Below are 57,671 nucleotides of genomic sequence, written 5' to 3'. Positions count from 1 at the left end.
CTGGGTTTTGTTGCCGACATCGTCAGTCCTGTGGTGACGGGATACCGGCGCAGTCTAGGCAGAATTTTGATAACTGGCTAATGACGTTTTTGGTGATTACGATATCGATTCCGATATCGATATAAACCCGTACGATGCCCGAAGCCAGCCCGTGGGGAAACCGCGGCCGCCTGAAGACGCGCCAGCTTCTGCTGGTCGTCGCGCTTGCCGACGAAGGCAGCATTCACCGCGCGGCGGCCGCGCTGAACATGACGCAGCCGGCCGCGTCGAAGCTGCTGCGCGAACTCGAGGAATCGATCGGCGCGGTGCTGTTCGAACGCCTGCCGCGCGGGATGCGGCCGACGCTGTACGGCGACGCGCTGATCCGTCACGCGCGCGCGGCGCTCGGCAGCCTCGACCAGGCGCACGAGGAACTGGCCGCGCTGAAGGCCGGCCATCTCGGCCACGTGGCGGTGGGGGCGATCACGTCGCCGGGCTTGCGGCTCGTGCCGCCGGCGGTGGCCGCGGTGAAGGGCACGCATGCGGGCCTGCACGTATCGGTCGAGATCGACACCAGCAACGTGCTGCTCGAACATCTCGCGCAGGACAAGATCGACATCGTGGTCGGCCGGCTTTCCGCCGAACACGACAAGCTGCGGCTGCGCTACGAGCCGCTGACCGGCGAGTCGGTGGCGGCCGTCGTGCGGACCGGCCATCCGCTGCTCGCGCAGGCGCCGCTGGCGCTCGCGGACGTGCAGCGCGCCGCGTGGGTCGTGCCGCCGGCCGGCAGCGTGCTGCGCCATCGCTTCGAGCTCGTGTTCCAGCGCGCGAGCCTCGCGCCGCCGGCGAACCTCGTCGAGACGTCCGCGCTGCTGTTCATCACGCAACTGCTCGAACAGAGCGACATGATCGCGGTGCTGGCAGAGGACGTCGCGCGCTACTACGCGCGGCACGGGATCGTCACGGTGCTGCCGCTGGAGATGGATTGCCGGATGGACGATTTCGGAATCATCACGCGCACCGACCGGCTGCATTCGCCGGCCGTCGCGGTGATGGTGGATGCGATTCGGGTGGCGGCGCGGGGGGTTTATGGCGTCGTGCCGTGAGATAGCGGTAGGGTAGGGTTCCGCCGCCGGACGTGGAGAGCAAGGTCGCCGTTCGGGGCTTTCCGACAACAATACCCCGCTCTATACGGTCGAAGTCGTCAGCTCTCGAGCCTCGCCACCACCCTCTCCGACGACGGCGGGCCGGGTGCCGCATTGCGCTCGCTTCATTAGAACTGTGCCGTGACCTGAAAACCCACCGTCACGCGTGCCGTTTGGAATCCGGATGGTTTGTAGATCGGTGTGCCGGCAAACAGGTCGTAACCGTAGGCGCCCAATCGAGTCGCGACGCTACCCTTTACGCCGATCACGGCGCCTGCCAGTTGCGTGCCGACCAGCGCGACCGGCTGCGGGCCCCACACTCGACCGTAGTCGAGGCCCGCGTAGACCGCCATACCCGTCTGCCCGATCGGCGCCTGCAATTCGTTGCGCCAGTAGAAGCCGCGAGAAGCCGCCAGCATCGTCTCTCCGTCAAAGCCGCGTACCGTATAGCGGCTGCCGATCGTCAGGTCGTCGATGTAGTACAGCGTGTTGCCCGTGTACTGGCCGTGGAACGTCGTCACGTAACGTAACGGCTGCTGCGCGATCACAAACGGCACCGACAGGTTCGCGTCGAGCACCGCCATCTTGTAGCGGTACGTCGGACCGCCGTCGGCAGCCAAGCTGTCGTCCTGCGCGCCGAATGCGCCGATGCCCTGCCGGTACGCGAGCGTGCCGTCGAACTGCGCGTTGCCGAAGTAATGGCGATCGGTCAGGCCAAACTCGACGAACGTGTTGTTGCGGCGCTGCTGCGGGATCTCGGTGTCTTCGATGAAGCTTTGCCCGAAGCGGCGCGACAGCCGGAACTGCGCGCCGAACACGTCGTTCTGGCTGCGCGACAGCACGCGGTTCAGCTTGAGGTCGACCGTCTTCGAATTGCCGCTCGCGATGAACGTCTGGTTCACGCCGGCGATCTGCTGGTAGTACGTGCTTGTGTATGCGGAGAGCGTTGCGGTCCAGTAGCCCCACGGGATCGAATAAAAGCCGTTCCAGCCGTGCGAGCCGAGCCGCTTGTCGCCGAACTCGAGATCCTGGCTCACGCCGATGTTGAAGATGTCGTTCAGGCCGAGCGGATTGTCGATGCCGAGCGACAGGTTGCCCTGCAGGCGGCCGGTCGCCCGCGTGCCCGAGTTGTCGATCGAGGCGACGACGGTCCACGGCTTGCCGCGCTTCACGTCGAGCACGACGTCGCTCTCGCCGGGCACGTCGGCCGGGACAATCTGCATCGACACGTCCTGGCTCGACACGCGTTTCATCTGCTCGAGGCCCTGCTCGAGGTCGCGCAGGTTCAGCAGTTCGCCGTCGCCGGTCGGGAAGGCTGTTTTCCAGGTGCCGCGGAGCTTTTCGTCGGCGAAACGCACGTGACGGATTACGCCGGGGATCAGCGAAAACTTGAGGGTGCCGGTCGACAGATCCTGTTCGGGAAGCAGCACGCGCGTCGTGACGTATCCGCGCGCAAGGATCGCTTGCGACAGGCCCTTGACGAGCACGTCGAGCCCCTGTTTGCCAACGCACTGGCCGGTGTAGTGCTCGAGCCATTCACGCGCGAAGGCGAAGCGATCCATCGGCAACGTCGATGCGCCTTGCAACTTCAGGGAAGCGGGCAGCGCATCGGGAACGTCGAGGGCGAAACGGTCAATGCGAAAGCAGGGCGTTTCGGACGGCAGGGCTGGATACCCTGCGCTGGCCGTCAGGTTCGATCGCACTCCAGGCGCGGAGACGGTCCGCTCGCGCTCGCGCGCCTCTTCCTGTTGTCGGATTTGCTGGTCGTTACCCGAACTGATCAGGCGGGGAGCTTCTTGCGCCGACGCGGCCATTGGAATCAGCCATGCGGCCGACAGCAGCATGACCGGGGTACGGATTGTCATAGAAGTGGCGTTGTTCGATCGATTTTATGGTTTGGGTGCTAAATGTCCCGGAATCCAAACCCATTCGGTACCGCTCCATTTCCAGAAGCCCATGACCCAGATCGTGCTCGACCACGACGGCAACACGGGCTCCATTTCCGGCTTCGGTGGAGGACGCGGAGGTGCATCAGGTGGCACGGTCTCGCATGCAGCGAGAAGCGTCGACATGACAAACGCTAGGGCTACGGGCCATTTGCATTTCTTCATCGTTGCCTCAAAGCGAGTGCGATGTGCGCCGATCACGTCTTAAACCACCGGGAAACGCGGCCAATCAGTCCCTGCGGAGGCGGCACCCACCCCGGCTTCAGAAAGTCGTAGACGTCATCGTAGTGATCGAGTGGCTTGACGGGCATCAGCTCCATTGGCACCAGCGGATGGTCAATTTCAATTTGGATGCCACGTCGCCAGCAAATTTTTGTCTCAAGCGTCCCAAGGTATGAGATGAAGTTCTCCAAATCCGGCCAAACGCATTTGACGTTTGCGTGCCGCTTTTCGATCAACGCCCTTAACCCTGCGGCATCGCGAGCTAGAAGCAATGAGAAAAAATACTCACCATTTGAAATGGCCTGTCGATCAGCTTTGGTTCCCTTTTTTCTCACCTCCTCGATACACGCCTCCAACTCCTGATCCTTACCCATGATCGCGAGCTGGAATCTGTATTGAAACGCCGCCGCCGATTTTGGATCATTTCTTCCATTCAACAGCGCTGACGTTTCCATCCGTGCCACTGCCTCAATAACACTTTCATTATCAGACAAGATCGCACAGAGCATCTCAAGTCCTGTGGTGAAACTAGCACCTCCATCCAAATCGCAACTCGCTATGGAAAATTTTGACGATAGATAAAAATTTTGCTTGCTAGCAGCGATATTTCTATCGGAAAAATAATCAAAAACTGCCTGTGCTCGCGCACGACTTGCCAATGCATTGTAAACAATGCCAAGGCGAACTTTATTTCGTCGATATATCACATCATGAACAAGCTCGGGAATTCCATCTCTCTCATTTTTAACAAAATTCGCCAATTTATCCAATGCTGTTCGATTTGTCATGGTTAATTCCGGGGAATCTTTACAATAACCATTCCATTGGAGTCAACTCCGGAAACCAACTTCACTAGCTTTCCTTTTTTCATGGCTTGTTCTATAACAGTTGCCGTGTTAACGAATTGCGGGTCCTCGGTGTCTTTCAGACGTTTAATGGCGTATTCCACCCAAGTATCCGTTTGCTGAGTCGGAAGTCCGGTCGCCGGGTTTTCAGGATTTAAGTCAATCGAGCCAGATTTGTTCAACGGCTTTACTTCATTGACGTAGACAGTGTCGCCCTTGATGTAGACGCCGTCAAAGCAATTGGCCCCACACTTCCCATCAAGCGGCGTAAAGCCATTCCGTACGAAGTAGTTGTTCGCCACATATTCACGGGCCTGTCCCTGCAAATCCTTGGACGGCAGCTGGTCGAGTTGTGACAGCACGCCTTGTTCTGCGGTATTCAATTTCACCGGCATGCTCTCCATCGTCATCTTGCCGGTGCTGATGAACCCTTTGCCCGTCGGATTCACCGGCCCCGCCAACCAAACATCAATCGACTCGCCCACGCGCGCGGCCGTCGACGCGATTTTGTTGGTAAGGATACCGCCGATGACTGTTTCCTCGATCGTGTAATCGGGTTTCACGGAGCCGTTTTGCGTCGCGAAGGAATCCACTCGATTCTGATCACGTTGGCTCGCACCCGGCACGATTGAGCCAGGCAGCGAGCCCAAAATGGCATTGAGGCTTTGATTGGAACGTTGCTCCGGTGTCGCACTGAAATACGTCTGAGCCGAACCGGCGGAGATGATCGGCGTGCCGCGGACCAGAATCGGCTTGCCCATATACTGCGACAACATATCTTGCGCGGTCTGAAGGTTCGCCAGGTAGGAGCTCAGCCCGCCCATTGCGCCTTCGCTGGTCGGATTGTTCGCCGTCTGGATCAGCGTCTGAAGGTACGCCATGTTTTCCTTGTTGGCGGTGTCGTCGACCACTCCCTTCGCCGCGCGCTCAAGCATGTCGGTCCAGTAGGTCGTTGCCTTCGCAACGCAACTCGCGTCGCCACGGCATACCGCTTGCGCCTTTTCCTTCGCGAGCTGCTCGACGACCTTCACCTCTTCTACGTGAAGCTGTCGATTGTAAAGCTCGTTGTTGATGGCTGATCCTGCACCGGCCAGCGCGCCGGATGACCCGCCACCCGCGACAGCGCCAGCCGCCGCTCCGCCTGCCGTCGCCACGATCTCGTTCAGCGCGTTCCGCGCCGCCGATTGCGCGCTCAGCGGCAGCTGGCTCACCGTCTGATCGATGATCGGCTGCGCCAGAGACTGCAACACGTCTCCGGCCAAAGAACCCGCGACGGCACCACCAACGTTCCCGCCCGACAGCGCCGCCCCGATCGCCGCCACTGCGGCGTGCAGCGCGTCACGACCTGCCCCGCCTTCGCCGAACAGCGCCTTCATCTGCGGGCTGCTGTTTTCCAGCTGCGTCGCCGCTTCCGCTACCGCGAAAGTCGCGACCTTGCCGAACGCCTGGGCGAAGGCCATATTGTTCTGGACCTTCTGCAGGTTAAACGTGTTCTCCACCGTCTGGTTCGCGTTCGCCGTGTCACGCGACAGGCCGGACGTGCTGTCCGTGCCGTTCTGCTCATCCGATTTCACGACAATCTTCGCCGGGCTCACCGCAGCATGCGTGACACCACTCGCGCTGTCACCCGTCTGCGCAAAGTTCGGCCCACCCGACGTCGAAAAACCTTCCGACGAGCCCGAATACGACATCTTGTTCTGGATGTCGGTAAATCCGAGGCTGCTGGTCGTCAGCGTATTGTTGTCGGCCGGCGCCGCGCTCGCGATCTGCGCGCCGTTGAGCTGCGTATGGCCCGTCACGTTGACTTCGAACCCTCCATTGCCTGCCACGATGCCGGTTTGCTGGTTCGCCGACGCATAGTTCGCGTCGATACTGGTATGGCCGATCGACGCGTCGACGCCACCACCATAGCCGAACGTAAAGCTGCCACTGACGCCCGTGTTGTGCTGGTTGCTGCTGTAGTTCGACGTATCCTGAAGGCTCGTCATCGTCAAGTCTCCGCCGACATCTACCTTGACCTTGTCGCCAGACACCTTGGCGCCCGACAGCGTCGCGTCGCCGCCCGACTTCATCGTCAGCGAGTTGCCGGCCGCCACCGTCGTGTTGGTTTGCGTGACGCTGTCGCCGTTGCCCTGGCCGTGCGAGTTCGAGCCATTCGCAAAGACGCTGATGCCCGTGTTCTTGCCCACGCCGATCGCGACGCCCGCATTCCAGCCGGTCGAACTGTTCGAGCTCGTGCTCTGATCGGTGCTCTGCGCGCTTTGCAGCGTGACCGCGTTGTTGGCGTCGAGAGCAACATTCTTGCCGAGTACCGACGCTCCGGTCATCGCGATGTTGCCGGTACCTGCCTGAACATTTCCGTTCGCGTCCGGCGTGCCGGTCGCGGTAATGGAGACGTTGCCGTTGCCGATGATCGACGAACCTTTCGCGCTCGAGATCGATGTCGTCGCATTGCTGCTGCTATGGCTCGATCCGATGCTGAGCTGTACCTGAACACCCTTGGCAGCCTCGCTTACGTTGCCGTTCGACAGTGCATTGGCCGCGTCCTTGATCCCGCCGCGGTTCTGGTAAGCCTGCTCGGCCGCCGCCACCGCCTGCACTGCCACGAGACGCGAGTCACCCGACTGCTGGCCTTGGCGGACCGCGCCTGCCATCGACTGTCCGAGTCCGACCAGGCCGCCACCCAATCCGACGCTCAAACCCGATTGGCTGAACTTCTGAGACTGCGCGTCCTTGTAGGTATCGTATGCGGCATTTACGGTCACGTTCTGTGCCGTGATGCCGACATCCTGGCCCGCAACAACCGTACTGCCCGTAATCGACGCATCCTTCCCTGCCTGGATCGTCACATTGCCCTGCGATGACCCGATCACACTCCCTTTGTTCGTCACGGAACTGCTTTGGTCTTGCCGCGCGGCCGAGCGTGAGCCCACCGTCACAGACAAACCACCGTTCGTGAGCAGACCCGACTCCTTCTTGTCGAAGTAGCTGGACGATTGAGTCGTGTCTTGTGAGGTCGTGACGTTGACGTCGCGCTTCGCCTGCAAGGTGACGTCGTTCGTACCAACGACGTTGCTGCCCGTCACGTTGATGTCGCGGTTGCTGACGATGTTGACGCCGTCGGCCGACACCGTGCTGCCTTGGCTATAGGTCGCCGTCTGGTCGATCCCGCTCGCGATCTTTGCTCCGCTGACAACATTGCTATGGCTGTGCGTTTCGTGCGAATTCAGCTCGTGCGTTTCGGTTGCGGCGCCGATATTCACATCGCCGGCCGCCATCAGGTTCGCATTACCCTTATCCAGGCTGATCGTGCTACCGCTGATTGTAAGATCCTTGCCTGACGCCAACGTAACGGTATCGCCGCCCTTGAGCGTCGTCCCGGACAGTGCCTGATCGGACGTGTGCAGCGTTTCCGCGTAGCTGCCGTGACTATCACTGCCTGAACTGTTGCTGTTGACCGTCGACGTCGCGCTCGCCGCGCCGAGCGTCACATCGCCCTTGGCGGCGATCGTGCCGCCCTGGCCGAGGTCGATCTGCGCGCCCTTGGCCGTCAAATCACCGCCCACGCCGATGCTCGACTGCCCACCAACCGTCACCGAACTGCCGGTGACCTTGTTGATGTCGGTGTTCGACACACCGTTCGCCCGCTGCACGATCTTGTGCTCGCCCGTCTGCACCGCGCCGAGATCCCAGTTGCCGCCGACGTTCATCCCGAGGTTGCCGCCGACCGACAGGTTGCCCGCGTTCTGCTGGAAGTTGCCGCCGGTGACGATCGACGCGTTGCCCGCGACATCCAGTTTGGCAATGGGCCCGAGCGTCGTCACCACGCTCGTCGCGCCGTCCCGACTCACGCGCGCATTCGTCTTCGTCGCCGTGTCGAGAATCAAGTCCTTGCCGGCATCAAGCTGAAGGCTGCCCGCCTTCACGTTCGCCGACGTCAGATCGATGTTGTTCTCTGTCTTCAGAGACATCAGCCCACCGCTTTGCAGCGCGCCGAATGCGTTGTCGATCTGCTTGCCCTGGATTGCCAGCGTGTTGTCCGCCTTGATCGTGCCACTGTTCGTGAACGACTGCGCGTTCTGGAAATCGATGTTCGTTGCGCTGATCAGCGGGCCGTCGATGTTCTGCTGGCTGGCCTTCGCGAGATACACGACGGGCACCAACACCGACTGACCGTCGACCACACGCGTTTCCATCATGATTACGTTGCTGGTCAGCTTCGATACCTGATCGGCAGACAGGCTCGCGCCGATCGGAAGATCGAGCGACTTCGACAGGCTCGCACCGGCCGCCATCAACGACTGGTACATCGTCTCCAGGTCGGCGTACGGCCCGAGTACCGCCTTGCCGGTCAACGACGTGACTTCGTTGCGCACGAGCTGCTGCTCGTAGAAGCCGTCACCGAGTCGCTTCGGAATATGCGTGAGATCGACGCCGAGCTGGCCGAAGAAGTAGTCGCTCGAAATGAAATTCTTCTGGTTCGTGAACGCAGGGTTCGTCTCGATCACATAGCTCGCGTTCGGCGCGGTAGTCGGCTTGAACAATCCGCCCTGCGGAATGGCGAGATTGTTCAGCACGTTCAGCGCCGTCGCGCTGGCGATGATCGGGTCGACCGGCGCGGGCGCACCGCCGTGCACGGACGACGCCCCCGATTTCGCACCGCTCGCGTTCCCACTCAGATTGGTAGGCGTGAGACCCGGCACCGACTGTCCCGGCAGCAGGCCGAGCGACGGGATCGATGCGTTGCCCGCCGAGTTGTTGACACTCACTCCAGTACCGGAAATCGTGCCGTTCGAATTCAACGTCGCATCGTAACGCGGCAGCTTGTAGTCTTTGATCGATGCTGGCGCCGCCTGCGTGTAGCCACCCGGCCGAGAGCCGACAAACGGCGCATTGCCGAACGGAAGCTTCCAGTCATATTCGGAATTATCGTAATTGTTGTAGTGATATTGCCCCGAGTAGGAAACCGACACGCCCGGCAGTTTCTGACCGGACGCCGCCCAGCCGTCGGCATCGTAGCGGGCTGGCATCTTGATGTCGCCGACCGCCGCGATGTTGCTCCAGTAGTTTTGCAGCGTACCGACCGAAGAGGCGTCGATCTTGCCGCCCGACACGATCTGGGCAGCCGGGCTGATGTCCGTTACAGCCGTCGCCGTCGCGCTGTCCGCATAGTAGGTCGTGAACTGATACGTGCTGTTCCACTGACCGCCGTGAGGCGGCTCGGTGTAGACGCCGCCGATGCTGTACGGATCCTTCACGCCGACCTGGCCAGTACGGCCGCTGATCGGAATACCGAACTGGCCGAGCAGCGATGGATCGATCGAACTCGTCGAGGTCTTCATCACGCGGCGCGTGCTCGTCAATTTGTCCGCATGCAATTCCATATCGCCTTCGGACTGAATCAGCGCGGACACGTTGTTGACCAGCGCGGCGTTCGTGTAATTGCCGTTTGCGTCCTTGCCTCCTGCCAGCACGACCTTGCCCATGCCGAAGATGGCCGTCGTCGCCATCGAGTCGGTGGCCGTCGTGTCGTCGCGGTTTTCGATGTCATGCGCGAGGATTTCGAGCATACCGTTGCTGTCCGATCCGCCGATCAACGCGGTCGGTCCAAGGTTCGAGATCGTATTCGTCGCGTTGAGCGATACGCTGGCGCCGACCAGCGCCCCCGTGTTGGTCAGATCGGTCGACTGCGTACGCAGCAAGCCGCCGGCCGTCAGGGCGCCCGCGTTGACGATGTTGCCCGCATTGACGCTCAGGTTGTTGACCGACTGCAGGCTCGCGTTGTTCGTAAAGGTGCCGGGCAGCGTGAAGGCGAGATCGTGACCGACGTTGAACTGCGTGTCGGATGCCGCCGTGTAGTCGCCCTGCAGGTTCACGTTGGCGTCGTGCGCCGCGCTGTATGTGCCGCCACCTTGCAACGTGGCCGCTGCGACCGACAGGTCGTGCGTCGAGCCGATCTGGCCGTTCGTGTTCGTGACCGCGCCGGTCGTCGTGACGTTCACGTTGCCGTTCGAATTCGTGACGTTACCGATGATGCCGCCACTGTTGTCGAGCGAGTTCCCCTGGACATGCAGCGATGCACCACTGAGCTGACCGCCCTGCGTATTGCTGATCGATGCCGCGCTGACCGTCACGTCGCCGTTACCGGTAATCGCACCCATGCCCGACACACCGCCGGCATGACTGTTCGCGATCTGGTTGTCGCCTTGCACCGTCATCTTGCCAGCACCGAGGTCGACAATGGCGCCGTCCGCGTTGTCGATCGAAGCCGATTGAATGTCGAGTGTGCTGGTGTCATCAGCAGTAGATTGTCCGGCCTGGACGTGGCCACCTTGGTTCGACAAGGCACCGCCGCTCTTCAACGACAGCGACGCGTCCGATCGCAGCAGGCCCTGCGCGTTGTTCACATCGCCTGCGATGGTCGCATTGATGCCGCGTTGCGCGGCGAGGATACCGCTCGCATTGTTCCAGGCGGCCGCGTTGACGATGGCTTGTCCCTTCGTCACGATGGTGCCCGACGCGTTGTTCAGCGCGCTCGAGCCATTGCCCGGTGCGATCGTCAGCGTGCCCGTGCCGGCATGTGTGATGTTGCCACCTGCGTTGTTCAGCTCGGCGGGCTTGAGCGTCAGATCCGTGCTGTTGGTCTGGATCACGCCAGCGGCCGAGTTGTCGAGCGTGCCGCTGACATTCATGCCCATCGTTGACGACCCATACTGCGTAATCGTGCCGCCGTGGTTGACGAGGTTTTCTGCCGTGAGCGCAATCTGATTGGCCTCGAGCTTGCCGCCGCTGTTGTCGAGCGTCGAGTCGGCCGCGATCGACAGGTTCGGCGCGACGATCGAACCGTTCTGGTTCGTCATCGAGCCTGAGTGGATTGCCGCGTTCGTGCCCGCACCGATCTGGCCGCCATCGTTCGTCAGCATGCCACTGGTGACGCTCAAATCCGTATTCGACAACAGCTTGCCGCTTGCATTGTTCAGCGTGCCGGCAACGGTTGCCGTCAGCCCGCTCTGCGCGTTGATCGAGCCCGCCGCGTTGTTTAGCGCGCCGGTTTGGGCGGCGACGCGTCCGTTGCTCGCGATCGAACCGCCTACGTTCGATATCGAGCCCGAGCCGCCTCCGAGCGTCAGTGTGCCGTTGCCGGCATGCGTGATCGTGCCGCCGTCATTCACGAGTGCGGTGGGGGTGAGCGCCAGGTCGGTGCTGTTGGTTTGCAGCGTGCCGGCATTCGAGTTGTCGAGCGTGCCCGACACGTTCACGTTCATCGCGCTGGCGCCGGTCTGCGTGATCGTACCGCCATGGTTCACGAGGTCGGTCGCGTTCAACGACACCTGGTTGGCCTGTACGGCACCCGCGCTATTGTCGAGGGTCGTGCCCGTCAGCGCGGCCGTCAGACCGACGATCGAGCCGCCGTTGTTGACCAGGCGCACGCCTGCGTCGACAACCACCTTTTGCGCGGCCTGCAGCGTGCCGCTGCCGTTGTCGACCGACTGGCCCGATACCCGCAGATTCGTATTGGAGGTGATCACGCCGCGATTGACAACGTTTGCGCCTTGGACCGACACATCGCCGTTGCCGCCGATAACGCCGCCGTGCGCGCCGTTCGCGGTCGTGCCCGCCGCATTGGTCAGTTGACCGGTGGTCATCACCGACAGGCCGTCGCCGTTAAGCGACGTGATCCGGCCGGCCGTGTTGTCCAGCGACGCGCCGGCCACCGTCATCCCGGCCGCGCTTTGAACGGTGCCCTGGTTGTTTGCGATGGCGCCACCACGCACCTCCGCCGTACTTTCGGACACCATCTCGCCAGACCGGTTGGCGATCTGGCCGGCCACGTTGACCGACAGCGGGCCTTGCGACGAGACCTTGCCGCCTTGGTTCGACAGGTTGCCGCCGGTCAGCGTCGTGCTGCCGCCACTCGACAAGCTGCCGTGATCGTTGATCACCGTGCCGGAAGCATTCGCCTGAATGGCGCCTTGTGCGCTCGTCGTCGCATTTGCGAGATTCACGTCGCCGGCCGTCGCGTTCAGCGACAGATTGCCGTTTGCGGCCGTCTGGCTGCCGGCGAGATTCACGCTGCCGCCCGTCAGCGACGCGTTACCGCCCGCCACATTCTGGCCGGTCGCGGTGAGCTGGCCCGACGCCGTCAGATTCAGGTCGCCGCTGTGCGCGACGGAACCGTCGTTGTTCACACCCGCGCCGAGCGTGCCGGTCGAATTGACGCTGCCGACGTTCACGGTCGTGTTCTGCTGCGCAGCGAACGTGCCGCTATTCGTGAGGTCGGCGCTTGTGCTGGCCGATAGCGATTGCTGCGCGTACGTCGTGCCGTTGTTCTGAATGCCGCCGGCCGCCGACAGCGCGAGGTTGCCACTCGCGGTCGTCTTGCCCGTCAGCACAAGTCGGCCGTTCGACTGCAATGTGAGATCACCCGCCTGCGCAGCGATCGTACCGGCGTTGGCCACCCCCACGCCGAATTCATTCGATGCGAGGAAGATCCTATTGCTATACATTCCGCCCAACTGGCTCACGTCGATCGCGACCGCCGGAGCGGGGCCGTCGCCGGCGATCGGCGTCGCGGCAAGCGTGTCGTGGTTGACTTGGGCCGCCCCGGCGATCACGTTCAGGTTCTTCGCATAGACCGCTGCATTCACCTGTACGGCACGGGCGATAAGGTCAACCTGATCGGTACCGGTTGCGTTCAGGCCGGCGCCTGACACGGTTACGAGCCCGCGGTTAACGTTATAACCGGCGAGTGAACCGTCGGCGCCGTAGTACGGCACGCCGGTCGTCAAGGTTGCGCGGCTGGTATTCAGGAAGGTTCCACCGTCCACGAAAATCCCGGACGGGTTAGCGATGACCAGCTCGGCGCGAGCGCCTGCGATCTCCAAAGCGCCCCGAATTTGAGAGGGGTTCGGGCTGTTGACTTGGTTGACGATGATCCGCGCGGCCTGGCCTGCGCCGTAATTCGGGTTGCCGTTGATCCAGCCCGCCTGCTGGGTCTGAACCATCGTGGCCGAGTTGTTCAGGATCGCGCCGGCCTTCTGTACGTCGAACTGGTTGTAGGTGTTGACCGATACGCCCGCGCTCGAGGGACGCGCCACGTTGACTTGCGGCAAGCCGTTCGGCGTCTGGATCACCTGCGTGCTGGTGCCGGGCGTCGGGACGATCTGCGCACCGGAGAGGGTGGGCAGCATGCCGAGCGCGGCGACGCCCGCCACCAGGACGCGAGCGCCGGACGTCGACGACCGCCGCCGCGCGCGAGCTTCGCCTGTTGCGGATTTCCCTTCAGCTGTCGCTGTCTCCGCGACGGCCACCACCATACCCCGAAGCCTGGAAAACACCAGGCGGTGCGCATTCTTATTCATTCTGGTCGACGCGGCCCGCGTCCGTTCGTTTGGTTATTGAACGCGAGCTTACTGAAACATCGAAGAATGACTGTCAAATATTGCCAAGTTGTTGACGGAGAAACACAAATTTCGAATTTCAGTCTCGTCTGATTGACGTGGAATCGGACATCCCCAATCGGTTTCTCAAGGAATCCGTCGGCCAGACCAGACCGATTTCAAGCGGACCTTTCGTATATCCACCTGTACGCACTCCGGAACAACGGCGAATCGAATTTCATCGCGAGCTGGATCGCCGGGCGCACGAGTCGCTGCGGTAACTACTGAGCCCGTTCCGGCGTGCAGAGGTCGGGCGCAAGACGCTGCTCCGGATGCGTATCGGCGAGAGGCAGGCAGATCGCGGAGGTTTCATACAGCACCAGGTCGCCGTCGATCAGTACCGGAATGAGCCCGTTCGGATTGAGCGCGAGGTAGTCCGGCGACTTGTGTCGATCGTGCGTGCGGTCGACGTATTCAAGCTCGAACGGCTGGCCGATTTCCTCGAGCACGAAGTGCGGCGCCATGCTGGCGTTGCCGGGGTAGTAGAAAAGCTTCATCGTCGATTTCGTCCGGCGGGTGTCGGCGTCACGCTGCGGCAAATTCGATCGTGGGCTCGCAGCGGATCGGAAAATTGACCGAGTTCGCGATATAGCACTTCGCGTGCGCATCATGATGCAGATGTTCCGCCCGCTCGCGATCGTCGCCGGCCTGGATCGTCACGTGCGGGCGCAGCACGATTTCCGTGAAGCGGCCCGGCTCGTCACGGTCGACCATCGTGCCTTCCGCGTCGTCGACATAAGCGAGCACGCGAATGCCCGCTTCGGAGCACAGGTGCAGGTACCAGAGCTTGTGACACGCCGATGCCGACGCCAGCAACAGGTCCTCGGGGTTCCAGCGCGACGCGTCGCCCCGAAACGCCGGGTCCGACGAACCGGGAATATCCGGCTTGGAACCGGCCCGGATCACGTGATCGCGGCCGTACTCGCGATACCCCGACGTGCCGGTGCCGCGATTGCCCGTCCACGCGACCGCGACGCGATACTTGTGTTCACCAGATGCCATCTCGCTCTCCATTGATGTGGGTTGCTTCGACCGGGCCGGATTTCGTCGTACGGAGCCCGCCTGCGTTCGCCATTTTGGCACCGGATTTTCGTTTGGTATACCATTATTCCAAATTGACGGAACACACAGGCATGGAAGCCAAACTCGATTCCACGGCGGACGCGGTCGCCACCTCGTTGCGCGACATGATCATCAACGGCGAGTTCGAAGCGGGCGAACGGCTCGTCGAGCGCGACCTCGCCGACCGGTTCGGCATCAGCCGGATTCCGATGCGCGAGGCGATCCAGCGCCTGGAGCGCGAAGGGTTGCTGGACATCTTCAGGAATCGCGGCGCCGTCGTGCGCATGCTGGGCGCATCGGACGTGCAGGAAATCTACGACCTGCGCGTGCTGCTCGAAGGCGACGCGATCTACCGAAGCGTGAAGCGGCTCGACGACGAGACGCTCGCGCGTGCCGAACTCGTCCATCGCCTGCTCGGCGATACGGCCGTGCCGCGCCGGCAGGGCGAACTGAACCGCGAATTCCATGCGTTGCTGTATTCGTGCTGCGGCAACGCACGGCAATTGAAGACGATCGCGGAGCTGCGCAGCCAGGTCGAACGGTACGAGCGCCTGCAGGCCACGCTGCTCGCCGATACGCCGTCGTTCCAGGTCGAGCACGAGGAGATCCTGCAGGCGTGCCGCGAACGCAATGCGCGTGCCGCTCGGTCGATGACGGTCGCGCATCTCGAATCGGCCAGGCGCATCGTGATGGGGCTCGTCGAAGGCGGCTGAAGCCGGCGCTGCGCGTGCCGCCTGCTGCGCCGCGCGCGGGCCGGGCCGGTCTTGTCTGGCCTTGTCGGGTCGCGCCGATCGCGGCGGCAACCTCCGTCGCGACGTTCAACACATCGATACGTCAAATCGACCGCGTCGCGCTTCCGCCGGGCGCGCGGCCGGTCGTCCCGCGCACCACCAGTTTCGGCAGCGACGCGATCCGCACGCGCGACGCAGCGCTGCTGCGCTCGCCCGCGTCGCGTAGCGCATTGAGCAATTCGACCGCGAGCCCGGCGGCCTCGGCGGTCGGGATCGCAACGGTCGTCAGCGTGGGGCGCGTGTCGCTGGCCAGGTGAATGTCGGTGATCCCGACGATCGACAGATCGTCCGGCACACGCCGGCCGCGATCGGCCGCCGCATGCATCGCCCCGATCGCCGGCAGGTCGTTGGTCGCGACCAGCGCGGTCAGCCGCGGATGCGCGTCGAGCAGCCGCCCCGCCGCGCGCACGCCGCCTTCGATCGAATCGGGTTCAGCCGCGACGATCGACGCATCGAGCCCGGCTTCACGCATCACGTCGACGAAGCCGTCGTAGCGCGCCGCCTGCACGCCGCTCGCCGACCCGCCGACGATCACGCCGATCCGCTCGTGGCCCAGCTCGAGCAAGTGCCGCGTCGCGATCCGCCCCGCCTCCCGAAAATCGATCGCCACGCACGGCAATCCGTCGGGCGGCGCCTCCGGCCGCTCCCACAGGCACAGCACGACCGGCACACCGCGCGCCGCCACGTCGAGCAGATCGGGCAGATGCAGGTTCGCGTTGGTCACGAGAATCCCTTCGGAGATCGTGCCGGCAATCTGGTCGAGATACGCGCGCCCCTGCAGCGGGTCTTCATTCGTATTGCAGACGATCAGGAACTGCCCGTTGCGGCGCACCGCGCGCTCGACCGCCAGCGCGAACTCCGGGTAGAACGGGTTCGCGATGCTCGACACCATCAGCGCGACCGTCGGCGCGCGCCCTTCCGCCAGCGCACGCGCCGCGAGATGCGGCCGATACCCGAGCGCCTCCACGGCTTCCAGCACCCGCGCACGCGTCGCCTCGCCGACCCGGCCGCGCTCGCGCAGCACGTTCGACACGGTCGCGGCCGTCACGCCGGCGCGGCGTGCCACTTCATCCAGGGTTGCCATCGCTTGCTCACTATATGAGACGTCTATCCAGTATTTGCTTCGCTCACCGAAGCGGCGCACTATCGCCGCACACCCTGCCGCCCGACCGACGGGCGCGACTCGGCCGCGATCGCATCGCCTCTTTTTTTGATCGCGATGATTAAGCGCTTAATCAACGACGATGGCGCATTAAAACATGGAGCGGAGACAATGGCGAGCATCTCGATGCGGCGCGTGCAGAAAGCCTACGGCGATCACGCACCGGTCATTCGCGACGTCGATCTGGAGATCGGCGCGCACGAGTTCTGCGTGTTCCTCGGGCCGTCCGGATGCGGGAAGTCGACGTTGCTGCGGATGATCGCCGGGCTCGAGGACTTGAGCGCGGGCGAGCTGTCGATCGACGGCCGCCGCGTCGACGACGTGCCGGCCGCCGAGCGCGGCGTCGCGATGGTGTTCCAGAGCTACGCGCTGTTTCCGCACATGACGGTCTACGAGAACATGGCGTTCGGGCTGAAGCTCGCGCGCGTGCCGAAAGCCGAGATCGACCGGAAAGTGCGCGATGCCGCGCGCATCCTGCAGCTCGACACGCTGCTCGAGCGCAAGCCGAAGGCGCTGTCGGGCGGCCAGCGACAGCGCGTCGCGATCGGCCGCGCGATCGTGCGCGAGCCCGGCGTGTTCCTGTTCGACGAGCCGCTGTCGAATCTCGACGCCGCGCTGCGCGGCCAGACCCGCATCGAGATCGCGCGGCTGCACCGCCAGTTCGAACGCGCGAGCGTCGTCTACGTGACGCACGACCAGACCGAAGCGATGACGCTCGCCGACAAGATCGTGCTGCTGCACGCCGGCGCCGACACCGCGCAGCACGGCAGCATCGCGCAGGTCGGGGCGCCGCTCGACCTCTACCACCACCCGGCCAGCCGCTTCGTCGCGGGCTTCATCGGCTCGCCGCGGATGAACTTCCTGCCGGCCGTCGTCACGGCGTGCGATGCCCGTCGCACGACCGTCACGCTCACGCCGTCCGGCGAAACCTTCACGCTGCCGCGCGACGGCTCGGCGCTCGGCGCCGGCGCCGCCGTGACGCTCGGCATTCGCCCCGAACACCTGACGCTCGGCGCCGCGCAAGACGCCACGACACTCGCACGCGACGTCGCGCTCGTCGAACGCCTGGGCGAACAGACCTACGTGCACCTCGACCAGCCCGGCGGTCACTCGCTGATCGCGAAGGTGCCCGGCGACGCGCAGGTGCGCAGCGGCGAACGCGTGCTCGTGCATGCGCCGGCCGCGGCCTGCCATCTCTTCACCGAAGACGGCCGCGCGGTGCCCGCGTGCGCCGACGTCCACGTTCACCACTACGCATAAGGATCGGGCATGCGCCTCGGAGTCTGTTACTACCCGGAACACTGGCCGGAATCGATGTGGGCCGACGATGCCCGCAGGATGAAAGCGCTCGGCATCGAGCAGGTGCGGATCGCCGAATTCGCGTGGAGCCGTATCGAGCCGTCGCCGGGCGAATACGACTGGGGCTGGCTCGATCGCGCGGTCGACGTGCTCGGCGCGGCCGGTCTCGAGATCGTGATGTGCACGCCGACCGCGACGCCGCCGAAATGGCTGGTCGACCGCCATCCGGACATCCTCGCGATCGGCGCCGACGGCCGGCCGCGCGCGTTCGGCTCGCGCCGCCACTACGACTTCTCGTCGCCGACCTATCTCGAGGCGTCGCGCCAGATCTGCACGGCGGTCGCCGAGCGCTACGGCCGGCACCCGGCCGTGCGCTACTGGCAGACCGACAACGAGCTGGGCTGCCACCAGACCGTCGTCAGCTATTCGCCGGCCGCGCTCGTGCGATTCCGTGCGTGGCTGAAGGCGCGCTACGGCACGATCGACGCGCTGAACCACGCATGGGGAACCGTGTTCTGGAGCATGGAGTATCGCCATTTCGACGAGGTCGATGCGCCCGTCGGCACCGTGACCGAAGCGCATCCTTCGCATCGCCTCGACTACCGGCGCTTCGCGTCGGACGAAGTCGCGCGCTATCACCGGATGCAGGTCGACGTGATCCGCGCGCACTCGCCGGGCCGGCCCGTCGCACACAACTTCATGCAGCTGTTCACCGAGTTCGACCATTACGAAGTGGCGCGCGACCTCGACGTCGCGACCTGGGACAGCTATCCGCTCGGCGCGCTCGAGGAGCAATGGTTCGCGCCCGACGTGAAGGCGCGCTGGCTGCGCACCGGCCATCCCGATTTCGCGTCGTTCAATCACGACCTCTATCGCGGCATGTCGAAGCTGCCGTTCTGGGTGATGGAGCAGCAGCCGGGCCCCGTGAACTGGGCGCAGTGGAACCCCGCGCCGCTGCCGGGCATGGTGCGCCTGTGGAGCTGGGAGGCGTTCGCGCACGGCGCCGGTTGCGTGTCGTACTTCCGCTGGCGTCAGGCGCCGTTCGCGCAGGAGCAGATGCATGCGGGTCTCAATACGCCGGACAACCGGCTCGACGAAGGCGGCCGCGAGGCGCAGCGCGTCGCGCGCGAGATCGCGGCCATACGCGACGCAGGTGCCGATGCCGACCCGAACGGCGCGGTGCGTGCCCCCGTCGCGCTCGTGTTCGACTACGAAGCGAAGTGGCTGTTCGAAGTGCAGCCGCAAGGCGCCGATTTCCACTACCCGCGCTTCGCGTTCGAGTACTACGCGGCGCTGCGTTCGCTCGGCCTCGACGTCGACATCGTTTCCGCGCATGCGCCGCTCGACGGCTACCGGCTCGTCGTCGTGCCGCCGCTGCCGGTCGTCCCGGACGATTTCGCCGCGCGCGTCGCGGCCTCGGGCGCGCACGCCGTGTTCGGGCCGCGCACCGGCTCGAAGACCGTCGACCTGCAGATTCCGCCGACGCTGCCGCCCGGCCCGCTCGCATCGATCCTGCCGGTGCGCGTATGGCGCGTCGAATCGCTGCGGCCGAACGTGACCGAGCCGATCGACGGCACGCTGTACGACGGTACGCCGCTCGCGGGCCATGCGCGCCACTGGCGCGACTTCGTCGAGCTTCACGACGACACGCGCGGCGTCGTGCGCGCGCGCTTCGCCGACGGTCACCCGGCCTGCGTGTCGCACGGCACGCTGCACTACTGGGCCGCCCTGTTCGACGACGCGACCACCGCCCGGCTGTTCGCCGATGTCGCGGCCGAGGCCGGCCTCACGCCGACGCCGCTCGGCGACGGCGTGCGCGTGAGCCGGCGCGGCGGCCTGACCTACGTTTTCAACTATGGCGACACGCCGCACACGATCGACGCGGTACCGCCGTCGGCGTTCGTGCTCGGCAGTGCGCAAGTCGGGCCGCAAGACGTGGCCGCGTATCGAAGCCGTTCGTAGCACCCCGACACCGGCGCCGCGATGCGCCGGTCACGCACAAGACGACACACAGGAATGGAGACACGCATGACACATCGCCCCCTTCGCCTCGCCGCCCGGCTCGCCACGGCCGCCGCTGTCGCACTAGCATCGCTCGGCACGACGGCGCCCGCCGATGCCGGCACGCTGACGATCAACATCGCGTTCAAGGGCGCCAGCCAGCGCGCGGTCTGGCAGTCGACGCTCGACGCGTTCCACAAGGCGCATCCCGACATCGACGTGAAGGCCACCTTCGTCGACGAGGAAGCGTACAAGGTGCAGCTCCCCGCCTGACTCACGACCGTCGCGCCGGACGTCGTGAACTGGCACGCCGGCGAGCGGATGGCGTACTACGCGAAGCGCGGGCTGTTCGAGGACCTGAGCGGCGACTGGACGAAGAACGGCTGGGGCGCGATGTATGCATCGACGCGCGACGCATCGTCGTACAACGGCAAGCAGTACGCGGCACCGACCGTCTACTACTCGTGGGGGCTGTTCTACCGCAAGGACCTGTTCCGCAAGGTCGGCATCGCCGACGAGCCGAAGACGTGGGACCAGTTTCTCGACGCATGCAAGAAGCTGAAGGCGGCCGGCATCACGCCGGTCGCGATCGGCGGCCGCGACGCGTGGACGCTCGCCGGCTGGTTCGACTATCTCGACCTGCGCCTGAACGGCAACGCGTTCCACCAGCAGCTGATGGCGGGCGACGTGCCGTACACCGACCCGCGCGTGAAGAAGGTCTACACGATGTGGAAGTCGCTGATCGACGCCGGCTACTTCATCGACAACGCGCTGTCCTACGATCTCGACGGCGCCCAGCCGTTCCTGTTCCAGGGCAAGGCCGCGATGATGCTGATGGGCACCTTCATCGCGGCGGGTTTTCCGCCGAACGTGAAGCAGGAAATGGGCTACTACCGCTTCCCGATCATCGACCCGAAGGTGCCGACCGCCGAGGATGGCCCGGTCGAATCGCTGCATATCCCGACGAAGGCGAAGAACAAGGCCGACGCGCACACGTTCCTCGCGTTCGTCGAAACACCCGAGATGGGCGCGAAGCTCGCGGAAGGCCTCGGTTCGCTGTCGGCCAACAGCAAGTCGCCCGAGCCGGCCGACCCGGTCTCGCGCATCGGCTTCCGGATCCTTGCCGACACGAAGGGCGGTGTCGCGCAGTTCTACGATCGCGACATGACGAAGGAAATGGCCGACGAGGGGATGAAGGGCATGCAGCAATTCCTCGCGAATCCGGCGCAGCTCGATACGGTGCTCGCGCAGCTCGAACAGACCCGCAAGCGGATCTACAAGAAGTAACGCCGTGACCCGCGCGGCGGTGCTCCGCCGCTGCGGCTGTCCCATCGTTCGCTCGTTCAGGAGCCCTGCCGTGTCCAGTCCGATTTCGTCCCGACACCTCGAGCCGCCCGCCGCGCCGCCGGAACCGTCGAACCCTCGCGCGCCCGCCGCGGTTGCCGCGGTTGCATCACCCGCGCGCCGCCCGTCGCCCGCCGTGCGGCGGCAACGGCGCGCCGCGTGGCTGTTTCTCGCGCCGGCCTGCGCGATGGTTGCCGTCTATGTGATCTGGCCGATCCTGTCGACGCTGTGGCTGAGCCTGTACAACTGGGACGGGATGACCGAGCGCACGTTCGTCGGTCTCGCGAACTATGCGGAGCTGCTGCAAGCGCCGACGTTCTACACGGCGCTGCGCAACAACGTGATCTGGCTCGCGCTCTTCATGCTCGCGCCGCCGCTCGGCCTCGCGCTCGCGCTGTACCTGAACCAGGCGGTCGCCGGCATCCGGCTCGTGAAGTCGCTGTTCTTCGCGCCGTTCGTGCTGTCGGGTGTGGTCGTCGGCCTGATCTTCTCGTGGTTCTACGATCCGACGTTCGGGCTGCTCGCGCTGATCGCCGGACACGGCATCCCGGTGCTCGGCGACGCGCGCTACGCGACGTTCGGCATCGTGTTCGCCGCGCTGTGGCCGCAAACCGCGTACTGCATGATCCTGTACCTCACCGGCCTCACGTCGCTCAATCCGGAACAGATCGAAGCCGCACGCATGGAAGGCGCGCGCGGCTTCGCGCTGCTGTGGCACGTGGTGCTGCCGCAACTGCGGCCGACCACCTTCATGGCGATCGTCGTCACGGTGATCGGTGCGCTGCGCAGCTTCGACCTGATCTCGGTGATGACGAGCGGCGGCCCGTTCGAGAGCTCGACCGTGCTTGCGTATTACATGTACGACCAGGCAATCAAGTACTACCGGCTCGGCTATTCCGCGTCGATCGCGGTCGTGCTGTTCGCGATCATGCTCGTCTACATCGTGTTCCAGTTGCGCCGCCTGCTGCGCAACGAGCAGTGACCTGACCTTCCGGGGATGCCTTCATCATGTTTCCGACACCCGTTGCCCAATGGAAGCCGGTATCGCGCCGGCTGTACAAGCTGTCGCTGCCCGTCGCGCTCGTGATCTGGCTGCTGCCGATGATCGCGGTGTTCGTCACGTCGGTGCGCTCGACCGAGGAACTCGTCGAAGGCCACTACTGGGGCTGGCCGCGGCACTTCTCGATGATCGAGAACTATCGCGATGCGCTGACCACGTCGCCGATGCTGCATTACTTCTGGAACAGCGTGCAGATCACCGTGCCGTCCGTGCTTGGCTCGATCGCGCTCGCGGCGATGGCGGGCTTTGCGCTTGCGACCTACAAGTTTCGCGGGAGCACGGCGCTGTTCGGCACGTTCGTCGCGGGTAATTTCGTGCCGGTTCAGGTGCTGATGATTCCGGTGCGGGATTTGTCGCTGCGGCTCGGTGTGTTCAATACGGTCGAGGCGCTGATCCTGTTTCATGTCGCGTTCCAGACGGGGTTCTGCACGCTGTTCCTGCGCAACTTCATCAAGCAGTTGCCGTTCGAGCTGATCGAGGCGGCGCGGATCGAAGGGGCGGGGGAATGGACGGTGTTCTGGCGGATCGTGTTGCCGTTGATCCGGCCGGCGCTGGCTGCGCTGGCGATTCTTGTATTTACGTTCGTGTGGAATGACTACTTCTGGGCGCTGTGTCTCACGCAAGGGGATGAGGCTGCGCCGATCACGGCAGGGGTTGCCGCGTTGAAGGGGCAATGGACGACGTCGTGGAACCTCGTGTCGGCCGGGTCGATCCTGGCGGCGTTGCCGTCCGTCGCGATGTTCTTCGCGATGCAGAAGCATTTTGTGGCGGGGCTGACGTTCGGGGCGACCAAAGGCTGAACGCGCGCAGCCCTGCGTATTCGTATCTCCCCCCTCCGCATCGAGAGGTTGCCCGCTTCGGCGGGCTTTTTTGCACCTTTGGACTTCAGAGGAAAGCGATTGATGGACTAGATGTGGGCAGACCGACATTGATTCTGTACGCCCTGCTGGCGTGCCTCACGATACAGACTGCTTCCGGCGCCGGCCACGATTCTGCCGTAAATCTAACTCACTCAATCGCCCTTGCACGAAATAGTGAATTTCACATTTAAATCGATATGAGCTGAAAAATTGAGCCACTTCCTTATGCAACTCTTGAGCCCATGAGACGCGGCCTTTTTCCGAATCAAAAAAATCCCGCCTTATTCGAAAGTTCCGCTGAGGATGAAATGTATTATTTCTAAATTCCCTAAGAGCATCACGATGTTGCTTCTCCAATTTCACAACAACGTCATGTTGCCCAACGATCTCCTTGAATTCCTCCGGACGATCCTCTTGGAGCAGCCGACGGATTCCCAGCGTCGAAAACCCTTCACAAGCAACACGAAGGAAACCAAGCCAAGTCGACAAGTAAATTCCCGCATCTATTTTTTCATTTATACCTAGGTGATCGTATTTTTTTAGCTTATCCAGAATTTTTTCATAGTTTTTCTTCATCAGATCAGCCGCCTGAAACTGATGTGCGTGGAGCACAAGAATTGGATCTTTTGCTTTTAGAGGGAGACTATCCCCCGGCTTTCTTCCATCGACGTCGATAGCGTATACTGACTCCTCACCAGCAACAAAGCGCTGACCACTCAGGGACTGAATCAATATTCCAACAGACGTCAAAAAATTCACATACTCATCCAATTCATTCGCAGTATTAAACCCATAGCCCCTCAAATTCACCCCAGCAAATTTGGCTAACCGCCACGCATCAAATCCATCAATCTCGCCATTTTCGCCAAAATCAAAATCCACCGATTTTTCAGGAAGGCGCACATCACAACCCACACCATGCTTGTAATAATAACCCCCACCCTCCAATTCACCACCCATTGGGATTTCCATATAAACCCAATCGTACGATGAATCCGGCATTTCAATACCCGATCGCTGCATCACGACAAGAGCCTCTGAAATCGCTTTTTTATATTCAACAATCAACCGCTTAAAGCCATCAGACATGCAATTTCTATCATTGCGCGCAACAATCGAATTCAATATCCACCCCGATAATAGTAATATTATGGATTTTCATTATAGGTGAATCTCTGGTGACACAAGATCAACTGCCGAACGGAGGGTCGCGAAACGCAATCTCAGTTGGGCGGCCAAAGAACTTTCGTGCCTTCACAGCGTTCACTTGTGTGGACGAAATCTCCGCTCGCGCCGGCCCTGAAACTGACCGTTGGGGGAGTATGTACAAAGAGGTAGACTGCGCCCGCAAGCGAGATGGAATTTAAGAGAGCCGCTTCAAGCATCGAGTTTCGCAAGACGCTCACTGTGCGTCCGCCACTACACTACACACTACCCGCCCCTTTTTCCCTCAACCGCGCATCCACCGCCCCAATATTCTTCTCATGCGACACGAGCATCTGCGTGAGCGCATGATGCATATCCGGCTGCGCAAGCGTCGGCAACAACGCCTGCAGCTTCCGCACGACCCACCGCTGGCCACGATTCAGGAACGCGAGCCGCTCCGCCAGATCGTCGATCGCCATCGCCTTTTCATGGAGCGCCCCGGTGGCATGCGTCGGCGTCGCACCAAGCGAGCGAATCGCTTCGACCAGCACCGCACACCCGTGCGCCTCATCCTGCCGAATACCAGCCACGAGCCGATGAAGTTCGGGATCGTCGATTTCCGTCGCCGTCTCCGACGCCACCCGCGCGCCGGCACGCTCGGCCTCCAGCAATTCGTTCAGCAACGCGAGCAGCGCATCGCGCTGCGCATCGGCGGGATCGTCCGCCGCTTTGGCGGGGCGGGTGTCGTGCCCGTCATCGTGGGTCCGGTTCGACATGCGATGTGCTCCGTTTCGGAAAGCGTGGCGCACCGGTTCGTCCGGCGTGGTTCCGTCAGGCACGGCGCACGCGACAGCGTCACGCATCACGGCAAACGACAGGAGGCCACACGAAGAATGGCTCACAGTCTGACATAGCCATGTGACACGTGTTGCCAGACGACCCGCCGCGCGTGATGCGCGTCAAGACACGCCGCAACGCGCAGCCGGGATCACGTCCACCCTTCAAGCCGCAACGTCGACCGCACGAGCCGCTGCTCCTCCTGCTCGATCTCCCTCAGATATTCGACGCACTGGCGGATATGCTCGCTCGCCGCCTTGCGCGCCTGCTCGGGCAGCCGCCCGGTCACCGCGTTATAGAGCCGCGCATGCTGGCGATCGATCTGCTTCTTCAACGGCTCGCGGTGATAGAGGTTGTTCACCGACGCAAACACCGAGCTCAGCAGCAGATCCGTCAGCGACTGCAACGTATTCACGAGCACCGGGTTATGCGACGCCTCGCAAATCGCGAGATGAAACGCGTGATCGAGCTTCGCGCGCGCGGCCGGGTCGAGATCCTGCGCATCGGCCGCGGTCATCTCGTCGTAGCGACGCTTGATCAGGATGAAATCGGCAGACGTTCCGCGCAGCGCCGCCAGTCGCGCGGCCTCCGTCTCGAGCATCCCGCGCACTTCGAACAGGTCGTACAGCGTGCGCGGCTGCGAGCCGAGCAGGTGCATCATCGGCGAGACTTCGCGCTGCGGGGTCAGGCTCGCGACGAACGAGCCCTTGCCGTGCGTCGTCTCGATGATTCCGCGCGCACGCAGCAACTTCATCCCTTCGCGCACGGCCGTGCGCGACACGCCGAGCTTCTCGGTCAGCCGCCGTTCGGACGGCAACGCCTGCCCGGCCTTCAGCACGCCGTCGACGATCAATTGCTCGATCCGCTCGGCGACGACATCGGCGACATTGCGCGCCGGCGCTTGTCGATCCTGCATTTCCATACTGGTATGACCACTTTGGACGGATGTCGCCGATTTTCTCATAAACCCTTGTCATGATTGGCTTTTAAGTCAAGATCCACCCCGGCTTCACGGCACGCCTCGAAAAACTGGTATGACCACGTCTGCGACGTATGGACACGCACCGGCCGGCCGCCAAGAATGCCGTCCATCCGGCGCGTCGCGCATCCCGCGGCCGCCCGCACGGTGAAGAGAGTGGAGACGGAGACACACGATGAGTTTCACCTACGACGAACGGATCGACGGCCCGCTGGCGACCGTCGGCCGCGACACACTCGTCGCCGCACTGCACGCGGCGGCGCCCGGCCTCGACGTGCTGCACGAGCGCGAAGCGCTCAAGCCGTTCGAATGCGACGGCCTCGCCGCCTATCGCACGGTACCGCTCGCGGTCGTGCTGCCCGACACGGTCGAGCAGGTGCGCGCGGTGCTGCGCGTCGCCGCCGCGCTCGGCGTGCCGGTGGTCGCGCGCGGCGCGGGAACCGGGCTGTCGGGCGGCGCGATGCCGCTCGAAAAGGGCCTCCTGCTCGTGATGGCGAAGTTCAACCGGATTCTCGACATCGACCCCGATGCCGGCGTCGCGCGCGTGCAGCCCGGCGTGCGCAACCTCGCGATCTCGCAGGCAGCCGCACCGCACGGCCTCTACTACGCGCCCGATCCGTCGTCGCAGATCGCGTGCTCGATCGGCGGCAACGTCGCCGAAAACGCGGGCGGCGTGCACTGCCTGAAATACGGGCTCACGGTGCACAACATCCTGAAGGTCGAGATCCTGACGATCGACGGCGATACGCTCACGCTCGGCACCGACGCGCTCGACGCCCCCGGCTTCGACCTGCTCGCATTGTTCACCGGCTCGGAAGGGATGCTCGGCATCGTCACCGAAGTGACCGTGAAGCTGCTGCCGAAGCCGCCGAGCGTGAAGGTGCTGATGGCGAGCTTCGACGACGTCGCCGAAGCCGGTGCCGCCGTCGCGCGGATCATCGGCGCGGGCGTGATCCCCGGCGGCCTCGAGATGATGGACAACCTCGCGATCCGCGCGGCCGAGGATTTCATCCACGCGGGCTATCCGGTCGACGCACAGGCGATCCTGCTGTGCGAACTCGACGGCTCGCCCGCCGACGTCGACGAAGATGCCGAACGCGTCGCCACGCTGCTGCGCGATGCCGGCGCATCGGAGATCCGCGTCGCGCGCGACGAGGCGGAGCGCCAACGCTTCTGGGCCGGTCGCAAGAACGCGTTCCCCGCGGTCGGCCGCATGTCGCCCGACTACTACTGCATGGACGGCACGATCCCGCGCCGCGAGCTGCCGCGCGTTCTCGAAGGAATCGCCGCGCTGTCCGCCGAATACGGGCTGCCGGTCGCGAACGTGTTCCACGCGGGCGACGGCAACATGCACCCGCTGATCCTGTTCGACGCGAACCGCCCCGGCGAACTCGACCGCGCGGAAGCGCTGGGTGGAAAGATCCTCGAGCTGTGCGTCGCGGCGGGCGGCAGCATCACCGGCGAGCACGGCGTCGGGCGCGAGAAGATCAACCAGATGTGCGTGCAGTTCAACGCCGACGAAATCACGTTCTTCCACGCGGTGAAGGCCGCGTTCGATCCGCAGGGCCTGCTCAATCCCGGCAAGAACATCCCGACGCTGCACCGCTGCGCCGAATTCGGCGCGATGCACGTCCATCACGGCAAGCTGCCGTTTCCCGAACTGGAGCGTTTCTGATGCGACGCGAAATCGAATCGATCGACGACAGCGCGGCACTCGTCGCCCAGGTCGACGCGGCGATCCACGACCGCCAGCCGCTGCACATTCGCGGCGCCGGCACCAAGACGTTCCTCGGGCGCCCAGTCGAAGGCCGCACGCTCGACGTGCGCACGCATCGCGGCGTCGTGTCCTATGACCCGACCGAACTCGTCGTCACCGCGCGCGCGGGCACGCCGCTCGCCGACCTCGAAGCGATGCTCGATTCGGCCGGCCAGATGCTGCCGTGCGAGCCGCCGTCGTTCGGCGGCGCGGCCACGGTCGGCGGCATGGTCGCGGCGGCGCTGTCGGGCCCGCGCCGCCCGTGGGCCGGCGCGGTACGCGACTTCGTGCTCGGCTGCCGCGTGATCACCGGCCACGCGAAACACCTGCGCTTCGGCGGCGAGGTGATGAAGAACGTCGCGGGCTACGACGTGTCGCGGTTGCTCGCGGGCAGCTTCGGCTGTCTCGGCGTCGTGACCGAGGTGTCGCTGAAGGTGCTGCCGAAGCCCCGTGCGACGTGCGATCTCGCGTTGCCGCTCGCGGTGGACGAAGCCGTGCAGCGCGTCGCCGCATGGCGGCGCGCGGGGCTGCCGCTCGCGGGCGCCTGCCACGCGGACGGCGTGCTGCGCGTGCGGATCGAAGGCGGCGAGGGCTCGGTGAAGGCCGCGCGCGACACGATCGGCGGCGACTGCATGGACGACCATGACGATGCGTTCTGGGCACGGCTGCGCGACCTTGCGCTGCCGTTCTTCGACGACCCGCGCCCGCTGTGGCGCGTGTCGGTGCCGGCCGCCGCGCCGCTCGACGCCCTGCCCGGCGCGCTGCTGGCCGATTGGGGCGGCGCACAGCGCTGGCTGAAGAGCGACGCCGCACCGGCCGACGTGCAGCGCCTCGCCGCGCAATGGGGCGGGCACGCGACCTGCTTCACGCCGGGCACGACGCGCGAGCCGTTCCAGCCGCTGCCGCCCGCGCTGCTGCGCGTGCACCGCCAGCTCAAGGCACAGCTCGACCCGCACGCGATTTTCAACCCCGGCCGCCTGTACGCCGATTTCTGACGCAAACCCGATCCCGACCCGCCGATGCAAACCAATCTCAGCGAAGCAAGCAAGGCCCTCGCCCGGGCCGACGAAGCGGAAGCGATCCTGCGCGCGTGCGTGCACTGCGGCTTCTGCAATGCGACCTGCCCGACCTACCAGGTGCTCGGCAACGAGCTCGACGGGCCGCGCGGGCGCATCTACCTGATCAAGCAGCTGCTCGAAGGCGAGCCGTGCGGCGAACGCACGCAGCGGCATCTCGACCGCTGCCTGACGTGCCGCAACTGCGAGACGACCTGCCCGTCCGGCGTGCGCTATCACACGCTGCTCGACATCGGCCGCGCGGAAGCCGAAAAGCGTGCGCAGCGGCCCGCGCGCGAGCGCCTGCTGCGCGCGGGGCTGCGGCACGTCGTGCCGCGCCCGGCGACGTTCGCCGCGTTGCTGAAGGCCGGCCGCGCGCTGCGCCCGCTGCTGCCGGGCACGCTGCGGGACAAGATCCCGGCCGCCGTGCCCGCGGCCGCGCCGCGCCCGCCCGTGCGCCACGCGCGGCGCGTGCTGATGCTCGAGGGCTGCGTGCAGCCGTCGCTGTCGCCGAACACCAATGCGGCCGCCGCGCGCGTGCTCGACCGGCTCGGCATCAGCGTGAGCCCGGCGCGCGAGGCCGGCTGCTGCGGCGCGACCGAATATCACCTGAACGCGCAGGATGCCGGCCTCGCCCGCGCACGCCGCAACATTGACGCATGGTGGCCCGCGATCGAGGCGGGCGCGGAAGCGATCGTGCTGACGGCAAGCGGCTGCGGCGCGTTCGTGAAGGAATACGGCGACCTGCTGCGCTCCGACCCCGTCTACGCGGAGAAAGCGCGGCGCGTCAGCGCGCTCGCGCGCGACCTCGCGGAAGTGATCGCGGCCGAGCCGCTCGACGCGCTGGCCGAGTCGACGCCGCGCCGCGTCGCGGTTCACTGCCCGTGCACGCTGCAGCACGCGCAACGGCTCGGCGGCGCGGTGGAAAACATCCTGACGCGGCTCGGCTTCGATCTGACGAATGTCGCCGACGGCCATCTGTGCTGCGGCTCGGCCGGCACGTATTCGCTGACGCAGCCCGAACTCGCGACGACGCTGCGCGACAACAAGCTCGATGCGCTCGAAGCCGCGCGGCCGGACCTGATTGTCACGGCCAACGTCGGCTGCCAGACTCACCTGAACGGCGCGGGCCGCACGCCGGTGCGCCACTGGATCGAGCTCGTCGACAACCGACTCGTCAACTGACCTGATTCCGGAGGATCTCCATGCAGACGAAACCCGAACTCGAACTGGCCGATGCCGACCGCATGCTCGCCGCCGCCCGTGCGGAAGCGGAACGCCACGGCTGGGCCGTGTCGATCGCCGTCGTCGACGACGGCGGCCACCTGCTCGCGTTTGCACGCCTGGACGGCGCATCGCCGGCCAGCGCCTGTATCGCGCAGGACAAGGCGCGCGCGGCGGCGCTCGGCCGGCGCGAGACGAAGGCGTATGAGGATATGATCAACGGCGGCCGCACCGCGTTTCTCAGCGCGCCGCTGACGGGGTTGCTCGAAGGCGGCGTGCCGGTCACGGTCGGCGGCCGGATCGCGGGCGCGATCGGCGTGTCTGGCGTAAAGTCCGAACAGGACGCGCAGATTGCCCGCGCCGGCACACAAAGCGTCGCGGTATGACCAGCCAAGCCGCGCGCGATTTTTCCCCGGGAGGATTAACGATGATCGACCAAGCAGGACTGCAAGTCGCGCCAGCGCTTAGCCAGTTCATTGAAAACGAAGCGTTGCCGGGCACCGGCATCGACAAGGCCGCGTTCTGGAGCGGTTTCTCGGCCCTGGTGCACGACCTGGCGCCGCGCAACCGCGAGCTGCTCGCGGAACGCGACCGCCTGCAGCAGGAACTCGACACCTGGCACCGCGCGCACCCCGGCCCGGTGCGCGACCACGCCGCGTATCGCGCATTCCTCGAACAAATCGGCTACCTCGTGCCGGTCCCGTCGAACGTCGCGGCAGCCACCGCGAACGTCGACAGCGAGATCGCGACGCAGGCCGGCCCGCAGCTCGTCGTGCCGCTGTCGAACGCGCGTTATGCGCTGAACGCCGCGAACGCCCGCTGGGGCAGCCTGTACGACGCGCTGTACGGCACCGACGCACTGCCTGAAGACGGCGGCGCCGAACGCACCACGGCCTACAACCCGACGCGCGGCCAGCGCGTGATCGACTACGCGCGCAACGTGCTCGACAACGCGGCGCCGCTCGCGAGCGGCTCGCACCGCGACGCGCTGCGCTACCGCGTGCAGGACGGCCAGCTCGCCGTCGAAACCGCCAAGGGGATCGTGGGCCTCGCGCAGCCGGCGCAGTTCGTCGGCTACCAGGGCGCGGCCGACGCGCCGTCCGCGATCCTGCTGAAGCACAACGGCCTGCACCTCGAGATCCAGATCGACGCATCGACGCCGATCGGCCGCGCCGATCTCGCGAACGTGAAGGACGTCGTGCTCGAAGCCGCGGTCAGCACGATCATCGACTGCGAGGATTCGGTCGCGGCGGTGGACGCCGACGACAAGGTCCAGCTCTACCGCAACTGGCTCGGCCTGATGCAGGGCACGCTGGTCGAGGAAGTCGCGAAGGGCGGCAAGACCTTCACGCGCCGCCTGAACGCCGACCGCGAGTACACGACGCCCGACGGCGGCACGCTGTCGCTGCACGGCCGCTCGCTGCTGTTCGTGCGCAACGTCGGCCACCTGATGACCAACGGCGCGGTGCTCGACCGCGACGGCAACGAGATTCCGGAAGGGATCCTCGACGGCGTCGTCACGGTGCTGTGCTCGCTGCACGACCTGAAGGCGAAGCGCAACTCGCGCACCGGCTCGATCTACATCGTGAAGCCGAAGATGCACGGCCCGGTCGAAGTCGCATTCGCCGATACGCTGTTCGCACGCATCGAGGATCTGTACAACCTCCCGCGCAACACGCTGAAGATGGGCATCATGGACGAGGAGCGCCGCACCAGCGTGAACCTCGCCGCATGTATCGCCGCCGCCGCCGCGCGCGTCGCGTTCATCAACACCGGCTTCCTCGACCGCACCGGCGACGAGATGCACACCGCGATGGAAGCGGGCCCGATGATCCGCAAGGGCGACATGAAATCGTCGGCGTGGATCCAGTCGTACGAGCGGAACAACGTGCTCGCGGGCCTGTCGGCCGGCCTGCGCGGCCGCGCGCAGATCGGCAAGGGCATGTGGGCGATGCCCGACCTGATGCACGCGATGCTCGAGCAGAAGATCGCGCATCCGCGCGCCGGCGCGAACACCGCGTGGGTGCCGTCGCCGACCGCCGCGACGCTGCACGCGCTGCATTATCACCTCGTCGACGTGCAGGCCGTCCAGCAGGAACTCGAGAAGACGCCGTACGCGAGCGAACGCGACACGCTGCTCGAAGGGCTGCTGACCGTGCCGGTCGTCGAGCGCGCCGCGTGGAGCGAAGCCGAGATCCTGAGCGAAGTCGAGAACAACGCGCAGGGCATCCTCGGCTACGTCGTGCGCTGGGTCGAACAGGGCGTCGGCTGCTCGAAGGTGCCGGACATCCACGACGTCGGCCTGATGGAAGACCGCGCGACGCTGCGCATTTCGAGCCAGCACATCGCGAACTGGCTGCGCCACGGCGTGATCACCGAGGCATTCGTGCTCGACGTGTTCAAGCGGATGGCGCGCGTCGTCGACCAGCAGAACGCCGGCGACCCGAACTATCGCCCGATGGCGCCCGGCTACGACCAGTCGACCGCGTTCAAGGCCGCGTGCGCGCTCGCGCTGCAGGGCACGTCGCAGCCGAGCGGTTATACCGAGCCGCTGCTGCACCGGTTCCGGCTCGCGTTCAAGGCGCAACAGCACGGCGGATAAGCACGGCCGTGCCGCGGGTTTCCGGCGTGCCGGAAGCCCGTACGCCGGCAGCCCGTACGCCGGGCTTCACGAAACGGGCGGCCGCAACGGCCGCCCGTTTTCATTTTCGCGTTCGCCCGGCTGCTGAAACGAATAATCGGCGCATATCGACGCCTTCATTTTTTTTGCTCGCCTGCCGTTAACCCGATGGAATCGGCGGCCGCGCGCCGCGGTTTCGCCGCTCATGCCGTACAGCCTTGCGCTGGAACGCTTTGCCGGATATTCGCAAGCCCGGGAATTCACTGAAATTTGATCCGGATCAACGGCCCGCAACATTTTCCGCGCGCGCGAACGCGCGCGTTATACTCCGTTGAATTCGCACTGCCCGATTCCTCGGATCGTTGAATCGGCGTAGATGTCACCAGTAAATGCTCGATTTACCGGTATATCTGGCCGCGATTCCCGGTAATCAGTGTCCATTTTCTCGCCGGCCGGCAGGAAGGCGTCGAATGGACGCGTGGCGGATCGCCGCCGCCACGTCATACGAACAATCGCATCGGCCCGCCGCCCGGCGGCAATGCCCATCGATCCACGGACCATGGCAGAAACCGATTACGCAGTGCCCAGCGAATCCGGCCTGACGAGCCGTGTCGCCGCACATCTGCGCCGGTTCCTGCTGCCGCACCTGATCTTCTATACCGGGCTGCTGATCGCGCTGCTCCTGCTGTCCCTGTGCGGGATCGTGCTGTACGAAGGCCGCATCGACGCGCGCGACCGCTCGATCTCGATGCAGCAGAATCTCGCGCTGATGGCGTCGTGGGACATCGAGCGCAACATCGAGATCTATTCACTGTCGCTGCAGGCCGTCGTCGAAGGCGAGAACGACCCGGATGTCGTCAAGCTGCCGATGCCGCTGCGCCGCCAGGTGCTGTTCGACCGTGCGACGACGGCCAAGTACCTCGGCGGCATCTATGTGCTCGACGCGAAGGGCGACATCGCGGTCGACGGCAAGAGCGACGTGCCGCGCAAGGCCAACTTCGGCAACGAGCCGTACTTCACGATGCACCGCGACCACCCCGACGTCGGCCTGTACGTCAGCCCCCCGTATCATTCGCGCTTGCGCGGCGGCTCGCCGAGCATCGCGCTCAGCCGGCGGATCACGGGGCCCGACGGCTCGTTCGGCGGCGTCGCCGTGATGTCGATCCGGCTCGAATATTTCCAGAACCTGTTCTCGCGGCTGTCGCTCGGCGATCGCGGCTCGATCGCGCTGATCAACACCGACGGCAAGATGGTCGCGCGCGAGCCGTACGACCCGAAGATCGTCGGCCGCGACATCAGCCACGCCAGCACGTTCCGGCGGTTCATGACCGCCAACGAAGGCAGCTTCGCCGATACCGCGTCGATCGACGGCGTGCGCCGCCTGTACGTGTTCCGGCATCTCGAGCACCTGCCGCTCATCATCATGGTCGCGCGCTCGGAAGCGGATACCTACGCCGCGTGGTACGACCGTGCGATTCCGATCGGCTCGGCGATGGTTGCGCTCGCGATCGGCTTCGTCGGCCTGTCGCTGCTGCTCGACGTGCAGCTGCGCAAGCGCCACCGCGCGGAAACCGAACTGCAGGCGCTCGCGCGCACCGACGGCCTCACGGGCCTCGACAACCGCCGCATGCTCGACGTCACGCTCGCACGCGAATGGCGCCGGGCCGCGCGCTCGCAGCACGCGCTGTCGCTGCTGTTCATCGACGTCGACTACTTCAAGCGCTACAACGACACCCAAGGGCACCAGGCCGGCGACGACGCGCTCGCCGCGGTCGGCCACTGCATCGCCGGCTGCCTGCGCCGCCCGGCCGATTACGCGGCGCGCTACGGCGGCGAGGAGTTCGTCGTCGTGCTGCCCGACGTCGATACGGACGGCGCGGCGTCGATCGCCGAGACGATCCGCACCGGCATCCTCGATCTCGGCATCCGTCACGACGCCGGGGCAACCGGCCGCCTGACGGTGAGCATCGGCGTGACGACGAGCTATCCGGAACACGACGACGACATGCAGGCCGCGCTGAAGCTGGCCGACGACGCGCTGTATCGCGCGAAGGAAGGCGGGCGCAACCGCATCGTCGTGCACGCGGCCCCCTCCGGCGGCCTCGCGGCGCGGCGGGCCTGAACGGGCCGCCGCCGGGCGACGGCAGGGCGGCTGGCCGGCCACTGCCGCCGCCCGCGCGCAAAATCGCCGACAATGTCGCCTCGACACGCCGCCGCGCGGCTGCCTGGCCCGGCCGGCCCGCGCCGGTGCGCGGCCGCTTCGCACCACCATGAGACTCAAGGCAAAGATCTTCCTTCTGGCCATCGTGCCGTTCCTGCTCGCGATCGCCGGCATCGGTTTCGGCGTGCGCCAGCAGGCGACGTCCCTCGCGCGCACGCAGCACGCGACGATCCAGGCCGCGTACATGTCGAGCAAGGAGGTCGAGCTCAAGCACTACGTCGAGCTCGCGACGAGCGCGATCATGCCGCTCTACGACGCGAGCGGCCGCAACGCGCGCGACGACGCGCTGCTGCGTACGCAGGCGCTCGCGATGCTGCAGAAGATGGATTTCGGCCCGGACGGTTACTTCTTCGTGTACGACCTGCACGGCAATTCCCTGATGCATCCGCGCGAGCCCGAGCGTGTCGGCCACAACTACTGGTCGATGCGCGACCCGCAGGGCGCGCTGACGATCCAGAAGCTGATCGGCGCGGCGTCGAGCGGCGGCGGCTATGTGCGCTACGCGTGGCAGCGGCCGTCGACGGGCCGCGTCGCGCCGAAGCTGGGCTACGTCATCGCGCTCGAACGCTGGGGCTGGATGGTCGGCACCGGCATCTATCTCGACGATGTCGACACCGCGCTGCAGCGCATCGACGCGCGCGCGTCCGCGAACATCGAGCGCACGATGAGCTGGCTCACCGCGATCGCGCTCACGGGTGCCGCCGCGATCGCCGTGTGCGCGCTGGTGCTGAACGTCAGCGAGTCGCGCAGCGCCGACGCGAAGCTCAAGCTGCTTGCGCAGCGCGTCGTCGAATCGCAGGAGCAGGAGCGGGCGCGGCTGTCACGCGAGCTGCATGACGGGATCAGCCAGATGATGGTATCGGCGAAGCTGATGCTCGAATCCGCGCTCGCGCGCTTCGAACGCGGCACCGCGCGCATGCCCGAGGCCGAGCAGGCGCTGACATCGGGTGTCGTGCGGCTCGGCGACACGCTGCGTGAAGTGCGGCGCATCTCGCATGCGCTGCGCCCCGCGATGCTCGACGATCTCGGCCTCGCGGCGGCGCTCGAGCAGCTGGTGCGCGAGCTCGGCGCCGAAAGCGGCATCGACATCGGTTACACGCAGGTCGCGCACAGCGGCGCCCGGCCGCTGCCCGCGGCGGTCAACACCGCGCTGTTCCGGATCGCGCAGGAAGCGTTGAGCAACATCGTGCATCATGCGCGGGCGTCGCGCGCGGCCGTCACGCTCGACGTCGGCGCGCAATCCGTCACGCTGACCATCGCCGACAACGGCTGCGGCTTCGACGCCGAACGCTCGCAGGCCGACGTGCGCCACGGCATCGGCCTGCGCAACATGCGCGAGCGCCTCGACGCGCTCGGCGGCACGCTGACGATCACGTCGCAGGTCGGCCACACGATCGTCGCCGCGCGCGTGCCGCTGCCCGGCGCCGCGTCATGACGCGCCCCATCACAGGAGACCTTTCACGCATGAGCGCCCCCGACACCGCCCGGCCCGTCGCCCGACTGCTGCTCGTCGACGATCACCCGCTCGTGCGCGACGGCTTGCGGATGCGGCTCGAAGCGGCCGACCTGTCCGTGGTCGGCGAAGCCGGCAACGCCGACGAGGCGCTCGCGCTCGCCGCGTCGCTCGAACCCGATCTCGCGCTGATGGACATCGGCATGAACGGCATGAACGGCATCACGCTCGCGGGCGTGTTTCACGAACGCTTTCCGGGCATCCGCGTGCTGATGCTGTCGATGCACGACAACGTCGAATACGTGACGCAGGCCGTGCGTGCCGGCGCGAGCGGCTACCTGCTGAAGGATTCGCCCGCGAGCGAGATCGTGCGCGCGATCGGCACGGTGCTGGCGGGCCAGACGTTCTTCAGCGAAGGGCTCGCCGCGCGGATGATCCACGCGAGCACGACCGCGTCGCCGCTCGACCGGCTCACGCCGCGCGAACGCGACATCCTCGACGCGCTGGCTGAAGGGCTGTCGAGCAAGCAGATCGCGCAGCAGACAGGGCTGTCGGTGCGCACGGTCGAGACGCACCGGCTCAACCTGAAGCGCAAGCTGGAGATCGAGGGGCAGGCCGAGCTGATCAAGTTCGCGGTCGAGCATCGGCGAAGGTAGGTCGGCGCCGCGATCTGCTGCAAAAGGCTCGGCCGGCCGGCAAGGCATATCAATCCGACCGTGAAGACGTCATACACGCCGCCGTCGCGCCCCCCGATTGCTTCTTCGTTTCACGCCGCATCATCAGCATCACAGCAACGCCAACACTGAGGATTCCGGAACACAGGACCGCGATCGAAAACCCGTGCGCCATCGCATCCCGATACGCGCCAAGCAGCGCCGGCTGTCCCGCTGCAAACACATGCTCCATCACCGCCTGCCGCGCCAGCGTATCCGCTTGCGCGCTGCCGGCCGCTTGCATCGCGGCCGTCATCCGGTGCAGCGCACCGACGCTCATCATGCTGCCGAGCACCGCGATGCCCATGCTCATCCCCGTCTGGCGCAACGCGTTCATCGTCGCCGACGCCATGCCCGCGCGTTCGGCCGGCGCGAGTTCCATCACGGTCATGCCGGTCGCGGGCACCGCGAGCCCCATGCCGACCCCGAGCACCGCCAGCGCGATGCCGACGGGCACATACGGCGTTCCCGCACCGAAGCCCGCCATGACCGCGAGCATCGCGCCGACCAGACCGTACCCGGCCACCATCAGCGCGTGCAACGGAATGCGCGCCGCGATGCGCCCGAACAGCATCGACGTGACCGCCGTCATCACGAACTGCGGCATCAGTTGCCAGCCGGCGGCGGCGGGCGTGCGCCCCTGCGCCTGCTGCAGGAACAGCGACAGGAAGAACAGGCTGCTGTACCCCGAGAACCCGAGCACGAACGACGCGAGATTGGCGCGCACCAGCCGCCGGTCGCGAAACAGCCAGACCGGCAGCAGCGGCCGCTCGACGCGCGTTTCGACACGCACGAACACGACGAACGCCACCGCGGCGCCCGCGAGCGGCGCGAGCACCTTCACGTGCGACGCGCCGGCTTCGCCGATGCCGATCAGCCCGTACGTGAGCAACCCGAGCCAGACCACGCTCAGCGCCTGGCCGAGCGGATCAAACGCCGCGTGCTGCGGATGCCGGCGCTCCGGAATGCCCCACGCGCCGAGCAGCACGGTCACGATGCCGATCGGCACGTTGACGAGGAAGATGTCCTGCCATCCGCCATGCTCGACGAGCAGCCCCCCCACCAGCGGCCCGAGGATCAGCGCGAGTGCGCTGAACGCGGACCATCCGCCGATCGCGCGGGCGCGCTCGCGCGCATCGGGAAACGCATGCGTGAGGATCGGCATCGCGCCCGGTATCAGCAACGCGCCGGCGAACCCCTGGATCGCGCGCCCGATCAACAGCGGCTCGAGCCGGCTCGCGCATGCGCAGACCACCGACCCGGCCGTGAACAGAACCACGCTGGCGAGCCACACGCGCTTGTGTCCGTAGCGATCGCCGAGCGGGCCGGCCGACAGCATGAACGCCGACAACGCGAGCGCGTACGCGTTGACGACCCACTGAAGGCCACCCATGTCGGTATCGAGCGCCGTCTGCAGCGTCGGCAACGCGACGTTGACGATGCTGATGTCGAGCGTGGCGAGGAAGGTGCCGAGACAGGCGGCCAGGACGAGTGCGGCGCGACGGTAGCGAGGCATGGCGGTCGGCCCTTCACGGGCACGAAGATGAGAATGATTCGCATCATATATATCGACTGACCGTCGGTCAATGGATTGCGTTGGCCGTGAACGGGGCGCTGGCCTAAACTGCGGGCTTTGCACGAACGGGCGTCGAGCCGCGCGATGACGGACAGGACAAAGGCAGGAACCACGACAGGAAAGGACGACGCGCCGGCGGGCAAGCTGCCGCGCACGAAGCCGGCGGAAGTGCGCCTCGAGGAGCTGATGGCCGCGGCCGAGAGGCTGTTCCTCGCGCAGGGCGTGGAAGCGACGACCATCAGCGAGATCGTCGAGCACGCGCAGGTGGCAAAGGGCACGTTCTACCACTACTTCGAATCGAAATCCGACATGCTCGCCGCGCTCGCGCAGCGCTACACGGCGTCGTTCCTCGACCGTTTGCAGCACGCCGTGGACGCGTGCGACGCCGACGACTGGCTCGCGCGCCTGCGCGCGTGGATCCGCACCAACATCGAAACCTACGCGGCGACCTACCGCACGCACGACATCGTCTACGCGAATCACCATCACCACGATCGCGCGAATGCCGACAAGAACGCGATCCTCGAACAGCTCGGCGAGATCCTCGACGGCGGCGCACGGGCCGGCACCTGGCGGCTCGCGCACCCGCAGGTCACCGCGCTGCTGATCTATGCGGGCGTGCACGGCGCGACCGACCACATCATCGCGGCGCCGGAAACGGATCGCACCGCGTTCGTCGACGCGGTGGTCGACGATTGCCTGCGGATGCTCGGCGCCGGCACCTGACGCACGGCAACGAACCAGGCACCCGAAGGCGAATGCCGTTCAGTCACGCTGAACGGCATTTTTCATTGGTGCCATCGCAAAGTGACAATTGTTCATCTTACGAATTGTTGACGCCAGTAGGATTCGTTCTGTCCAAGTGTAACCAAGCCGAAAACATAATATTCGGCCGTGTGATGCCTTTTCGGGTCGCCGTTGGATGTCGCGTCGCGCTGTCAACGGATATCGCGTCGGCGTCGTATCACCATCCAGATCGATTCTTTCTGAAACCAAAAACATGCAAACCAAACTCATTACCGCCGTGTTGTTCGTGGCTGCAGCCACTGCGTCGCAAATCGCATCCGCCACCGACGGCATGATCACGTTCAACGGCAGCGTTACCGCGCAAACCTGCACGATCAACGGCAACGGCAGCAACTCGAACAACTTCAATGTGCCGCTGCAATCGGTGGCGACCAGCGCGCTGGCCGCCGCAGGCCAGTGGGCCAACCGCACGCCCTTCAACATCGCGCTGACGGCCTGCACGCCGGCGTCGGGCAACGTCCACACCTACTTCGAACCGGGCCCGACGGTCGACACCGCCACCGGCAACCTGATCCTGGCCGCCGGCGGCGCGACCAACGTCGAGATCCAGCTGCTGAACGGCGACGGCACCTATTCGCCTATCAGGATCGGCGCAGCTGACGCCTCGCAAAACTCGAAGTCAGTCGCAATCAGCTCGACCGGCACCGCCACGCTGAACTACTACGCGCAGTACTTCGCAACCGGCGCTGCAACGGCAGGCGCGGCGACGTCGAGCGTGATGTACTCGCTCGTTTATCAGTAACCAATCACTTAGTTATACATAGCAAGAGCGGGCGGAGCGGCACGACGTCGCTCCGCCCCTCGTGCTCGCTACCTGCATCGATCTCCATCATGAAGCTTCGAAACACCCTCCGGCGCGCGATCGCCACCGCATGCGCCGCATGGCTCGGCTACCTGGCAACGCCCGCCGATGCATCGGTGGTGATCGGTGGCACGCGCGTAATCTATGCCGCGAGCGAATCCGAGGTCACGCTCAAGCTGTCGAACGCCGGCCAGTCGCCCGCGCTCGTGCAGTCGTGGGTCGATACAGGTGACGTGCGCGGCGCGCCGTCCACGACCAAGGTGCCCTTCACCGTCACGCCGCCGATCTCGCGGATCGATCCGTCCAAATCGCAGACGCTGCGCATCGTCTACACCGGCGAGCCCATGCCGCACGATCACGAGTCGGTGTTCTGGCTCAACGTGCTCGAGGTGCCGCCCAAGCCGAGCGCGGCGGACGCGGACATGAACCGTATCCAGCTCGCATTCCGTTCGCGCATCAAGCTGTTCTATCGTCCGGAAAAACTCGCGGGTTCATCGGCCGATGCGCCGGCGCAGCTCACCTGGCGGCTCACACAGGCCGACGGCAAGCCGGCCATCGAGGCGCACAACCCGACGCCGTTCCATGTGTCGCTGACCACGATCAGCGTGCAGTCGGGCGGACGCAGCGCAATCTTCGACGATGGCGGCATGGTCGGGCCGGGCGAGACGCGCGCCTTCCCGCTGAAAGGCGATGTGCCCGGCTCGGCCGGCGCCAGCGTGCGTTACACGACGCTGAACGACTACGGCGGCTCGGTCATCGGCGAGACGCCGTTGCGGTCAGACACCGCTGCACCGTCGCGATGATGCGCGACTGACTCTCTTCCATTGCGCGAGGCGCGGGTAGCGCGCCACGTCCTTTCCACAGCAAGACCAAGCATGCCCGCCCGGGCAGGGCGGAGGCTTGCTCACGCTCGGGTGCCTATCGTGATCCAACGTCTTTCGAGTTTGCCGCCATTCGTGCGCTGGCGCCCGCGCCCGTGCTTCCTGCTCGCGCTGTCGGTGTTCGCGTCGACGGGCGCGATGGCGCAGACCACAAGCGCCACACAGGTGGCGGAAGTCCAGTTCGACGACCTGTTCCTGCAGCGCCCGGGCGGCACGCGGGTGGACGTCAGTCGCTTCGAAAAAGGCAATGCCGCGGCGCCGGGTTCGTATCGCGTCGACCTGTACGTCAACACGAACTGGATCGGTCGTACCGCGATCACGCTGCGCCAGGTGGGCGACAGCCGAAACAACGTCCAGCCCTGCTTCGATCGCGAGCTGCTGCAGCAGGTCGGGGTGGATCTCGCGAAGCTGTCGCCCGAAGCGACGCGCATGTTGACGGACTCGAACCATGCCTGCGCGACGATCGGCATGCTGGTGCCGGACGCCGTCGCCACCTTCGACAATGGCGAGCAGCGGCTCGACGTCAGCATCCCGCAGGCCTCGTTGAGCCGCGCGGCGCGCGGCTACGTGGATCCGCGCTACTGGGACGAGGGCGTGCCGGCTGCGCTGCTGTCGTACAACGGCAACATCTACCGCGCCGACAACCAGGGCGCCTCGTCGACCCAGGCCTACCTGGGCCTGACCGCCGGCCTGAACGTCGGGCCCTGGCGCTTCCGCCACAACGGCAACACCACCTACAACACGCACGGCGGCACGCACTACCAGAGCGTGCAGACCAGCCTGCAGCGCTCGATCGCGCGCCTGAAGGCGCAGCTCGTGATCGGCGACGCGTTCACCGACGGCACGATGTTCGACAGCGTGGGCTTTCGCGGCGTGCGAATCGCCAGCGACGAGCGCATGTATCCGGAATCGCAACGCGGCTATGCGCCGACCATCCACGGCATCGCCAACAGCAATGCGCTGGTGCAGGTGCGCCAGAACGGCAATATCGTCTACAGCGCCAACGTCGCGACCGGCCCGTTCGAGATCGACGATCTCTATGCGACCGGTTATGGCGGCGACCTCGACGTCATCGTGACCGAAGCCGACGGCAGCATCCACACCTTCAAGGTGCCGTATGCGTCGGCCGTCAGTTCGCTGCGGCCCGGCATCACGCGTTTCAGCGTGACGGCCGGCCAGTACCGCAGTCCGCTGCTGTCGAGCAAGCCCGCGCTGTTCCAGGCGACCGTACAGCACGGTTTCACCAACCTGATCACCGGCTACGGCGGCATGACGGCCGCGCCCGGCTACCTGGCAGGCCTGGCCGGCGTCGCGCTCAACACCGGGCTGGGCTCGTTCGCGCTGGACATCACGCAGGCCAACACCGATCTGCCCGGCATGGGCACGCGCCACGGCCAGAGCGTGAAGCTCTCGTACAGCAAGCTGATCAGTCCGACCAACACCAATATCGCGGTGGCCGCCTATCGTTATTCGAGCAGCGGCTACCTGGGCCTGCAAGACGCCATGCAGTTGCGCAGCCAGCAGACCGGCGGCGTGAACGGCCTGCTGTCGGGCGGCGTGCGTCGCGGTCAGTTCCAGGTCATGCTGAACCAGGGCCTGCCGGAAGGCTGGGGCTCGTTCTACCTGTCTGGCTCGACCGTCAATTACTGGAATCGCAGCGGCAACGACACGCAGTTCCAGGCCGGCTACAGCAACAATTTCCGGCGCATCAACTACGGCGTGTCGGTCGCGCGCCAATTCGACGCGACGCAAAAACGCTGGGACAACCGCTTCATGCTGAACGTGTCGATCCCGCTGAACCTCGGCTCGCGCACGTTGTATTCGTCGACCAGCCTGCAACACGACAGCCATGGCGCAACCCTGGTCCAGCAGTCGCTGACCGGCTCGCTCGGCATCGACAACGCGCTCAGCTATGGCGTGAACGTCGGTCATACCCGCGGCAGCGGCACCGGGGCGACCGCCAACGTCGGCGGCAACGTGTCCTACTTGTCGCCGTATGCGACCTTGTCGGGCAACGCCTCGAAGGGCACCGGCTTTACGCAGTACGGCGGCGGCATCTCGGGCGGTATGGTGGCCTATGCCGGCGGCGTGGCCTTTACGCCGACCATGGGCGAGACGATGGCGATCGTCGAGGCCAAGGACGCAAACGGCGCACGCGTGACGGCCGGCAGCGGCCTGCGCATCGATCGGTTCGGTCATGCCCTGGTGTCGACCCTGACGCCGTTCTCGACCAACGAGGTGGAAATCGATCCGAAGGGCGTGCCGATGAGCGTCGAGCTGAAATCCAGCGCGCAGCACGTCGCGCCGACCGCGGGTGCGGTGGTGCGGCTGAAGTACGAGACCGAGGGCGGCGGACGCGCGGTGATCATGCGCGCGCGCATGGCCGATGGTGAGCCGGTTCCCTTCGGCGCGGAGGTGAGCGATACGGCGGGGCAGAACGTCGGCACCGTCGCGCAGGATGGCCGCGTCGTGCTGCGCGGCGTGAAGACGGATACCGGCACGCTGAAGGTGAGGTGGGGCGATACGGCCGCCGAGGGTTGTTCGCTGTCCTACACGCTTGCGCCGGCGAGCAAGACGAGCCGGCAACGGTGGACCGATACGGAAGCGGTATGTACGAAATGAGCGCTGCTGATGAAATGAGCCTGGGAGAGGTCATGAAACGAAACGAAAATTCGACCGCGACGCGCCGGCAGGCGAAATCGGCACGCGGCTGGGGCCGCGTGGTGTTCTGGCTGCTCGCGCTGGTAGCGTTGATGCCTGGTCTGGGTTCGCGTGCCGCGTTCGCACAGAGCGCCAGTTGCACGGGCACGGCACAGACGGTGACGATCTCGATGCCGGCTTCGGTGACGATCCCGCGCGACGCCGCGATCGGTACGGTGCTGACTGCCTGGGCCAGTACTCCGGCCACCACCAACTTCTATAGTTGCACCGTGTCGGGTTCTGCATTCTCGGGTATGGCCTTCGAAGCGTTGTCGATGACCAAGGCCGGCATGACGGTGGCCGGGCCGAATGGTGTGGCCTATACGGTCTGGAATACCAATGTGCCAGGCGTCGGTGTCGCGATCGGCGTGCGTTCCTATGCGAACGGTTGCGGTTGGCAGCCATGGGACGATCTCGGCACGCCGAGGCCGCCGCTACCCAGCCCTTGGGCTGGGTGGGCCTGCAACCTGAACGGTACGAGCAGTTTGGTCAACAACGGCGGTCAGGTTCAGGTGGCGCTGGTCAAGACCGGCGCCATCACGGCGGGCACGGTGACGGGCGGCGTGCTGTTCGAGGGAGCGCCCTCGACGGGGGGAGCAAACATCAACGGCCCGTTTGCGGTCTCCGCTTCGAGCCACGTGTCGTATTCGCTGACCTCGACCATCGTCAACGTCGCGGCGTGCACCACGCCGAACGTGACGGTCAACATGGGCTCGCCCATGCAGTCGGAATTCACGGGCATCGGCTCGACCAACAAGCAGGCCGTCTCGTTCAACGTGGCGGTCAACGCCTGCCCGACAGGCCTGAACTCGATCCAGTACCAGTTCATCCCGGTCAATGCCGTCCTCGACAGCACCAACGGCGTGCTGGCGCTGTCGAGCGGTTCGACGGCCACCGGTATCGGCCTGCAACTGAAGGACGGCAACGGCAACGCGCTGAAATACAACACGCAGTACACGCTGACGAGCTACAGCAAATCGACCGGCGGCTCCTACACGATCCCGCTCACCGCCAGGTACTACCAGACGGCCGCGAAGGTAACAGCCGGCAGCGCAAACGCCGTGCTGACCTTCACCATGACGTATCAGTAGGCCGCGCACAGCGAGCCTCGATGTGTGCGAAGGCGGTGTGGACTTGCGCGTGCACGCCCCAGGGTAAATAAACAAGGGCGCCCGAGGGCGCCCTTCATGCATCCGGATTCCGAACCGCGCAGCAGCCGTCAGTTCGTCCGCGAATTGTGTTTCTGCAGATACGCGATCAGGCCGTCGATCCCGCCCGATGCGAGCTGGCTCTTGAACTGGCCCTGGTAGACCTGGATCAGCCACGCGCCCGACATGTCGATGTCGTAGATCTTCCAGTCGTTGCCGACCTTGCCGAGACGATAGCCGACCGACTGGCTGTCGCCCGGCGTCGTGACCGTCGACTGCACGAGCGCGTCGGCGCCCGACGCGCCGCCGGCCTTGAACGAGAACTTCGCGTCCTGGCTGCCGAGCTGCGCGAGCGACGCGGCGTAGGTGCGCGTCATCAGCAGCTTGAACTGCTTGTAAAGCTCCTGCTGCTGTTGCGGCGTGGCCTGCTTCCACGCGTCGCCGACCGCGATGCGGGTCGTGCGCTCGAAGTTGGTCGCGGGCAGGAAGCGCTGCTCGACAACCGCCGAGACCTTCGCCATGTCCCCGCCGCGCGCGGCCGGATCGGCCTTCATCGCGTTGACGGTACCTTCGACCGCATTGCGGACGATATCGACCGGCGCGCTCTGCGCAAAAGCGGAAACCGACACGGCGGCCGCCGCGACGAAAGCAAACAGATGACGTTTCATACGAATATCGCTCGATGAGAAAAAACGACCGGTTCATTGCACCGGCCGACGAAGCAAAGTATACCGGGCCCGACGCTTCGGTGCGCCGCCGTGACCGACTGTTACCTTTCAGGTTCCTTTGTCACAGGCGTGCGGCGGCGCGACGACGCAGCGCGGCGCCGATTATGTAAATATCCCCTTACAAACCGGCGAGCCATCGGTATCGATTCCGCTGTCGCGAACAAATCTCCTTCCCGCCCCGAAACCCCCAACGTCACGACCGCCGCCACGCCGCGCCGGTATACTTGGCTACTTTGCCCTTGCCAGCCGCTCCCCACCGCCACATGGTGACATCTCTCATCGTCCGACTCGTTGCATGGTCGGTGCGCCGCCCCGTCTGGGTCGTCGTCCTGTCGCTCGTCATCGCCGCGCTCAGCGGCGTCTATGTCGCGCAGCATTTCAAGATCAACACCGACATCAGCAAGCTCGTCGATGCCGAGCCGCAATGGGCCGCCCTCGGCCAGGCCGTCGACAAGGCGTTCCCGCAACGCAACGGCACGATCCTCGCGGTCGTCGAGGCGCCGGCGCCCGAATTCGCGAACGCCGCCGCGCATGCGCTGACCGAAGCGCTGCGCAAGGATGCCGACGCCGGCCGCATCGGCCAGGTCGCCGAGCCCGGCGGCGGGCCGTTCTTCGAGCACAACGGGCTGCTGTTCCTGTCGCCGCAGGAGGTCACGGATACCACCTCGCAGCTCGCGAGCGCGCGCCCGCTCGTCAACGAACTCGCGAAGAACCCGAGCCTGACCGGGCTCGCGACCACACTCTCCACCACGCTCGGCCAGCCGCTCCTGACCGGCCAGGTGAAACTGCCCGCGATGGCGAAGCTGCTCGCACGCAGCGCAGCGACGGTCGACGACGTGCTGGCCGGCAAGCCCGCCGCGTTCTCGTGGCGCGCGCTGGTCGACAACGATGCCGCGCGGCAGCCCGCGCGCGCGTTCGTCACCGTGCAGCCGGTGGTCAACTACGGCGCGCTGAAGGCCGGCGCGGAAACCAGCCAGGTGATCCGCGACGCGGCCCGTTCGCTCGACCTCGAGAAGCGCTACGGCGCCGCCGTGCGCCTGACCGGCGAGCAGCCGCTCGCCGACGACGAATTCGCGTCCGTCGAAGATGGCGCGGCGCTCAACGGCGCGCTCACGCTGCTCGCCGTGCTCGTCATCCTGTGGCTGGCGCTGCGCTCGAAGCGGATGATCGGCTCGGTGCTCGTCACGCTGTTCGTCGGCCTCGTCGTGACCGCCGCGCTCGGCCTCGCGATGGTCGGCTCGCTGAACATGATCTCGGTCGCGTTCATGGTGCTGTTCGTCGGCCTCGGCGTCGATTTCTCGATCCAGTACGGCGTGAAATACCGCGAGGAGCGCTTCCGCGATCCGCGCATCGATCACGCGCTGATCGGCGCCGCGCACTCGATGGGCATGCCGCTCGCGCTGGCCACCGCGGCCGTCGCGGCGAGCTTCTTCTCGTTCATTCCCACCGCCTATCGCGGCGTGTCCGAACTCGGCCTGATCGCGGGCGTCGGGATGTTCGTCGCGCTGCTGACCACGATCACGCTGCTGCCGGCGCTGCTGCGCCTGTTCGCGCCGCCGGGCGAATCGAAGACGCCGGGCTTCCCGTGGCTCGCGCCGGTCGACGACTACCTCGATCGCCATCGCAAGCCGATCCTGATCGGCACGCTCGTGGTCGTGATCGGCGCGCTGCCGCTGCTCGCGTTCCTCCACTTCGACTTCAACCCGCTGCACCTGAAGGATCCGCACAGCGAATCGATGGCGACACTGCTTGCGCTGAAGGATTCGCCGGAAGCCGCCGTCAACGACGTCACGCTGCTCGCGCCGTCGCTCGCCGATGCCGACGCGGCCGCGAAGCGCCTCGACGCACTGCCTGAAGTGGGCCGCACGACCACGCTGTCGACCTTCATCCCCGCCGACCAGCCGGCCAAGCGCGCGGCGATCGCCGCGGCCGCGAGCGACCTGCTGCCCGCGCTGACGCAGCCGGCCGCGCCGCCCGCGACCGACGCGCAGCGCGTCGCTGCGCTCAAGCGCGTGTCGGACCTGCTGAGCTACGCGGCCGATGATCATCCGGGCCCGGGCGCGGCCGCCGCGCAGCACCTGTCGGCCTCGCTCGCGAAACTCGCCGCCGCCGACGCCGCGACGCGCGACCGCGCCGAGCGTGCGTTCTCCGACACGCTGCGCATCGCGCTCAACCAGCTCGCCTCGCTGCTGCGGCCGCAGGACATCACGCGCGAATCGCTGCCGCCGCAGCTCGTGCGCGACTGGGTCGCACCGGACGGCCACGCACTCGTGCAGATTTCGCCTAAGGTGCCGAAGGGCGTCGACCCGAACGACGACACGATGCTGCGCCGCTTCGCGAAGACCGTGAAGGCCGCGGAGCCGGGCGCGACCGGCGGGCCGATCTCGATCCTGCATTCGGCCGACACGATCATCAACGCGTTCCTGCATGCGGCACTGTGGTCGATCATCTCGATCACGATCCTGCTGTGGGTCACGCTGCGCCGCTTCGGCGACGTGCTGCGCACGCTGGTGCCGCTGCTCGTGTCGGGCATCGTGACGCTCGAACTGTGCGTCGTGCTCGGCATGTCGCTCAACTTCGCGAACATCATCGCGCTGCCGCTGATGCTCGGCGTCGGCGTCGCGTTCAAGGTGTATTTCGTGATGGCGTGGCGCGGGGGGCAAACCGGGCTGCTGCACTCGAGCCTCACGCACGCCGTCCTGTTCAGCGCCGCGACGACGGCGACCGCATTCGGCAGCCTGTGGCTGTCGCACCACCCGGGCACGTCGAGCATGGGCAAGCTGCTCGCGCTGGCCCTGACCTGCACGCTGATCGGCGCCGTGGTGTTCCAGCCCGTCCTGATGGGCAAACCGCGCGTCAAACGCGCCAAGAACCAATCGCAAGGAATCAATGAATAAGGTGCGAATCATTGCGGCGACCGTTGCCGCCAGCGCAGTGCTGACCGGCTGCGCGACGGGACCGAACCGCAACCCCAACGACCCGCTCGAGCCGATGAACCGGGCGATGTACAAGTTCAACGACACCGTCGACACGAACATCGCCCAGCCGATCGCGAAGGGTTACCAGAAGGTCACGCCGACGCCCGTGCGCACCGCGATCAGCAACTTCTTCTCGAACCTCGGCGACCTCGGCAACATCGCGAACAACCTGCTGCAGTTGCGCATCACCGACGCGACGCAGGACTTGATGCGCGTCGCGATGAACTCGCTGTTCGGCGTCGCCGGCCTGATCGACATCGCGACGCCGGCCGGGCTGCCGAAGCATCACCAGGATTTCGGCCTGACGATGGCGCGCTGGGGCGTGCCGTCCGGCCCGTACCTCGTGCTGCCCGTGTTCGGGCCGAGCACGTTCCGCGACGGCGTCGGCCGCGCGGTGGACGTGCGCTTCAACCTGCTCAACTACATCGAGCCGGCCGCGCGCAACCCGATGTACATCGCGCAGTTCATCAGCGCGCGCTCTGACCTGCTCGGCGCGACCGACCTGCTGAAGCAGGCCGCGCTCGATCCGTATTCGTTCGTGCGCGACGCGTACCTGCAGCAGCGCAAGTCGCTGACGTATCGCAGCCAGTCGTCGTCGGCGACGCTGCCGACCTACAACGAACCGGGTGAATCGGGCGCCGTGCCGGCCGCGACGCCTGCCGTGCCGGGGTTGCCGAACTACGAGGATCCGGGCGAGTCGGGCGGTACACCGGGCGCTGCGCCGAACAATGCACCGGCCGCGCCGGGGCTGCCGCAGTACGACGATCCGGGTGCGGACGGTGCGATGCCGGCGAGCACGCCGGCTGCTGCGCCTGCCGCGGCATCGGCAACCGCGCCGGCAACGCCTGCGAGCAGTCCGGCCGCGCAGTAACGCTGCAACGGCTACCGCCGCAAGGAAAAAGAGCGCTGCAGTTCAAATCTGCAGCGCTCTTTTTTTGTCCGCGATTTGTCCGCGAGAACCGGAAGGAAAGCCGGGAAGGGAGGGGTGAGAAAAGCGGCGAACGCCGGTCAGACGATCCGCATCGCGCCCGCACGCTCGAATGCGTGCCGCGCCTGGATCAGCGTCGTGCGCGCCGCGCGCGCGTCGCTGGCCACCTGCAGCAGCGGGCCGAGCTGCGACGGCTGCTTCAGCAGTTCACGCAGGATCGGCAGGATCGCCGTGCTGCCGTCGTCGCGCAGGCCGGCCGTCGCCGCGCTGGGCAACGTGCGCCACGCCGGATCGACGATCGCGCGACACACCGCGAACGGCACACCGCGCGACGCCGCGAAGGCCGCCGCGATATGCGACTCCATGTCGACGGCGAGCGCGCCCTTCGCGCGATGCAGCGACGTCTTTTCCTGTTCGCTGACGACCGGTGCGCTCACCGCCGCGATCGTGCCGCGCGTGACGCGCGCCCACACCGGCGTGTCGTGCAGCGCGGCGACGAGCCGCGTGCTCCAGCGCGTATCGGTCTCGACGCGGCCGAACGGCCCGTCGATCGCGTTCGCGATCACGAGCGCGCCGGGCGCCAGGTCGGGCGCGAGCCCGCCCGCGGTGCCGAAGCTCACGATGCCCGCGCAACCGCGCGCGGTCGCCTCGGTCAGCGCGCGTTCGAGCCGGTCGGCGCGCGCGGCGAAGACCGCTTCGACGCCGTCGCCGCGCGCAATGCGCGCCTCGAACGCCATCCCCGTCACGGCGATGACGGGCAGCATGCCGGTGGATTGCGTCGCCACGCGTTACAGCCCGAACGTGACGCGCGTCGTGTTGTCGCGCTTCAGGTTGCGATAGCGCGCGAGCGCCCACAGCGGGAAGAACTTGCGATAGCCGTGGTAGCGCAGGTAGAACACGCGCGGGAAACCCGTCGCCGTGAAGCGCGCCTCGTCCCACAGGCCTTCTTCGTTCTGGTTGGCGATCAGGTAGTCGACACCGCGCGCCACCGCCGGGTTGTTCACCTCGCCGGCCGCCATCAGGCCGAGCAGCGCCCAGGCCGTCTGCGACGCCGTGCTCGGCGCCTGTTCGAAGCCGCGATAGTTCAGCTTGTAGCTGTCGCCGTCCTCGCCCCAGCCGCCGTCCTTGTTCTGGATCGACAGCAGCCACTGCGCGCCGCGCTTCATGCGCGGATCGTCCGGCGTCAGGCCGGCCGCGTTCAGCGAGCACAGTGCCGTCCACGTGCCGTACACGTAGTTCATCCCCCAGCGGCCGTACCAGCTGCCGTCCGGTTCCTGCTCCTTGAGCATGTAGTCGAGCGCGCGGCGCGCCGGCTCGCTGTTCAGCGGCGTCTCGCCGAGCTGCGCCAGCATCGACAGGCAGCGGCCCGACACGTCGGCCGTCGGCGGATCGAGCAGCGCGCCGTGATCCGAGAACGGGATGTTGTTCAGGTAGTACTGCGTGTTTTCCGGTTCGAACGCGCCCCAGCCGCCGTCGCTGCTCTGCATCCCGACGACCCACTCGCGCGCGCGTGCGATCGAATCCCGATACGCGTCGTTCTGCCGGAGTTTCTGCGCGCGATCCATCGCTACCGCGACCACCGCCGTATCGTCGACGTCCGGGTAGTGCGCGTTCGCGTACTGGAAAGCCCAGCCGCCGGGCCGCACGTGCGGGCGGCGCGAGATCCAGTCGCCGCGCACGTCGAGGATCTGCAGCGGGCGCAGCCATTCGAGGCCGCGCAGCACAGCTTCCTCGGCCCGCGCGTCGCCCGTCTCGAGCAGCGCATGTGCGGCGAGCGACGTGTCCCACACCGGCGACAGGCACGGCTGGCAATACGCTTCGTCGTCGTGCACGACGAGCAGCTTCTCGATCGACTTGCGTGCGATCGCGCGGTTCGGATGATCTTCCGCGTAGCCGAGCACGTCGTACATCATCACCGCGTTGGCCATCGCCGGATAGATCGCGCCGAGGCCGTCCTCGCCGTTCAGGCGCTCGTCGACGAACGAGACGGCCTGGCGGATCGCGCGTTCGCGCGTGTAGTTCGGGAACAGGCCGTCAGCCGCGCGCAGCGCATGGTCGACCACGCGGAAGAACGCGAACCAGCCGGGGCTCTGGTGACCCTGGCGCGGCAGCAGGCCGGCGTTGACGGGCGGATCGATGAACAGCTCGTCGATGCGCACGCCGCGCGGGTTCTTCGCGAGCGGGCGCTTCGCGTTCAGCACCAGCAGCGGCACGATCACGGTGCGCGCCCAGTACGACACCTTCGACAGGTGGAACGGGAACCACTGCGGCAGCAGCATGATCTCGACCGGCATCATCGGCACCGCGCGCCACGGAATCGCGCCGTACAGCGCGAGCTGGATGCGCGTGAACACGTTCGACATCTCGGCGCCGCCCATCGCGTGGATCGCGCGGCGCGCACGCTGCATGTGCTCGGCGTTCTCGTCGTCGCCGATCACCTTCAGCGCGAAATACGCCTTCACGCTCGCGCTGATGTTCGGCGCGCCGTCGGTGAACAGCGGCCAGCCGCCGTCGGCCTGCTGGATGCGGCGCAGATACTTGCCGATCTTCTGTTCGAGCTCGACGTTCGGCGTCTCGCCGAGATAGTGGACGAGCAGCACGTATTCGGCGGGAATCGTCGAATCGGCTTCGAGTTCGTAGACCCAGTGGCCGTCCGCGTTCTGCGCGGCCAGCAGCGCGTCGGTCGCACGCGCGACGGCCGCATCGACGCCGGCCGGCACGGTGCCGGCGGACAAGGTAGCCATTTCGGTGAGATCGTTCATCGGTCCCTCTGTTGCTTACTGTGTCTGGAGCACGTCCGCGGCCAGCTGGCCGGAGCGAATCGCGCCCTCGATCGTGGCGGGCAAGCCGGTGGCAATCCAGTCGCCCGCCAGCACGAGATTGGTCCAGCGCGTACGCACGGCCGGACGCTTCATTTCCTGCGACGGCACCGCCGCAAAGCCCGCGCGCGGCTCGACGACGAGCTGCCACGCGGGGATGGTTTCCGGGTTCGCGCCCGTCACGCGCGCGACGTCTTCCCAGATGCGCCGCGCAAGCGTGTCGCGCGGCGTGTCGAGCCAGCGGCCGGCGTCGCGGATCGTCGCCGCGAGCTGGCCGCCGCCGGTGCGCACCGCATCGACGACACCGTTCACGACTGCCGTCTGCAACGCCGTGCCGGCCGGCGCCTCGATCGCGAAGTACGCGGTCACGACCGCGCTGAACGTGTCGGGCGCGGTGAGCTCGGGCACGAGCGGCTGCGCGACCTCGGGCGGCACGGCCAGCACGACGGCGTCGCCCGGTGCGAGATCGATCCGCTCGCCGCCGACCGAGATCGCATCGACCGCGTTGCCGTGCGCGCCGAATTCGAGCGCGTCGAGCCGCGAGTTCAGCCGGATCTGCGCGCCGCCGTGCTGCAGCATCCGCAGCGCCGGTTCGACGAATGCGCTGCCGAGACCATCGCGCGCGACGAGCGGACGGCAGCCGGGGCCGCCCGCGGCAAACGTGCCGCACAGCGCCGCACGCGCGAGTTCGGCGCTCGCGTGGCGCGGCTCGACGTTCAGCACACCGAGGAAATACGGCCGCAGCCAACGTTCCCACAGCATGCCGTCGCATCGCATCGTCTGTGCGAGTGAGCGGCCCATGCGCGCGAACGCGAGCGGGGCGAGCGCGAGGTAGTCGAGCGGCGTCGTGCCCGGCGCACGCGATGCGGCATCGAACAGCCACGACGGCCAGCGCCCGTCGCCGAAGCGCAGCGTCCAGCGCTGCTGCGACGCGACGTCGACGACCGGGAATTCAGGCAGCGCGGGCCCCGCGAGCCGGTCGGCCGCGCCGATCGCGCGCAGGTAGCGCTGCGTCGCGGGCTGTCCCGCGAACACCGTGTGCAGCCCGCTGTCGAGTGTCGTGTTCAGCGTCCCGTCGAACCATGAGCGGCAGCGGCCGCCCGCATGCGCGTGCGCGTCGTGCAGCACGATGCGCCGCCCGCGGCGTTGCAGCTCGACCGCGGCCGACAGGCCGGCAAGGCCGGCGCCGATCACGTGGACGGTCCTGGGCATCGACTCGGTCGACTCAGAACAGCGCGTAGCGCGCGGCGATCATCAGCATGCGCGCCTTCGGCTTGCGCAGCGGCGCGCGCGGGAAAGCGAAGCCGCGTGCGATCGCGGCTTCGAGAATGCAGCGATACGCCCCCGACATGATGCGCGGCGCCTTCACCTGCGCACGCGGGCACGTATCCATCACCGCGTCGGCCTGGCGGAAATGCTCGAGCGCGCGCTCGACGAGCGTCGCGCACACGCGCGGCAGCGCCGGATCGCGCACGATCGTCGCCGGGTCGGTAATCGCGATGCCTTCGCGCGCGAGCAGCTCGCGCGGCAGGTAGCAGCGGTTGATCGCCGCATCGTCGTCGATGTCGCGCAGGATGTTGGTCAGTTGCAGTGCGCGGCCGAGGTGATGCGACAGCTTGATCCCTTCGGCTTCAGGCATCCCGAAAATCCTCACCGACAGACGGCCGGCCGCGCTCGCCACGCGATCGCAGAAGAGGTCGAGCGTCGGCTCGTCGGGCGCGCAGATGTCTTCGACCGCATCCATCGCCATCCCGTCGATCATCGCGTGGAAATCGTCGCGCTGCAGGTTGAATGCACGGATCTCGCGGTCGAGCGCGGCCAGATGGCGCGGCGGGCGGCCGGCGTAGCATGCGTCGATGTCGGCGCGCCAGCGATCGAGGCCCGCATTGCGCTCGGCGCGCGGCAGGTCGCTGTCGGCGATGTCGTCGACCGCGCGGCAAAACGCATAGACCTGGAACATCGCATCGCGCTGCACGGCCGGCAGGATGCGCATCGCAAGATAGAAAGAACTGCCCGATGTGACGGCAGCGGCGTCGGTTTCTTGTTCGTCCACGACGGAATTGGAAACGGCCAAGACAAGCTCCACGGAGACACCCACGCGGGGCGATTGAAGAAGCCATGCCCGGCTGGGATGGTCAGGGCGTCAAATGCGTGCGAGATATGCGAACGATCGACGCAGACAGGCACAAATTACCGGCCGGAAGCCGGAATTGGGCGAAAGTATAGCAATCTTTGAAGTTCGATGGCGGACACTCGCCGCATGCGGCGGCATGCCGGAGGCCGTTGGCCGGCAAGGGCGCCCGGCCCGGGCGGGAAGCGGCGCCGGCGCTGCGTCAGCCGTAGACGATGTCGCGCTGCAGGTCGAGCGCAATGAGCCCCATTTCGCGGGTGAGCTGCAACATCGAGCGACGCTCGAGGCGCGAGCCCATGAAGCTCGTCACGTGGCCGTCGGGCTCCGCGGTGAACTGGAACACCGCGCCGCCCGTGCCGAACCACGCACCCGGCACGTCGGGCGATTCCTGCCAGTCGATCTGCGCGAACACGCGTGCGATACCCGCGCGTATCAGGTCGCCCGGACCGATCGGCGGCGCGATGTCGCCCAGGTCGTCGAGCGAATAGGGGCCGGGTTTGTTCGGCTTCCGATAGAAGAGATAGTCGACGTTCATGGGGCGCAATCGCGGGCAAAGCAACAAATTAGCGCGCTTCGGGATAAATTCATATCGGATACGGACGAAATGTGGCCTGTACGAGACAAGAGGGACAGATCGAAAGCGGCCCGTCTGGGTGCGCGCGGGTTCGTCTAAGATGACACCTTTCTCAAAATCTGAAGACCCGGACACCATGGAGACGAACGCAAGCGCCACCCCGCAGTCCGATCATCCCGTTTTCGTGCTCGTGCACGGCGCCTGGCACGGCGCGTGGTGCTATGCGCACGTTGCGGCCGCGCTGGCCGAGCGCGGCCACCTGTCGATCGCGCGCGACCTGCCCGCGCACGGCATCAACGCCCGCTTTCCTGTTTCCTACTTCACCCGCCCGCTCGACAAGGATGTGTTCGGCGCCGAGCCGTCGCCGGTCGCGAACACGACGCTCGACGATTACGCGACGCAGGTCATGCAGGCGGTCGACGACGCGTACGCGCTCGGCCACGGCAAGGTCGTGCTCGTCGGGCACAGCATGGGCGGCCTCGCGATCACGGCGGCTGCCGAACGCGCGCCCGGGAAAATCGCGAAGATCGTCTATCTCTCGGCCTTCATGCCCGCGTCGGGCGTGCCGGGCCTCGACTACGTGCGCGCGCCCGAGAACAAGGGTGAGCTGCTCGGCCCGCTGATGCTGGCGAGCCCGCGCGTCGCCGGTGCGCTGCGCATCGATCCGCGCAGCGGTGACGCCGCGTATCGCGAGCTCGCGAAGCGCGCGCTGTACGATGACGTGCCGCAGGCCGACTTCGAAGCCGTCGCGAACCTGATGACCTGCGACGTGCCGGCCGCGCCGTTCGCGACCGCGATCCCGACGACGGCCGCGCGCTGGGGCGCGATCGACCGCCACTACATCAAGTGCCTGCAGGATCGCGTGATCCTGCCCGCGCTGCAGCAGCGCTTCATCGACGAAGCCGACGCGTTCGCGCCCGGCAACCCGACCCACGTGCACCAGCTCGACAGCAGCCATTCGCCGTTCATGTCGCAGCCGGCCGTCCTGGCCGGCGTGCTGGCCGACATCGCGAAAAGCTGAGCACGGCACGCGCGGGGCGCATCCGCTCCGCGCAGCAGGGCCGTGCGGGTGCGCCTACGCGTAGGCCACCGAGCGGTCCCGCCCGAGCCGCTTCGCGCGATAGAGCGCGGCGTCGGCCTCGTTGACGAGCACGTCGCAAGTGGGCGCACCCGCCTTTGCACACGCGCCGCCGACACTCGCCGTCACCGGCACGCTGACGCCCTCGGCATCGACCGGCACGCTGCCGATCGCATCGCGCACCTTGTCGGCCACGAGCATCGCCTCGTCGAGATTCGTGCACGGCAGCAGCAGCGCGAATTCCTCGCCACCGAAGCGGCCGAACGTATCCTGCGCACGCACGATCGACGCGACGCGGCGCGCCGTCTCGCGCAGCACGGCGTCGCCGGCCGCATGCCCGAAACGGTCGTTGATCGTCTTGAAGTGGTCGAGGTCGAACAGCAGCACCGACATGTCGCCGCCGTAGCGCTGCCAGCGCGCGAATTCGTCGCCGAGCCGCGCCTCGAAGAAGCGCCGGTTCGCGATGCCGGTCAGGCCGTCTCGATTCGCGTGTTCGCGCAGCTTCGCGACCGCTTCCTCGCGTTCACGCTGCATCACGCTCACGTGCGTGACGTCCGAGATCGTCACGCACACGGCTTCGACGTCGCGGCCGCGCGTGAGCGGCATGAACGTGCAGTCCTGCTGCATGTAGTCGACGCCGCCCGTGATCGGCCGGTCGTGCTCGAAGCGGAACAGGTAGGGCCGCTGCTCCCACGAGCTGAACGCAAAGCTGCCGAGCTGGAACACGCTCTCGAGCTTGCGCGACAGCCACGCGCGCGGCAGGTCGGGAAAACAGTCGAACAGGTTGCGGCCGATCACGTCGGCGGCCGGGATACCGCTGTGGTCCTGCATGAAGCGATTCCACATCAGCACGGTCATCGCGCGGTCGAGCACGAACAGGCCGAAGCCCACCCGCTCGATCACGAGATCGCTCAGCGACGGGGTAGCGGCCGTCATAGCGCGGACAGCAACGCGTCGAGCGCGTCGCCCATCAGCCGGATCGAATCCTCGGCCATCAGCATCACGAAGTGAGCCCGGAACGCGTGGTCCTCGAGCCCGAAGTTCACCTCGAGCAGCAATGCCACGCTCCATGCCAGCTCGGTCGGCTGGAAGACGTCGTCGAACGACACGTTCGCGCCGAGCAGCCCCGGCGGAAAGAACACCGGCTTGCGCCCGAGCTCGTCGAGGATCGATGCGACGCAGGCGCCCATCAGCACGTTCGCGACGTCGAACACGACTTCGTCGGGTGTCGCCATCCCGCCGTACACGCCTTCGCCGAACGTGCGGTCGACGACCGACATGAGCCGCGCGATGCTCGCGGTACGGCACAGCACGATCGCCTCGCCCTTGATGTCGGAACGGAAGCCCTGGCGCACGGCGGT

41 protein-coding genes and 3 pseudogenes (2 of these 44 running past the window's edge) are annotated in these 57,671 nt (G+C 66.0%); 23 read left to right on the top strand and 21 right to left on the bottom strand.

From position 1 onward, the window contains the following. Positions 1–20, bottom strand: partial view of an IlvD/Edd family dehydratase gene (locus ABIC51_RS02065; protein WP_027790240.1) — the start only. The gene continues 1,732 nt to the left of window position 1, outside the view; 20 of the gene's 1,752 nt are visible here — the first part of the coding sequence; it begins with the start codon at positions 18–20; the stop codon falls past the left edge of the window. A gap of 114 nt (positions 21–134) precedes the next feature. Here ABIC51_RS02065 and ABIC51_RS02060 point away from each other — a divergent pair, with 114 nt between their 5' ends. After that, positions 135–1,085 carry a LysR family transcriptional regulator gene (locus ABIC51_RS02060; protein ID WP_027790239.1) on the top strand — a complete coding sequence of 317 codons (951 nt, stop codon included), beginning with the start codon at positions 135–137 and terminating at the stop codon, positions 1,083–1,085. Positions 1,086–1,252: 167 nt separating this feature from the next. On the opposite strand, the gene ABIC51_RS02055 is transcribed toward ABIC51_RS02060, so the two are convergent. From ABIC51_RS02055 to ABIC51_RS02030, 6 genes and pseudogenes are all read right to left on the bottom strand, one after another. Next, positions 1,253–2,938, bottom strand: a complete 1,686-nt coding sequence (locus ABIC51_RS02055) for a ShlB/FhaC/HecB family hemolysin secretion/activation protein (RefSeq protein WP_370448785.1) — start codon at positions 2,936–2,938, stop codon at positions 1,253–1,255. Positions 2,939–3,013: 75 nt separating this feature from the next. Continuing rightward, positions 3,014–3,196: a CDI system lipoprotein BcpO gene (gene bcpO / locus ABIC51_RS02050; protein WP_226159916.1), complete on the bottom strand. Its 183-nt coding sequence runs from the start codon at positions 3,194–3,196 to the stop codon at positions 3,014–3,016. A gap of 71 nt (positions 3,197–3,267) precedes the next feature. Then, on the bottom strand, positions 3,268–4,080 hold the full coding sequence (bcpI, locus tag ABIC51_RS02045; protein WP_175898486.1) for a contact-dependent inhibition immunity protein BcpI: 813 nt from the start codon (positions 4,078–4,080) through the stop codon (positions 3,268–3,270). A 2-nt stretch (positions 4,081–4,082) separates the two neighbouring features. After that, a complete protein-coding gene (gene bcpA / locus ABIC51_RS02040; protein WP_354006319.1) occupies positions 4,083–13,499 on the bottom strand; it encodes a contact-dependent inhibition toxin BcpA in 9,417 nt (3,138 codons plus the stop codon). Positions 13,500–13,801: 302 nt separating this feature from the next. After that, a pseudogene (locus tag ABIC51_RS02035) lies at positions 13,802–14,074 on the bottom strand (glutathione S-transferase N-terminal domain-containing protein); the annotation flags it as partial. Positions 14,075–14,102: 28 nt separating this feature from the next. Next, positions 14,103–14,579, bottom strand: coding sequence for an OsmC family protein (locus ABIC51_RS02030; protein WP_027790236.1), 477 nt, complete (start codon positions 14,577–14,579; stop codon positions 14,103–14,105). Between the two features lie 131 nt (positions 14,580–14,710). Here ABIC51_RS02030 and ABIC51_RS02025 point away from each other — a divergent pair, with 131 nt between their 5' ends. Continuing rightward, positions 14,711–15,352, top strand: a complete 642-nt coding sequence (locus ABIC51_RS02025; protein ID WP_175898488.1) for a GntR family transcriptional regulator — start codon at positions 14,711–14,713, stop codon at positions 15,350–15,352. A 121-nt stretch (positions 15,353–15,473) separates the two neighbouring features. Here ABIC51_RS02025 and ABIC51_RS02020 read toward each other — a convergent pair whose 3' ends face one another. Then, on the bottom strand, positions 15,474–16,514 hold the full coding sequence (locus ABIC51_RS02020) for a LacI family DNA-binding transcriptional regulator (RefSeq protein ID WP_060174077.1): 1,041 nt from the start codon (positions 16,512–16,514) through the stop codon (positions 15,474–15,476). Positions 16,515–16,703: 189 nt separating this feature from the next. On the opposite strand from ABIC51_RS02020, the gene ABIC51_RS02015 reads away from it, so the two are divergent. From ABIC51_RS02015 to ABIC51_RS01995, 5 genes and pseudogenes are all read left to right on the top strand, one after another. Continuing rightward, positions 16,704–17,852: an ABC transporter ATP-binding protein gene (locus tag ABIC51_RS02015; RefSeq protein WP_175860456.1), complete on the top strand. Its 1,149-nt coding sequence runs from the start codon at positions 16,704–16,706 to the stop codon at positions 17,850–17,852. Between the two features lie 9 nt (positions 17,853–17,861). Further along, positions 17,862–19,853 (top strand): beta-galactosidase, encoded by a 1,992-nt coding sequence (locus ABIC51_RS02010; RefSeq protein WP_175898492.1) that lies wholly within the window; start codon positions 17,862–17,864, stop codon positions 19,851–19,853. Between the two features lie 66 nt (positions 19,854–19,919). Further along, positions 19,920–21,179, top strand: a pseudogene (locus ABIC51_RS02005) (ABC transporter substrate-binding protein). 70 nt (positions 21,180–21,249) lie between these two features. Beyond that, positions 21,250–22,218: a carbohydrate ABC transporter permease gene (locus ABIC51_RS02000; RefSeq protein ID WP_136470104.1), complete on the top strand. Its 969-nt coding sequence runs from the start codon at positions 21,250–21,252 to the stop codon at positions 22,216–22,218. A gap of 26 nt (positions 22,219–22,244) precedes the next feature. Next, positions 22,245–23,096, top strand: a complete 852-nt coding sequence (locus tag ABIC51_RS01995; RefSeq protein WP_027790229.1) for a carbohydrate ABC transporter permease — start codon at positions 22,245–22,247, stop codon at positions 23,094–23,096. Positions 23,097–23,252: 156 nt separating this feature from the next. On the opposite strand, the gene ABIC51_RS01990 is transcribed toward ABIC51_RS01995, so the two are convergent. From ABIC51_RS01990 to glcC, 3 genes and pseudogenes are all read right to left on the bottom strand, one after another. Then, complete coding sequence (locus tag ABIC51_RS01990; RefSeq protein ID WP_155706074.1) at positions 23,253–24,245, bottom strand: DUF6896 domain-containing protein; 993 nt, start codon at positions 24,243–24,245, stop codon at positions 23,253–23,255. Positions 24,246–24,580: 335 nt separating this feature from the next. Then, positions 24,581–25,018, bottom strand: a pseudogene (locus tag ABIC51_RS01985) (DUF6306 domain-containing protein); the annotation flags it as partial. Positions 25,019–25,290: 272 nt separating this feature from the next. Continuing rightward, entirely contained in the window at positions 25,291–26,061 is a 771-nt protein-coding gene (glcC, locus tag ABIC51_RS01980) for a transcriptional regulator GlcC (RefSeq protein ID WP_027790226.1), read from the bottom strand. Between the two features lie 232 nt (positions 26,062–26,293). On the opposite strand from glcC, the gene glcD reads away from it, so the two are divergent. The 5 genes from glcD to ABIC51_RS01955 are packed head-to-tail and all read left to right on the top strand — an operon-like array spanning position 26,294 to position 32,755. After that, entirely contained in the window at positions 26,294–27,793 is a 1,500-nt protein-coding gene (glcD, locus tag ABIC51_RS01975; protein WP_060174084.1) for a glycolate oxidase subunit GlcD, read from the top strand. Beyond that, the gene (gene glcE / locus ABIC51_RS01970; RefSeq protein WP_027790224.1) at positions 27,793–28,869 is read left to right on the top strand and encodes a glycolate oxidase subunit GlcE; all 1,077 of its coding nucleotides are present in this window, start codon (positions 27,793–27,795) and stop codon (positions 28,867–28,869) included. The genes glcD and glcE overlap by 1 nt, the downstream gene beginning before the upstream one ends. A gap of 24 nt (positions 28,870–28,893) precedes the next feature. Beyond that, entirely contained in the window at positions 28,894–30,114 is a 1,221-nt protein-coding gene (gene glcF, locus ABIC51_RS01965; RefSeq protein WP_059688124.1) for a glycolate oxidase subunit GlcF, read from the top strand. Positions 30,115–30,134: 20 nt separating this feature from the next. Next, the gene (locus tag ABIC51_RS01960) at positions 30,135–30,539 is read left to right on the top strand and encodes a GlcG/HbpS family heme-binding protein (protein ID WP_027790222.1); all 405 of its coding nucleotides are present in this window, start codon (positions 30,135–30,137) and stop codon (positions 30,537–30,539) included. Between the two features lie 41 nt (positions 30,540–30,580). Continuing rightward, positions 30,581–32,755, top strand: coding sequence for a malate synthase G (locus ABIC51_RS01955; protein WP_060174088.1), 2,175 nt, complete (start codon positions 30,581–30,583; stop codon positions 32,753–32,755). A 66-nt stretch (positions 32,756–32,821) separates the two neighbouring features. Here the strand turns inward: ABIC51_RS01955 and ABIC51_RS01950 are convergent, their stop codons facing one another. Beyond that, positions 32,822–32,980 carry a hypothetical protein gene (locus ABIC51_RS01950; protein ID WP_168799533.1) on the bottom strand — a complete coding sequence of 53 codons (159 nt, stop codon included), beginning with the start codon at positions 32,978–32,980 and terminating at the stop codon, positions 32,822–32,824. A 352-nt stretch (positions 32,981–33,332) separates the two neighbouring features. Here ABIC51_RS01950 and ABIC51_RS01945 point away from each other — a divergent pair, with 352 nt between their 5' ends. The 3 genes from ABIC51_RS01945 (at position 33,333) to ABIC51_RS01935 (ending at position 37,103) form a co-directional block, all read left to right on the top strand. Then, positions 33,333–34,895 carry a sensor domain-containing diguanylate cyclase gene (locus ABIC51_RS01945; RefSeq protein ID WP_119339095.1) on the top strand — a complete coding sequence of 521 codons (1,563 nt, stop codon included), beginning with the start codon at positions 33,333–33,335 and terminating at the stop codon, positions 34,893–34,895. A 148-nt stretch (positions 34,896–35,043) separates the two neighbouring features. Continuing rightward, on the top strand, positions 35,044–36,429 hold the full coding sequence (locus ABIC51_RS01940; RefSeq protein WP_027790219.1) for a cache domain-containing protein: 1,386 nt from the start codon (positions 35,044–35,046) through the stop codon (positions 36,427–36,429). A 29-nt stretch (positions 36,430–36,458) separates the two neighbouring features. After that, positions 36,459–37,103 (top strand): response regulator, encoded by a 645-nt coding sequence (locus ABIC51_RS01935; protein WP_027790218.1) that lies wholly within the window; start codon positions 36,459–36,461, stop codon positions 37,101–37,103. A 49-nt stretch (positions 37,104–37,152) separates the two neighbouring features. Here the strand turns inward: ABIC51_RS01935 and ABIC51_RS01930 are convergent, their stop codons facing one another. Further along, positions 37,153–38,676 carry an MFS transporter gene (locus ABIC51_RS01930; protein ID WP_175898502.1) on the bottom strand — a complete coding sequence of 508 codons (1,524 nt, stop codon included), beginning with the start codon at positions 38,674–38,676 and terminating at the stop codon, positions 37,153–37,155. A gap of 144 nt (positions 38,677–38,820) precedes the next feature. On the opposite strand from ABIC51_RS01930, the gene ABIC51_RS01925 reads away from it, so the two are divergent. From ABIC51_RS01925 to ABIC51_RS01905, 5 genes are all read left to right on the top strand, one after another. Further along, a complete protein-coding gene (locus tag ABIC51_RS01925) occupies positions 38,821–39,462 on the top strand; it encodes a TetR/AcrR family transcriptional regulator (protein ID WP_060083896.1) in 642 nt (213 codons plus the stop codon). Between the two features lie 274 nt (positions 39,463–39,736). Continuing rightward, positions 39,737–40,285, top strand: coding sequence for a fimbrial protein (locus ABIC51_RS01920; protein WP_146253820.1), 549 nt, complete (start codon positions 39,737–39,739; stop codon positions 40,283–40,285). A gap of 89 nt (positions 40,286–40,374) precedes the next feature. Then, complete coding sequence (locus tag ABIC51_RS01915) at positions 40,375–41,148, top strand: fimbria/pilus periplasmic chaperone (protein ID WP_059693240.1); 774 nt, start codon at positions 40,375–40,377, stop codon at positions 41,146–41,148. 120 nt (positions 41,149–41,268) lie between these two features. Next, positions 41,269–43,848 carry a fimbria/pilus outer membrane usher protein gene (locus ABIC51_RS01910; protein WP_457766338.1) on the top strand — a complete coding sequence of 860 codons (2,580 nt, stop codon included), beginning with the start codon at positions 41,269–41,271 and terminating at the stop codon, positions 43,846–43,848. 32 nt (positions 43,849–43,880) lie between these two features. Then, positions 43,881–45,017, top strand: coding sequence for a fimbrial protein (locus tag ABIC51_RS01905; protein ID WP_146253833.1), 1,137 nt, complete (start codon positions 43,881–43,883; stop codon positions 45,015–45,017). 128 nt (positions 45,018–45,145) lie between these two features. On the opposite strand, the gene ABIC51_RS01900 is transcribed toward ABIC51_RS01905, so the two are convergent. Continuing rightward, a complete protein-coding gene (locus tag ABIC51_RS01900; protein ID WP_027790211.1) occupies positions 45,146–45,742 on the bottom strand; it encodes an MlaC/ttg2D family ABC transporter substrate-binding protein in 597 nt (198 codons plus the stop codon). 323 nt (positions 45,743–46,065) lie between these two features. Between ABIC51_RS01900 and hpnN the strand changes: the two genes are divergently transcribed. Both hpnN and ABIC51_RS01890 read left to right on the top strand, forming a co-directional pair. Next, on the top strand, positions 46,066–48,699 hold the full coding sequence (gene hpnN / locus ABIC51_RS01895; protein ID WP_354006318.1) for a hopanoid transporter HpnN: 2,634 nt from the start codon (positions 46,066–46,068) through the stop codon (positions 48,697–48,699). After that, positions 48,692–49,651 carry an MlaA family lipoprotein gene (locus ABIC51_RS01890; protein WP_059693247.1) on the top strand — a complete coding sequence of 320 codons (960 nt, stop codon included), beginning with the start codon at positions 48,692–48,694 and terminating at the stop codon, positions 49,649–49,651. Before hpnN ends, ABIC51_RS01890 begins: the two co-directional genes overlap by 8 nt. 137 nt (positions 49,652–49,788) lie before the next feature. On the opposite strand, the gene ABIC51_RS01885 is transcribed toward ABIC51_RS01890, so the two are convergent. The 5 genes from ABIC51_RS01885 to ABIC51_RS01865 form a co-directional block, all read right to left on the bottom strand. Beyond that, a complete protein-coding gene (locus ABIC51_RS01885) occupies positions 49,789–50,472 on the bottom strand; it encodes a phosphorylase (protein WP_088611405.1) in 684 nt (227 codons plus the stop codon). A 24-nt stretch (positions 50,473–50,496) separates the two neighbouring features. Next, positions 50,497–52,470 (bottom strand): squalene--hopene cyclase, encoded by a 1,974-nt coding sequence (shc, locus tag ABIC51_RS01880; protein WP_021161397.1) that lies wholly within the window; start codon positions 52,468–52,470, stop codon positions 50,497–50,499. 15 nt (positions 52,471–52,485) lie between these two features. Beyond that, positions 52,486–53,739 carry a hydroxysqualene dehydroxylase HpnE gene (gene hpnE / locus ABIC51_RS01875; protein WP_175898508.1) on the bottom strand — a complete coding sequence of 418 codons (1,254 nt, stop codon included), beginning with the start codon at positions 53,737–53,739 and terminating at the stop codon, positions 52,486–52,488. Positions 53,740–53,752: 13 nt separating this feature from the next. Beyond that, a complete protein-coding gene (hpnD, locus tag ABIC51_RS01870) occupies positions 53,753–54,601 on the bottom strand; it encodes a presqualene diphosphate synthase HpnD (RefSeq protein WP_027790206.1) in 849 nt (282 codons plus the stop codon). Between the two features lie 259 nt (positions 54,602–54,860). After that, a complete protein-coding gene (locus ABIC51_RS01865) occupies positions 54,861–55,193 on the bottom strand; it encodes a hypothetical protein (RefSeq protein WP_027790205.1) in 333 nt (110 codons plus the stop codon). A gap of 175 nt (positions 55,194–55,368) precedes the next feature. Here ABIC51_RS01865 and ABIC51_RS01860 point away from each other — a divergent pair, with 175 nt between their 5' ends. Beyond that, complete coding sequence (locus ABIC51_RS01860; protein ID WP_175898510.1) at positions 55,369–56,253, top strand: alpha/beta fold hydrolase; 885 nt, start codon at positions 55,369–55,371, stop codon at positions 56,251–56,253. A gap of 54 nt (positions 56,254–56,307) precedes the next feature. Here the strand turns inward: ABIC51_RS01860 and ABIC51_RS01855 are convergent, their stop codons facing one another. Further along, complete coding sequence (locus ABIC51_RS01855; protein WP_027790203.1) at positions 56,308–57,246, bottom strand: GGDEF domain-containing protein; 939 nt, start codon at positions 57,244–57,246, stop codon at positions 56,308–56,310. Further along, positions 57,243–57,671: the 3' portion of a chemotaxis protein CheC gene (locus ABIC51_RS01850; protein WP_021161391.1), read on the bottom strand. The gene runs 198 nt beyond the window's last position; the window shows 429 of its 627 coding nt (coding positions 199–627); its start codon lies off the right edge, out of view — the gene reads right to left on this strand; it ends in the stop codon at positions 57,243–57,245. Before ABIC51_RS01850 ends, ABIC51_RS01855 begins: the two co-directional genes overlap by 4 nt.

The organism is Burkholderia sp. 572, assembly GCF_040545135.1.
GTDB classification, from domain to species: domain Bacteria; phylum Pseudomonadota; class Gammaproteobacteria; order Burkholderiales; family Burkholderiaceae; genus Burkholderia; species Burkholderia cepacia.
Note: the sequence above shows the minus strand (reverse complement) of the source record. Positions and strands in the feature narration are given on the sequence as shown.

Excerpts from the sequence above, each read along its gene's own strand:
- ABIC51_RS02060 (WP_027790239.1), top strand. The coding sequence starts at position 135 with ATGCCCGAAGCCAGCCCGTGGGGAAACCGCGGCCGCCTGAAGACGCGC.
- ABIC51_RS02055 (WP_370448785.1), bottom strand. The coding sequence starts at position 2,938 with ATGGCCGCGTCGGCGCAAGAAGCTCCCCGCCTGATCAGTTCGGGTAAC.
- bcpO (WP_226159916.1), bottom strand. The coding sequence starts at position 3,196 with ATGTCGACGCTTCTCGCTGCATGCGAGACCGTGCCACCTGATGCACCT.
- bcpI (WP_175898486.1), bottom strand. The coding sequence starts at position 4,080 with ATGACAAATCGAACAGCATTGGATAAATTGGCGAATTTTGTTAAAAAT.
- bcpA (WP_354006319.1), bottom strand. The coding sequence starts at position 13,499 with ATGAATAAGAATGCGCACCGCCTGGTGTTTTCCAGGCTTCGGGGTATG.
- ABIC51_RS02030 (WP_027790236.1), bottom strand. The coding sequence starts at position 14,579 with ATGGCATCTGGTGAACACAAGTATCGCGTCGCGGTCGCGTGGACGGGC.
- ABIC51_RS02025 (WP_175898488.1), top strand. The coding sequence starts at position 14,711 with ATGGAAGCCAAACTCGATTCCACGGCGGACGCGGTCGCCACCTCGTTG.
- ABIC51_RS02020 (WP_060174077.1), bottom strand. The coding sequence starts at position 16,514 with ATGGCAACCCTGGATGAAGTGGCACGCCGCGCCGGCGTGACGGCCGCG.
- ABIC51_RS02015 (WP_175860456.1), top strand. The coding sequence starts at position 16,704 with ATGGCGAGCATCTCGATGCGGCGCGTGCAGAAAGCCTACGGCGATCAC.
- ABIC51_RS02010 (WP_175898492.1), top strand. The coding sequence starts at position 17,862 with ATGCGCCTCGGAGTCTGTTACTACCCGGAACACTGGCCGGAATCGATG.
- ABIC51_RS01995 (WP_027790229.1), top strand. The coding sequence starts at position 22,245 with ATGTTTCCGACACCCGTTGCCCAATGGAAGCCGGTATCGCGCCGGCTG.
- ABIC51_RS01990 (WP_155706074.1), bottom strand. The coding sequence starts at position 24,245 with ATGTCTGATGGCTTTAAGCGGTTGATTGTTGAATATAAAAAAGCGATT.
- glcC (WP_027790226.1), bottom strand. The coding sequence starts at position 26,061 with ATGGAAATGCAGGATCGACAAGCGCCGGCGCGCAATGTCGCCGATGTC.
- glcD (WP_060174084.1), top strand. The coding sequence starts at position 26,294 with ATGAGTTTCACCTACGACGAACGGATCGACGGCCCGCTGGCGACCGTC.
- glcE (WP_027790224.1), top strand. The coding sequence starts at position 27,793 with ATGCGACGCGAAATCGAATCGATCGACGACAGCGCGGCACTCGTCGCC.
- glcF (WP_059688124.1), top strand. The coding sequence starts at position 28,894 with ATGCAAACCAATCTCAGCGAAGCAAGCAAGGCCCTCGCCCGGGCCGAC.
- ABIC51_RS01960 (WP_027790222.1), top strand. The coding sequence starts at position 30,135 with ATGCAGACGAAACCCGAACTCGAACTGGCCGATGCCGACCGCATGCTC.
- ABIC51_RS01955 (WP_060174088.1), top strand. The coding sequence starts at position 30,581 with ATGATCGACCAAGCAGGACTGCAAGTCGCGCCAGCGCTTAGCCAGTTC.
- ABIC51_RS01950 (WP_168799533.1), bottom strand. The coding sequence starts at position 32,980 with ATGAGCGGCGAAACCGCGGCGCGCGGCCGCCGATTCCATCGGGTTAAC.
- ABIC51_RS01945 (WP_119339095.1), top strand. The coding sequence starts at position 33,333 with ATGGCAGAAACCGATTACGCAGTGCCCAGCGAATCCGGCCTGACGAGC.
- ABIC51_RS01940 (WP_027790219.1), top strand. The coding sequence starts at position 35,044 with ATGAGACTCAAGGCAAAGATCTTCCTTCTGGCCATCGTGCCGTTCCTG.
- ABIC51_RS01935 (WP_027790218.1), top strand. The coding sequence starts at position 36,459 with ATGAGCGCCCCCGACACCGCCCGGCCCGTCGCCCGACTGCTGCTCGTC.
- ABIC51_RS01930 (WP_175898502.1), bottom strand. The coding sequence starts at position 38,676 with ATGCCTCGCTACCGTCGCGCCGCACTCGTCCTGGCCGCCTGTCTCGGC.
- ABIC51_RS01925 (WP_060083896.1), top strand. The coding sequence starts at position 38,821 with ATGACGGACAGGACAAAGGCAGGAACCACGACAGGAAAGGACGACGCG.
- ABIC51_RS01920 (WP_146253820.1), top strand. The coding sequence starts at position 39,737 with ATGCAAACCAAACTCATTACCGCCGTGTTGTTCGTGGCTGCAGCCACT.
- ABIC51_RS01915 (WP_059693240.1), top strand. The coding sequence starts at position 40,375 with ATGAAGCTTCGAAACACCCTCCGGCGCGCGATCGCCACCGCATGCGCC.
- ABIC51_RS01905 (WP_146253833.1), top strand. The coding sequence starts at position 43,881 with ATGAAACGAAACGAAAATTCGACCGCGACGCGCCGGCAGGCGAAATCG.
- ABIC51_RS01900 (WP_027790211.1), bottom strand. The coding sequence starts at position 45,742 with ATGAAACGTCATCTGTTTGCTTTCGTCGCGGCGGCCGCCGTGTCGGTT.
- hpnN (WP_354006318.1), top strand. The coding sequence starts at position 46,066 with ATGGTGACATCTCTCATCGTCCGACTCGTTGCATGGTCGGTGCGCCGC.
- ABIC51_RS01890 (WP_059693247.1), top strand. The coding sequence starts at position 48,692 with ATGAATAAGGTGCGAATCATTGCGGCGACCGTTGCCGCCAGCGCAGTG.
- ABIC51_RS01885 (WP_088611405.1), bottom strand. The coding sequence starts at position 50,472 with ATGCTGCCCGTCATCGCCGTGACGGGGATGGCGTTCGAGGCGCGCATT.
- shc (WP_021161397.1), bottom strand. The coding sequence starts at position 52,470 with ATGAACGATCTCACCGAAATGGCTACCTTGTCCGCCGGCACCGTGCCG.
- hpnE (WP_175898508.1), bottom strand. The coding sequence starts at position 53,739 with ATGCCCAGGACCGTCCACGTGATCGGCGCCGGCCTTGCCGGCCTGTCG.
- ABIC51_RS01865 (WP_027790205.1), bottom strand. The coding sequence starts at position 55,193 with ATGAACGTCGACTATCTCTTCTATCGGAAGCCGAACAAACCCGGCCCC.
- ABIC51_RS01860 (WP_175898510.1), top strand. The coding sequence starts at position 55,369 with ATGGAGACGAACGCAAGCGCCACCCCGCAGTCCGATCATCCCGTTTTC.
- ABIC51_RS01855 (WP_027790203.1), bottom strand. The coding sequence starts at position 57,246 with ATGACGGCCGCTACCCCGTCGCTGAGCGATCTCGTGATCGAGCGGGTG.